This is a genomic window from Sphingomonas sp. (assembly GCF_036402235.1).
Classification (GTDB): Bacteria; Pseudomonadota; Alphaproteobacteria; order Sphingomonadales; family Sphingomonadaceae; genus Sphingomonas.
Genome location: NZ_DASWTG010000069.1, coordinates 1 through 54694 on the forward strand (window position 1 = coordinate 1; position 54694 = coordinate 54694).

Annotated in this window: 59 protein-coding genes (1 of these 59 cut by a window edge); 34 read left to right on the forward strand and 25 right to left on the reverse strand. The window is 68.4% G+C overall.

Annotated features, from left to right (window positions below):
- Positions 1 to 94: 94 nt before the first annotated feature.
- The 9 genes from VGD28_RS14370 to flgB all read right to left on the reverse strand — a co-directional run bounded on the left by VGD28_RS14370 (position 95) and on the right by flgB (position 6745).
- The gene (locus VGD28_RS14370) at positions 95 to 484 is read right to left on the reverse strand and encodes a rod-binding protein (protein WP_331029037.1); all 390 of its coding nucleotides are present in this window, start codon (positions 482 to 484) and stop codon (positions 95 to 97) included.
- On the reverse strand, positions 481 to 1539 hold the full coding sequence (locus VGD28_RS14375) for a flagellar basal body P-ring protein FlgI (protein ID WP_331029038.1): 1059 nt from the start codon (positions 1537 to 1539) through the stop codon (positions 481 to 483). The genes VGD28_RS14370 and VGD28_RS14375 overlap by 4 nt, the downstream gene beginning before the upstream one ends.
- Before the next feature lie 152 nt (positions 1540 to 1691).
- A complete protein-coding gene (locus VGD28_RS14380; RefSeq protein ID WP_331029039.1) occupies positions 1692 to 2378 on the reverse strand; it encodes a flagellar basal body L-ring protein FlgH in 687 nt (228 codons plus the stop codon).
- 10 nt (positions 2379 to 2388) lie between these two features.
- On the reverse strand, positions 2389 to 3177 hold the full coding sequence (flgG, locus tag VGD28_RS14385; protein WP_331029040.1) for a flagellar basal-body rod protein FlgG: 789 nt from the start codon (positions 3175 to 3177) through the stop codon (positions 2389 to 2391).
- A 23-nt stretch (positions 3178 to 3200) separates the two neighbouring features.
- Positions 3201 to 3944, reverse strand: coding sequence for a flagellar basal-body rod protein FlgF (gene flgF, locus VGD28_RS14390; protein ID WP_331029041.1), 744 nt, complete (start codon positions 3942 to 3944; stop codon positions 3201 to 3203).
- Positions 3945 to 3970: 26 nt separating this feature from the next.
- Positions 3971 to 5260: a flagellar hook protein FlgE gene (locus VGD28_RS14395; protein ID WP_331029042.1), complete on the reverse strand. Its 1290-nt coding sequence runs from the start codon at positions 5258 to 5260 to the stop codon at positions 3971 to 3973.
- A gap of 27 nt (positions 5261 to 5287) precedes the next feature.
- The gene (locus VGD28_RS14400) at positions 5288 to 5974 is read right to left on the reverse strand and encodes a flagellar hook assembly protein FlgD (protein WP_331029043.1); all 687 of its coding nucleotides are present in this window, start codon (positions 5972 to 5974) and stop codon (positions 5288 to 5290) included.
- Complete coding sequence (flgC, locus tag VGD28_RS14405) at positions 5974 to 6387, reverse strand: flagellar basal body rod protein FlgC (RefSeq protein ID WP_331029044.1); 414 nt, start codon at positions 6385 to 6387, stop codon at positions 5974 to 5976. The genes VGD28_RS14400 and flgC overlap by 1 nt, the downstream gene beginning before the upstream one ends.
- A 4-nt stretch (positions 6388 to 6391) precedes the next feature.
- Entirely contained in the window at positions 6392 to 6745 is a 354-nt protein-coding gene (gene flgB / locus VGD28_RS14410; RefSeq protein WP_331029045.1) for a flagellar basal body rod protein FlgB, read from the reverse strand.
- Positions 6746 to 7103: 358 nt separating this feature from the next.
- Between flgB and VGD28_RS14415 the strand changes: the two genes are divergently transcribed.
- The 8 genes from VGD28_RS14415 (at position 7104) to VGD28_RS14450 (ending at position 13448) form a co-directional block, all read left to right on the forward strand.
- Positions 7104 to 7796: a motility protein A gene (locus tag VGD28_RS14415; RefSeq protein WP_331029046.1), complete on the forward strand. Its 693-nt coding sequence runs from the start codon at positions 7104 to 7106 to the stop codon at positions 7794 to 7796.
- Positions 7793 to 8311, forward strand: coding sequence for a flagellar motor protein MotB (locus VGD28_RS14420; RefSeq protein WP_331029047.1), 519 nt, complete (start codon positions 7793 to 7795; stop codon positions 8309 to 8311). Before VGD28_RS14415 ends, VGD28_RS14420 begins: the two co-directional genes overlap by 4 nt.
- 13 nt (positions 8312 to 8324) lie before the next feature.
- Positions 8325 to 8846: a flagella basal body P-ring formation protein FlgA gene (locus VGD28_RS14425; RefSeq protein ID WP_331029048.1), complete on the forward strand. Its 522-nt coding sequence runs from the start codon at positions 8325 to 8327 to the stop codon at positions 8844 to 8846.
- A gap of 67 nt (positions 8847 to 8913) precedes the next feature.
- Positions 8914 to 9201, forward strand: coding sequence for a flagellar biosynthesis anti-sigma factor FlgM (flgM, locus tag VGD28_RS14430; protein WP_331029049.1), 288 nt, complete (start codon positions 8914 to 8916; stop codon positions 9199 to 9201).
- Positions 9188 to 9508 carry a flagellar protein FlgN gene (locus VGD28_RS14435; RefSeq protein ID WP_331029050.1) on the forward strand — a complete coding sequence of 107 codons (321 nt, stop codon included), beginning with the start codon at positions 9188 to 9190 and terminating at the stop codon, positions 9506 to 9508. The genes flgM and VGD28_RS14435 overlap by 14 nt, the downstream gene beginning before the upstream one ends.
- 228 nt (positions 9509 to 9736) lie before the next feature.
- Positions 9737 to 10612, forward strand: coding sequence for a lytic transglycosylase domain-containing protein (locus tag VGD28_RS14440; RefSeq protein WP_331029051.1), 876 nt, complete (start codon positions 9737 to 9739; stop codon positions 10610 to 10612).
- Positions 10613 to 10617: 5 nt separating this feature from the next.
- On the forward strand, positions 10618 to 12708 hold the full coding sequence (gene flhA, locus VGD28_RS14445) for a flagellar biosynthesis protein FlhA (RefSeq protein ID WP_331029052.1): 2091 nt from the start codon (positions 10618 to 10620) through the stop codon (positions 12706 to 12708).
- Positions 12705 to 13448 carry a FliA/WhiG family RNA polymerase sigma factor gene (locus tag VGD28_RS14450; protein ID WP_331029053.1) on the forward strand — a complete coding sequence of 248 codons (744 nt, stop codon included), beginning with the start codon at positions 12705 to 12707 and terminating at the stop codon, positions 13446 to 13448. The genes flhA and VGD28_RS14450 overlap by 4 nt, the downstream gene beginning before the upstream one ends.
- A gap of 82 nt (positions 13449 to 13530) precedes the next feature.
- On the opposite strand, the gene VGD28_RS14455 is transcribed toward VGD28_RS14450, so the two are convergent.
- The gene (locus VGD28_RS14455) at positions 13531 to 14778 is read right to left on the reverse strand and encodes an alginate export family protein (RefSeq protein WP_331029054.1); all 1248 of its coding nucleotides are present in this window, start codon (positions 14776 to 14778) and stop codon (positions 13531 to 13533) included.
- A gap of 254 nt (positions 14779 to 15032) precedes the next feature.
- Between VGD28_RS14455 and VGD28_RS14460 the strand changes: the two genes are divergently transcribed.
- The gene (locus VGD28_RS14460) at positions 15033 to 15386 is read left to right on the forward strand and encodes a YbaN family protein (RefSeq protein ID WP_331029093.1); all 354 of its coding nucleotides are present in this window, start codon (positions 15033 to 15035) and stop codon (positions 15384 to 15386) included.
- Here the strand turns inward: VGD28_RS14460 and VGD28_RS14465 are convergent.
- Together VGD28_RS14465 and VGD28_RS18690 are read right to left on the reverse strand one after the other, a co-directional pair.
- Positions 15383 to 16558 carry an alpha/beta hydrolase gene (locus tag VGD28_RS14465; protein ID WP_331029055.1) on the reverse strand — a complete coding sequence of 392 codons (1176 nt, stop codon included), beginning with the start codon at positions 16556 to 16558 and terminating at the stop codon, positions 15383 to 15385. The genes VGD28_RS14460 and VGD28_RS14465 overlap by 4 nt on opposite strands.
- Positions 16559 to 16819: 261 nt before the next feature.
- A complete protein-coding gene (locus VGD28_RS18690) occupies positions 16820 to 18181 on the reverse strand; it encodes a flagellin (RefSeq protein WP_414714505.1) in 1362 nt (453 codons plus the stop codon).
- A gap of 247 nt (positions 18182 to 18428) precedes the next feature.
- Between VGD28_RS18690 and VGD28_RS14480 the strand changes: the two genes are divergently transcribed.
- The 18 genes from VGD28_RS14480 to fliS all read left to right on the forward strand — a co-directional run bounded on the left by VGD28_RS14480 (position 18429) and on the right by fliS (position 33738).
- Positions 18429 to 19676 carry a sigma-54 interaction domain-containing protein gene (locus VGD28_RS14480; RefSeq protein ID WP_331029056.1) on the forward strand — a complete coding sequence of 416 codons (1248 nt, stop codon included), beginning with the start codon at positions 18429 to 18431 and terminating at the stop codon, positions 19674 to 19676.
- Complete coding sequence (gene fliE / locus VGD28_RS14485; RefSeq protein WP_331029057.1) at positions 19673 to 20035, forward strand: flagellar hook-basal body complex protein FliE; 363 nt, start codon at positions 19673 to 19675, stop codon at positions 20033 to 20035. Before VGD28_RS14480 ends, fliE begins: the two co-directional genes overlap by 4 nt.
- Before the next feature lie 5 nt (positions 20036 to 20040).
- Entirely contained in the window at positions 20041 to 21705 is a 1665-nt protein-coding gene (gene fliF / locus VGD28_RS14490) for a flagellar basal-body MS-ring/collar protein FliF (protein ID WP_331029058.1), read from the forward strand.
- A gap of 1 nt (position 21706) precedes the next feature.
- On the forward strand, positions 21707 to 22732 hold the full coding sequence (gene fliG, locus VGD28_RS14495; RefSeq protein ID WP_331029059.1) for a flagellar motor switch protein FliG: 1026 nt from the start codon (positions 21707 to 21709) through the stop codon (positions 22730 to 22732).
- Positions 22725 to 23444 carry a FliH/SctL family protein gene (locus VGD28_RS14500; protein WP_331029060.1) on the forward strand — a complete coding sequence of 240 codons (720 nt, stop codon included), beginning with the start codon at positions 22725 to 22727 and terminating at the stop codon, positions 23442 to 23444. The genes fliG and VGD28_RS14500 overlap by 8 nt, the downstream gene beginning before the upstream one ends.
- 9 nt (positions 23445 to 23453) lie before the next feature.
- Positions 23454 to 24782: a FliI/YscN family ATPase gene (locus tag VGD28_RS14505; protein WP_331029061.1), complete on the forward strand. Its 1329-nt coding sequence runs from the start codon at positions 23454 to 23456 to the stop codon at positions 24780 to 24782.
- 158 nt (positions 24783 to 24940) lie between these two features.
- Entirely contained in the window at positions 24941 to 25372 is a 432-nt protein-coding gene (locus tag VGD28_RS14510; RefSeq protein WP_331029062.1) for a hypothetical protein, read from the forward strand.
- 28 nt (positions 25373 to 25400) lie between these two features.
- Positions 25401 to 26540, forward strand: a complete 1140-nt coding sequence (locus VGD28_RS14515) for a flagellar hook-length control protein FliK (protein WP_331029063.1) — start codon at positions 25401 to 25403, stop codon at positions 26538 to 26540.
- 23 nt (positions 26541 to 26563) lie between these two features.
- Positions 26564 to 27166 carry a flagellar basal body-associated FliL family protein gene (locus tag VGD28_RS14520; protein ID WP_331029064.1) on the forward strand — a complete coding sequence of 201 codons (603 nt, stop codon included), beginning with the start codon at positions 26564 to 26566 and terminating at the stop codon, positions 27164 to 27166.
- A 6-nt stretch (positions 27167 to 27172) separates the two neighbouring features.
- On the forward strand, positions 27173 to 28123 hold the full coding sequence (locus VGD28_RS14525) for a FliM/FliN family flagellar motor switch protein (RefSeq protein ID WP_331029065.1): 951 nt from the start codon (positions 27173 to 27175) through the stop codon (positions 28121 to 28123).
- Positions 28120 to 28410: a flagellar motor switch protein FliN gene (gene fliN, locus VGD28_RS14530; protein ID WP_331029066.1), complete on the forward strand. Its 291-nt coding sequence runs from the start codon at positions 28120 to 28122 to the stop codon at positions 28408 to 28410. Before VGD28_RS14525 ends, fliN begins: the two co-directional genes overlap by 4 nt.
- Before the next feature lie 9 nt (positions 28411 to 28419).
- A complete protein-coding gene (locus VGD28_RS14535) occupies positions 28420 to 28674 on the forward strand; it encodes a flagellar biosynthetic protein FliO (RefSeq protein WP_066581074.1) in 255 nt (84 codons plus the stop codon).
- Positions 28671 to 29477 (forward strand): flagellar type III secretion system pore protein FliP, encoded by an 807-nt coding sequence (gene fliP, locus VGD28_RS14540; protein WP_331029067.1) that lies wholly within the window; start codon positions 28671 to 28673, stop codon positions 29475 to 29477. Before VGD28_RS14535 ends, fliP begins: the two co-directional genes overlap by 4 nt.
- A gap of 9 nt (positions 29478 to 29486) precedes the next feature.
- Positions 29487 to 29756 (forward strand): flagellar biosynthesis protein FliQ, encoded by a 270-nt coding sequence (gene fliQ, locus VGD28_RS14545; RefSeq protein ID WP_331029068.1) that lies wholly within the window; start codon positions 29487 to 29489, stop codon positions 29754 to 29756.
- Between the two features lie 202 nt (positions 29757 to 29958).
- Positions 29959 to 30732: a flagellar biosynthetic protein FliR gene (fliR, locus tag VGD28_RS14550; RefSeq protein ID WP_331029069.1), complete on the forward strand. Its 774-nt coding sequence runs from the start codon at positions 29959 to 29961 to the stop codon at positions 30730 to 30732.
- On the forward strand, positions 30732 to 31874 hold the full coding sequence (locus VGD28_RS14555; protein ID WP_331029070.1) for a flagellar type III secretion system protein FlhB: 1143 nt from the start codon (positions 30732 to 30734) through the stop codon (positions 31872 to 31874). Before fliR ends, VGD28_RS14555 begins: the two co-directional genes overlap by 1 nt.
- Before the next feature lie 33 nt (positions 31875 to 31907).
- Positions 31908 to 33335, forward strand: coding sequence for a flagellar filament capping protein FliD (gene fliD, locus VGD28_RS14560; protein WP_331029071.1), 1428 nt, complete (start codon positions 31908 to 31910; stop codon positions 33333 to 33335).
- A 4-nt stretch (positions 33336 to 33339) separates the two neighbouring features.
- Positions 33340 to 33738 (forward strand): flagellar export chaperone FliS, encoded by a 399-nt coding sequence (gene fliS / locus VGD28_RS14565; protein WP_331029072.1) that lies wholly within the window; start codon positions 33340 to 33342, stop codon positions 33736 to 33738.
- Positions 33739 to 33741: 3 nt separating this feature from the next.
- Here the strand turns inward: fliS and VGD28_RS14570 are convergent, their stop codons facing one another.
- On the reverse strand, positions 33742 to 34806 hold the full coding sequence (locus tag VGD28_RS14570) for a CaiB/BaiF CoA-transferase family protein (RefSeq protein ID WP_331029073.1): 1065 nt from the start codon (positions 34804 to 34806) through the stop codon (positions 33742 to 33744).
- A 65-nt stretch (positions 34807 to 34871) separates the two neighbouring features.
- Between VGD28_RS14570 and VGD28_RS14575 the strand changes: the two genes are divergently transcribed.
- Complete coding sequence (locus tag VGD28_RS14575) at positions 34872 to 35411, forward strand: NAD(P)H-dependent oxidoreductase (protein WP_331029074.1); 540 nt, start codon at positions 34872 to 34874, stop codon at positions 35409 to 35411.
- Positions 35412 to 35482: 71 nt separating this feature from the next.
- Entirely contained in the window at positions 35483 to 36073 is a 591-nt protein-coding gene (locus VGD28_RS14580) for a response regulator (protein ID WP_331029075.1), read from the forward strand.
- Here the strand turns inward: VGD28_RS14580 and VGD28_RS14585 are convergent.
- From VGD28_RS14585 to argH, 5 genes are read right to left on the reverse strand one after another with little or no spacing between them, the layout of a single operon-like run.
- The gene (locus VGD28_RS14585) at positions 36051 to 37001 is read right to left on the reverse strand and encodes a zinc transporter ZntB (RefSeq protein WP_331029076.1); all 951 of its coding nucleotides are present in this window, start codon (positions 36999 to 37001) and stop codon (positions 36051 to 36053) included. The genes VGD28_RS14580 and VGD28_RS14585 overlap by 23 nt on opposite strands.
- A complete protein-coding gene (locus tag VGD28_RS14590) occupies positions 36998 to 37753 on the reverse strand; it encodes a precorrin-2 dehydrogenase/sirohydrochlorin ferrochelatase family protein (RefSeq protein WP_331029077.1) in 756 nt (251 codons plus the stop codon). The genes VGD28_RS14585 and VGD28_RS14590 overlap by 4 nt, the downstream gene beginning before the upstream one ends.
- Entirely contained in the window at positions 37750 to 39009 is a 1260-nt protein-coding gene (gene lysA / locus VGD28_RS14595) for a diaminopimelate decarboxylase (RefSeq protein WP_331029078.1), read from the reverse strand. The genes VGD28_RS14590 and lysA overlap by 4 nt, the downstream gene beginning before the upstream one ends.
- Positions 39010 to 39025: 16 nt before the next feature.
- The gene (gene lptM, locus VGD28_RS14600) at positions 39026 to 39262 is read right to left on the reverse strand and encodes an LPS translocon maturation chaperone LptM (RefSeq protein WP_414714506.1); all 237 of its coding nucleotides are present in this window, start codon (positions 39260 to 39262) and stop codon (positions 39026 to 39028) included.
- A gap of 2 nt (positions 39263 to 39264) precedes the next feature.
- Positions 39265 to 40635 (reverse strand): argininosuccinate lyase, encoded by a 1371-nt coding sequence (argH, locus tag VGD28_RS14605; protein ID WP_331029080.1) that lies wholly within the window; start codon positions 40633 to 40635, stop codon positions 39265 to 39267.
- A gap of 52 nt (positions 40636 to 40687) precedes the next feature.
- On the opposite strand from argH, the gene VGD28_RS14610 reads away from it, so the two are divergent.
- Complete coding sequence (locus tag VGD28_RS14610; RefSeq protein WP_331029081.1) at positions 40688 to 41248, forward strand: TlpA family protein disulfide reductase; 561 nt, start codon at positions 40688 to 40690, stop codon at positions 41246 to 41248.
- Positions 41249 to 41273: 25 nt separating this feature from the next.
- Entirely contained in the window at positions 41274 to 42326 is a 1053-nt protein-coding gene (locus VGD28_RS14615; RefSeq protein ID WP_331029082.1) for a hypothetical protein, read from the forward strand.
- Positions 42327 to 42349: 23 nt separating this feature from the next.
- On the opposite strand, the gene VGD28_RS14620 is transcribed toward VGD28_RS14615, so the two are convergent.
- Complete coding sequence (locus VGD28_RS14620) at positions 42350 to 43003, reverse strand: TetR/AcrR family transcriptional regulator (RefSeq protein WP_331029083.1); 654 nt, start codon at positions 43001 to 43003, stop codon at positions 42350 to 42352.
- 113 nt (positions 43004 to 43116) lie between these two features.
- Between VGD28_RS14620 and VGD28_RS14625 the strand changes: the two genes are divergently transcribed.
- Complete coding sequence (locus tag VGD28_RS14625; protein ID WP_331029084.1) at positions 43117 to 45345, forward strand: TonB-dependent receptor; 2229 nt, start codon at positions 43117 to 43119, stop codon at positions 45343 to 45345.
- A gap of 89 nt (positions 45346 to 45434) precedes the next feature.
- Positions 45435 to 46709 carry an MFS transporter gene (locus VGD28_RS14630; protein ID WP_331029085.1) on the forward strand — a complete coding sequence of 425 codons (1275 nt, stop codon included), beginning with the start codon at positions 45435 to 45437 and terminating at the stop codon, positions 46707 to 46709.
- On the opposite strand, the gene VGD28_RS14635 is transcribed toward VGD28_RS14630, so the two are convergent.
- Both VGD28_RS14635 and VGD28_RS14640 read right to left on the reverse strand, forming a co-directional pair.
- Positions 46710 to 46877, reverse strand: coding sequence for a hypothetical protein (locus VGD28_RS14635; protein ID WP_331029086.1), 168 nt, complete (start codon positions 46875 to 46877; stop codon positions 46710 to 46712).
- A gap of 139 nt (positions 46878 to 47016) precedes the next feature.
- On the reverse strand, positions 47017 to 48588 hold the full coding sequence (locus VGD28_RS14640) for a peptide chain release factor 3 (protein ID WP_331029087.1): 1572 nt from the start codon (positions 48586 to 48588) through the stop codon (positions 47017 to 47019).
- 153 nt (positions 48589 to 48741) lie between these two features.
- Between VGD28_RS14640 and VGD28_RS14645 the strand changes: the two genes are divergently transcribed.
- Positions 48742 to 49572, forward strand: a complete 831-nt coding sequence (locus VGD28_RS14645) for an alpha/beta hydrolase (protein ID WP_331029088.1) — start codon at positions 48742 to 48744, stop codon at positions 49570 to 49572.
- A gap of 6 nt (positions 49573 to 49578) precedes the next feature.
- Here the strand turns inward: VGD28_RS14645 and VGD28_RS14650 are convergent, their stop codons facing one another.
- From VGD28_RS14650 to pheS, 4 genes are all read right to left on the reverse strand, one after another.
- A complete protein-coding gene (locus VGD28_RS14650) occupies positions 49579 to 50439 on the reverse strand; it encodes an aldose 1-epimerase family protein (protein WP_331029089.1) in 861 nt (286 codons plus the stop codon).
- The gene (locus VGD28_RS14655; RefSeq protein ID WP_331029090.1) at positions 50436 to 51182 is read right to left on the reverse strand and encodes an SDR family NAD(P)-dependent oxidoreductase; all 747 of its coding nucleotides are present in this window, start codon (positions 51180 to 51182) and stop codon (positions 50436 to 50438) included. The genes VGD28_RS14650 and VGD28_RS14655 overlap by 4 nt, the downstream gene beginning before the upstream one ends.
- A gap of 108 nt (positions 51183 to 51290) precedes the next feature.
- Entirely contained in the window at positions 51291 to 53702 is a 2412-nt protein-coding gene (gene pheT / locus VGD28_RS14660; protein ID WP_331029091.1) for a phenylalanine--tRNA ligase subunit beta, read from the reverse strand.
- Between the two features lie 102 nt (positions 53703 to 53804).
- Positions 53805 to 54694 carry the 3' portion of a phenylalanine--tRNA ligase subunit alpha gene (gene pheS / locus VGD28_RS14665; RefSeq protein ID WP_331029092.1) on the reverse strand. 193 nt of this gene lie beyond the right edge of the window, so only the last 890 of its 1083 coding nucleotides appear in the window; the start codon falls outside the window, past its right edge — the gene reads right to left on this strand; its stop codon occupies positions 53805 to 53807.

Below are 54694 nucleotides of genomic sequence, written 5' to 3' on the forward strand. Positions count from 1 at the left end.
TTCCCTCTCGCCCCCCCCCGCCCTGCCCGCGTCCCCCCCCCCCCCCCCCCCCCCCCCCCCCTGGGGGCGGCCCCCCCCCCCGCGCTCGGGCGCCCTACGACTCCCCAGCGCTGGTTCTGGCATCCTCCCCCTCCGCCAGCCTGCGGCTGCCACCTCCCCCTGGCGGGGGAGGATTGGTGTCGATGCCGGCCTTCGCGAGGAACTCCGTCATCGCCCTGCCGATGCCAATCGGCGTGTGCGCCGCCATGTTCTCGGCGAGCTTCTGATCCTGCATGTCGCGAAACTGGTCGAGCGCCTGGCTTTCAAACAGCGAATCCGCGAGCTTTGCCTTGCGCATCGAGGACAGCATCATCCTGGTGAAGATCGCCTCGAACTGCTCGCCCGCCTTGTCGAGATTGTCACGCGTGCCCAGGCGCGCAGTGTCGGTCGAGACACTGCCGCTGAGCTTGAGTGTAGCGGGAGAAGGCGCGCGAAGATCGGTCACAGGACGATCAGCTCCGCCTTCAGCGCGCCGGCCTGCTTCAAGGCCTCGAGGATCGCGACGAGATCGGCCGGGGACGCGCCGATCGCGTTCACCGCCTTGACCACATCGGCAAGCTTCGGACCCGCTTCCAGCAGGAACATCGGACGCTTCTCCTCCTCGACGCCGACCGCGCTGCGCTGTTCAAGGGCGGTTTCACCCTGGCTGAACGGCGCCGGCTGGCTGACGCGCTGGGATTCATCAATACGAACGGTCAGTTTACCATGTGTTACCGCGGCCGGGCTGACCCGGACGGCCGAGTTGATGACCACCGTGCCGGTGCGCGCGTTGACGATGACCTTGGCCGGCGCCTCGGCGGCATCGACCGCGAGATTCTCGATCTCGCTCATCATTTGGGCACGCACGTCGGCGCCGGGCTTGGCCATCACCGCGACCGAAACGCCGTCGACCGCGCGCGCGGTGCCGAAGCCGAAGCGGCCGTTGATCGCATCCGCGACGCGCTGCGCCGTGGTGAAATCCGAACGCGCAAGATTGTAGGTGAGCAGCGGCGTGTCGGCGAAGCCGGTCTCGACCGCGCGCTCGACCGTCGCCCCCTCGGGGATGCGGCCCGACGAGGGCGTGTTGACGACAATCTTCGACCCGTCGGCGCCCTCCGCGCCCAGGCCGCCGACCGCGAGGTTGCCCTGCGCCATCGCGTAAATCTGGCCATCGGCACCGATCAGCGGGGTAAGCACCAGGGTGCCGCCGCGCAGCGACTTGGCCTTGCCCATCGACGAGACGGTGATGTCGAGCTTCTGCCCCGGCTTGGCGAAGGGCGGGAGCTCGGCGGTGATCATCACCACCGCGGCATTCTTGAGCGCCGGGTTGACGCCCGGCGGCAGCGCCAGCCCGAAGCGGGCGGTGACACCCTTCATCGACTGGACGGTATATTCGAGATTGTCGTCACCCGTGCCCGGAAGCCCGACGACGATGCCGTAGCCGGTCAGCTGGTTCGAGCGGATGCCCTGGAACGCGCCAAGGTCCTTGATCCGCTCGGCCGCGACGGGCTGGGCGAACATGGCGAGAAACAGGGCGACCAACCCAGCAACCGTTCGGCCCCGGACCTGATCCGGGGCTGTCGAAGCACCGACTTTCTTTGAGCGGCGAAAGAAAGAACAGCCCTTCGACAAGCTCAGGGCGAACGGATGAAGGTTGCGCATGATGCTCATCCTCAGAACGGGCTGATGACCTGGAAGAAGCGGCTGAGCCACCCCTGACGGCTGGCGCGGGCGACATCGCCCTTGCCGGTATAGGCGATGCGGGCATCGGCGACGCGGGTCGAGGCGATGCGGTTGTTGGCATCGATGTCGGTCGCGCGGACCACGCCCTTGATCTGGACGAACTCGTCGCCGCGGTTGAGCGTCACGCGCTTCTGCCCCTGAACCAGCATGGTGCCGTTGGGATAGACCGCGGCGACGGTGACGGTGATCTCGCCCGAGAGCGCGTTCGATTGGTCGGCGCTGCCCGCGCCCTTGAAGTTGCGCTTGCCGCTGACGCTGGCGTCGCTTTCCCTGAACAGCGACAATGCGCCGGTGCTCGGCGGGGTGAGCGAGAAGCCGCCGCCGCTGTCGAGCTGCGATCCGGCCGACTTGGACGCGCTGGTGCGCTCTACCAGCACGATCGTCAGCGGATCGCCGACGCGGCGCGCGCGCATGCCTTCGTGCAGCGCGGCATAGCCGTCGGCCGCCTGGAAGATCGAGCCGTTGGCCGGCGCGGCCGCGGCGGGGGCGACCGGAAGCGAGGCGCTGAAGTCCTCCTTCGGCCCCTTCTTGCCGAACAGCTGCGCCCTGGCGGGCTGGGCGATGGCGATCGCCGCGACGATCGCGGCGCCGGTGAGCAGGCCTGCGGCGAACTTCATCAGCTGCCCCTCAGATGTTCTGATTGACATATTTGAGCATCTCGTCGGATGCCGAGATCATCTTCGAGTTGACCTCATAGGCGCGCTGGGTCTCGATCATGTCGACCAGTTCCTCGACGACGTTGACGTTCGAGCCCTCCAGCATGCCCTGGCGGATGTTGCCGCGGCCGTCCTGCCCGGCGACGCCGAGATTGACCGCGCCGCTGGCCGCGGTCTCGACCAGGAAATTGTCGCCGATCGCCTGAAGCCCCGCCGAATTCGGGAAGGCGGCGATCTGGATCTGGCCGACCTGCGACGCCTCGGTCTGGCCGGGGACGGTCGCGCTGACCGTGCCGTCGGTGCCGACGGTGATCGCGGTCGCGCCCTCGGGGATCGTGATGCCGGGCATCACCTGATAGCCCTCGGCCGTCACCAGCAGGCCCTCGGGGCTGCGCGTGAAGTTGCCTGCCCGCGTGTAGCCGAGCTGGCCGCCGGGCAGCTGGACCTGGAAGAAGCCGTTGCCGTCGAGCGCCATGTCGAGCGCATTGCCGGTGGTCTGGAACGATCCCTGGGTGTCGATCCGCGCAGTGCCCTGAACGCGCACGCCGGTGCCGAGGTTGAGCCCGGTGGCGTATTGCGTCTCCGACGTGCTCGCCGAGCCGGGCGCGGTCACGACCTGATAGGCCAAAGCTTCGAACGAGGCGCGGTCGCGCTTGAAGCCGGTGGTGTTCACGTTGGCGAGGTTGTTCGAGATCACCCGCATGCGCATGTCCTGGGCGTCGAGCCCGGTGCGCGCGATGTGCATTGCTGCGGAACCCATGGTCCTGGTCCTTCCCTAGATACTTAGCTCACCCGCATCAAAGACGCGGAGCTCTCGTCCATGTTCTTCGCTTCGCGGAGCAGATTGGCCTGCACCTCGTAGCTGCGCTGGTTCTCGATCATGTCGACCAGCGCCTGGGTGAGATTGACATTCGACTGCTCGAGCGCGCCGGTCTGGACGCGTGCGTCGAGATCGGCGGGCAGCGCGCCGCCGCCGCGGACATGGAGCAGATTGTCCAGCCCCTTGACCGTGCGGCTGCCCTGGTCGCTGACCAGCTTCAGCTGATCGATCACCTGCGGCGGCTGGCTCGGGTCGGCGCCGGGGGCGACGATCGAGATGGAGCCGTCGTCAGCGATCATGATCCTGTCGTGCGGCGGCACGGTGATGGGGCCCCCCGACCCCATCACCGGGAAACCGTCGCCGGTTTCCAAGACGCCACTCGGTGCGATGCGCAGATCACCGCGCCGCGTATAAGCTTCGCTGCCGTCGGCCGCCTGCACCGCGAGCCAGTTGTCGCCGGTGATGGCGACGTCGAGCCCGCGGCCGGTCTGAACGACCGTGCCCGCGCGCCGGTCCATGTCGACCACGGTCTCGGCGCTGGGCAGGCGACTGTCGTGCCCTTCGCCCTTCACCATCAGCCGCTCGAAATTGACCCGGTCGGCGCGGAAGCCGATCGTGGAGGCGTTCGCGATGTTGTTCGCGATCGTCGCCTGCGCGTCCATCTGGCCCTTGAGCCCCGACAGCGCGGTATAGACGAGCCTGTCCATCGCTTGTGCCTCCTAACCCCGAGAAATCAGCTGCGGATGTTGAAAATCGTCTGCGAGATCTGGCTCGCGGTATCGAGCGCCTTGGCGTTCGCCTGGAAGTTGCGCTGCGCCGCGATCAGCCCGACCAGCTCCTCGGTGATGTCGACGTTCGAGCGCTCGATCGCGCCCGACATCAGCCCGCCAAAGCCGTTGGTGCCCGGCTCGCCGAGGCGCGGCTCGCCCGAGAGACCAGTGGCGGCCCAGGTCGAGTTGCCGAGCTGGCGCAGGCCCGAGGGATTGGAGAAGTTGGCGAGCGCGATCTTGCCCAGCGCGAGGCTGTCGCCGTTGGAGAAGCTGGCGCGGACCGTGCCGTCCTCGCCCACCGTCACGCCGTCGAGCTGGCCGACGGCCTTGCCGTCCTGCGAGCGGTTGTTGACGCTGAACGGCTGGCCGAGCTGGGTGGTCGCGCTGCCGAAGTCGAGCGCGATCTGCTGCTCGGTCGTGCTGGTGCCGACCGTGAACGGCGCGAACTGGGTCGGCGCGGTCGGCGAGCTCAGCGCGCCGTTGCTGTCGAAGGTCAGCGTGATCGGCTCAGGATTGGCCGGATCGGTGCCGAGCTGCTTGTCGCCGACAAAGGTGTAGACCGACCAGGTGCTCGGCGCGTCGGTGGTCTCGCGCACGAAATAGCTGGTCATCGTCAGCGGGTTGCCGCTGGCGTCGTAGATCGTGGTCTGGGTCGAGTTGTTGTAGGTGCCCGGATCGAACCGATCGAACGCATAGGGCGTCTCGGGCGTGAAGCGCGACGCTTCCGAGGGCACCGACGAATAGGCGGAGAGGTTGAGCGCGAGCCCGACATTCTTGGTCGCCTCGGGCACGCCGCTGGTCTGCGGCAGACGCAGGTTGACGGTTGAGCCCATGCCGGTCGCGATCACCGCGCCCGAGCCGTCGACGGGATAGACCTGCAGATAGGACCCTTGCGAATCCGTCACATAGCGCTCGCTGTCGACCAGGAAGCTGCCGTTGCGCGTGAAGTTGACGCCGGCAGCGTCGAGGCTCGGCTTGACCGCGAAGAAGCCGTCGCCCGAGATCGCGATGTCGAGGCTGGACGAGGACTGCTGCGTGCCGCCCTGGCCGAATTGCTGGCGGATCGCCTTCACCGTGGTGCCCGAGCCGATCATCTGGTTCGGGTTCAGCGACACGCTCGAGGCGATGACGTCGGCGAACTCGGTGCGGCTCTTCTTGAAGCCGTTGGTCGAGACGTTCGACAGGTTGTGCGAGATGGTCGACATGTCGGTCTGCGCCGCCTGAAGACCGGAGAGCGAGGTGTAGAAGGACATTGCTTATGCTCCTTGGAAACTGGGTTCTCAGCCGATCTTGCGGACGGCGGTGGTGGAGACCTGGCCGATGCCGGGCAGGGTGAGGACGGGATTGCCGTCGCTGCCCATCCCCACCGCGGTGACCGGGGCCCAGACGAGCGGCTTGGCGGTGACCGCGCCCCCATCGGCGTTCTGCGCGGCGACGCGGATCTTGAACGGGCCGTCGCCGGCGTCCTCGCCGGTGTCGGTCGAGCCGTCCCATTCGAACTCGATCTGGCCGGCCTTGGCGCTGCCGAGCGAGACGTTCTTGAGGATCTCGCCGTTCGGCCCCTCGATCACGACATTGACCTCGGCCGCATCGGCGCCGAGCTCGATCACGCCACCGAGCGTGCCGTCGGTGCGCGGATAGGCGGTATTGCCCTCGGTCAGCACGGTGCGGCCGACCCACGAGACGAGGTCCGTGGTCGAGGTCGCGCCGAGCTTGGCGGCGATCGCCTGCAGCGTCGTGTTCATCTCGCTGATGCCGGCGAGCGACGAGAATTGCGCCATCTGCGCGACCATCTGCGTGTTGTCGACCGGATCGAACGGGTCCTGGTTCTTCATCTGCGCGGTCATCAGCGTCAGGAAGTCGGACTGGTCCATCGCTTCCGAGCCGAGCTTGTTGGTGTTCGCGCGGCCGGTTCCGGTGCGGTTGATGCCAAGATTGGCCAGCGTGGTGTCAAAGCTCGTCGCCATCAGCTGCGTCCCAGGTTGAGCGTCTGGGTGATCAGCGTCTTCGCCGTCTGCATCACCTCGACATTGTTCTGATAGGTGCGGGCGGTCTCCATCATGTCGACCAGCTCTCGCGTCTCGTCGACCGCGCTTTCCCAGATGTTGCCGTCCTTGTCGGCCATCGGGTTGCCGGGGTCGTAGCGCTTGACCGGCGCCTCGCCCGCGGTGACGACGCGCTCGACATCGACCGTGGCGAGGTTGTTCGCGGCGTCGAAGGCGGTGCGGAACACCGGCTTCTGCGTGCGATAGGCCTCGGCCGCCGAGGACGCGACCTGGCCGACATTGGCGAGGTTCGACGCGGTGGTGTTCATCCGCACGAGCTGCGCCGACATGGCGCGGCCCGCGACCTGGAAGATGCTGAGCGGCTGGTCGGACACTTGCTTATTCCCCCTTCAGCGCGCGGGTGATGGTGGAGATGCGCCCGTTGAGGAACGCGAGCGTCGTCTGGTAGGCGACGGCGTTCTCGGCGAAGGCGGTCTGCTCGGTCGCGAGCTCGACGGTGTTGCCGTCGAGGCTGGGCTGAAGGGGCACGCGGAACTTGGTCGCGGCCTCGATCGGATCGGCGCCTTCAATGCCGGGCGTTTCGATCGCGCTCAGCGCTTCCTTGAAGTCGATGTCCTTGGCCTTGTAGCCGGGCGTCGAGGCGTTCGCGATGTTCGACGCGAGCACGCCCATGCGCTGCGAGCGCACCGCGAGCGCCGCACCGTGCACCCCGAAAAGACTGTCCTGACCCATGCTATGCGTCCTCCGCACATTTGTTCGCGGCCTTCCTAGCAATGGGCATGCCAGTTTCGGGGTTTGCGGCTGAAATCGCTCCAATTGCCGGGAAACGCCGAGAGAGCGGCAAGATGTTGCCGGGGGCGGCAATCGATCTTGCCGGTTTTGCCGGTGGGGTTTGGGTGGCGAACTAATATCCTCCCCGACGCTGGGGACCGCCGCGAAGCGGTGGTGGAGGGAGGAGCGCGGCAAAGGGGTCGGCGGAGAGGGAGGCCCGTGCGGAAGCCCCCTCCGTCAGCGCTTCGCGCTGCCACCTCCCCGTGCCGGGGAGGATATGCGCAAGTCCATTTGGCCCGGCGCTTGCAAAGAATCGCGCATGAACATTGCCGCGATCTCCCAACCCGCCGCCACCGCCGCGACGGCGCTCGTCCCCGGTACCTTCCTCGATCCGCTCGCGATCGGGATCGTGCTGGGCGGCACCGCGCTCACCATCGTGCTGCGCAATCACCTCGCCGATGTCGGGCGCGCGCTGGCGGCGCTGGCGGTGCTGTGGCGGCGCCCGTTCAGCGCCGACGCGCTGCTTGGCCAGATCGCGGCGCAGGAGCGGATCGCGCACCGTCACGGCCTGTTCTCGCTCGATCGTGCGGTGATCGCCGATCCCGACATGGCGGCGGCGGTCGAGGCCGCGGTCGACGGCGCCGAGCCCGAGCAGGTCGCGCGGCTGGTCAATGATCGCGTGACGGCGCGCGCCGAGCGGCATCGCGCCGCGATCGAGGTCTGGACCGGCGCGGCCGAGGCGGCGCCGGCAATGGGGCTGATCGGCACGATCCTGGGCCTCGTTCAGATGTTCGCGTCGATGCAGGATCCGGCGACGATCGGCGCGGCGATGGCCGTCGCCCTGCTCGCCACGCTTTACGGCGCGCTGGTCGCGAACCTGGTCGCGATGCCGGTCGCATCGCGGCTCAAGCGGCTGGCGCGCGCCGAGGCGAGCGAGCGGCTGCGGCTCGCTGCGCCGCTTGCGCAGCTCGCGACGCTCGAACGCGCGCGCAAGCGGGAGATGGCGGCTTGAGCGCGCCACTGAACTTGGACATGTGGGACGAGATCGCGCCCGCGCGATCGGTGTGGGTGATCACCCTTGCCGACCTTGCGCTGCTGCTGGTCGGCTTCTTCGTGCTGCTCCAGGCCAATCGCGAGCTGGATCGCGAGACCCTGCTCGCCGGGTTGCGCGCGGGCTTCGGGGTCGAGGATGCCACGCCCGCGCCGATGGCGGTGGCGATGGCGCGGGTCGAGGGGTTCGCCGAAGGTTCGGCGATTGCCGATCCGCGCGGCGCGATTCTCTGGGCGCGCGACCTGGCACGCGACAAGCGCACGCGCATCACCATCACCGGATCGACCGACGGTGCGCGCGACGTGGATGCCATGACCGGCAGTGCGGCGATCCTCGCCGCCGATCGTGCGCGCGGCGTTGCCGCCGCGCTGGCCCGCAGCGGCGCCGCCGACCCGGCGCGCATCGCGATTCTCACCGATCCCGGCAAGCGCCGGGCCGTCACCCTTTCCGTCGGCTTTGCCGGCGGCGTCAACTGAACCGGAGGCAACGATGATCGCCATTCTTTTCTCCGCCCTCGCCGCAAGCAGCAGCCCGGGCGCGTTCCAGTCCACCGAGACGCTGGACCGGCTGGTCGAGCAGTTCGCCGGAGCGCCGATCGGCAGGGAGGGCGGCGCGCGCGCGCCGATCGACACGCGCCTGAAGCTCGCCGCGTGCGACGCGCCGCAGCTGAGCTGGCGCTCGGCCGCCGAGGATGCGGTGGTGATCCGCTGCCAGGGGCCGCAGCAATGGCGCGTGTTCGTGCCGGTCAACGCCCTGCCCAAGGCGGCGCCAACGGCCGTGGCGGCGGTGCGCCCGGTAGTGCCGGTGAAGGCCGAGGCGGTGATCAGGCGCGGCGACCCCGTGCTGGTCGAGGCCGGCGCCGCGGGCTTCTCGATCAGCCGTGAGGGGCTGGCGATGGCCGATGCCGCAGCGGGTGCGCGCGTGCTGGTGAAGGTCGACGACAAGCGTCCGCCGGTCGCCGCGATCGCGCTCGAGCCGGGCCGGGCGCGGCTGCCCGGATTCGGCGAATGATTTTTTGCTAAAGCTTCTGCGCGCACGGCCGTTCTTGCGTATGTCCGCAGAATAAAGGGTTGCAGACATGGTTGATCCAGTCGGCTTCAAGCCTGCATCGATTGCCGACCGGCGCCTGACGCCGGTAGCCCCGGCCGCGCCTGTCAGGGCGGCGGACGGCGTGACGCAGGCTGCCCAGACCAGCACCGCCGCTTCGATCACCCAGGCCGCCGCCGCGAGCGCGCCGGTCGATGCCGAGCGCGTCGCGCGGATCAAGAAGGCGATCGCGGACGGCAAGTTCCCGCTGGTCCCCTCGACCGTCGCGGACCGGCTGCTCGCGCTCAAGCTTCAGTGGGATCCCAATGACAAGGCGTGACGCCCTGGTGCGCGTGATCGACGCGCTGCATGCCGAGATCGATGCGCTGAAGGCGAACGACGTCGCGGCGCTCGAGCGTGCGACGCGCGAGAAGCTGATCGGGATCGAGGCGGTGGGGGCCGCCAATGACGACGATCCCGCGCTCTCGCCCGAATTGAAGGCGCTGGCCGAGGAGGCGCACCGCCTAAACGAGACTTGCCGCATCTACGTCAACCTGATGGCCGCCAATGTGCGGCGGCGGCTGCAGACGCTGACCGGCAACAATTTGCCGTCCTACCGGCCCGGGATTGCCAGGGCGTTTGCCTGATCCTCTTTTTGGTTCACGCGAAGGCGCGAAGGCGCAAAGAGGTTTGGCTTGCCGCGTCAGCGGCCTTTCATCCGCGACGTGGAGACAGTTGCTGCCGCTGGCGCGGCGGAACGACGAGCGGCAAGGGCTGAAATCTTTGCGCCTTCGCGCCTTTGCGTAAACCAACATCATTCTTGGCACGCCTCTTGCTAAATGCCTCCTACCCAGGGGGAAGAAGAGCAAGGGCCGATGAGCATACCTTCGATCGGAGCCAGGGCGAACGTCACCACGGCGATCGCGGCGGCCAGCCAGAAGACCGGTATCGACTTCAACTATCTGCTCGGCCAGGCACAGGTCGAGAGCGGGATGCGCAGCAACGCGCGCGCTACCACCTCCTCGGCGAGCGGCCTCTATCAGTTCATCGAGCAGAGCTGGCTCGGCGTGGTCAAGGAGCATGGCGACAAGCACGGCCTGGGCTGGGCGTCGGACAGCATCCGCCGCACCGCCTCCGGCCGCTTCGTCGTGAGCGATCCCGCGGCGCGCCAGGCGATCCTGTCGATGCGCAACGATCCGCAAGCCGCATCGCTGATGGCCGCCGAGCATGCCAGCGACAACAAGGATAGCCTGGAGAGCGCGCTCGGCCGCGAGGCGACCGGGACCGACCTCTATATGGCGCATTTCCTCGGCATCGGCGGCGCGCGGAAGTTCCTGCGCGCGATGGATGCCAATCCGTCGCAATCGGGGGCGAGCCTGTTCCCGGCAGCGGCGCGCGCCAACCGCAACGTTTTCTACACGCCGAACGGTACGCCGCGGTCGCTCGGGCAGATCTATGAGCGGTTCGCGGGCAAGCTGGACAAGGGCGCCGCTTCGGCGGGTGCGACGGGACTCGCCTCGGGCCAGCTCGATGCGAAGTTCCAGCAGCTCGTCCAGTCGCTCGGCCCGGATGCCGAAGTGGTGCTGGGCAACGAGGCGGAGGGGCAGGACCGCAACTGGCTCGCCACGATCGACCGGCTCGAAAGCGCCGGGCGGCTCAGGAACAATGCGCTGCCGCCGGTCAATCCGCTGCGGCCGACGCCGGAGACCGCCAAGCTCGCCTACCTCATGCTCGCGCGCCTGGGAGCGTAACCTAAGTGACCGCACTCGCACTCAAGGGGGGCGTCGCCCCCGCGCTCAAGAGCTTCGCGCTGCCGATCGCCATCCTCGTGCTCGTCGCGATGATGGTCGTGCCGGTGCCGACCTTCCTGCTCGACGCCTTCTTCATCATGAACATCGTGATCAGCCTCGCGGTGCTGATGGTGGCGCTCAACGCGCAGAAGCCGCTCGACTTCTCGGCCTTCCCGACCGTGCTCTTGTTCGCGACTTTGTTCCGCCTCGGCCTCAACGTCGCCTCGACGCGCGTGGTGCTGGGGCACGGGCACGAGGGCGAGGCTGCGGCCGGCCATGTGATCGAGGCGTTCGGCCACTTCATGATCGGCGGCGACTATGTCGTCGGCCTGTTCGTGTTCGCGATCCTGATCATCATCAACCTGATCGTGGTGACCAAGGGCGCGGGCCGCGTGTCCGAAGTGTCGGCGCGCTTCACCCTCGATGCCTTGCCAGGCAAGCAGATGGCGATCGACGCCGACTTGAACGCCGGCCTGATCACCCCCGACGAAGCCAAGGCGCGCCGCGTCGAGGTGGCGACCGAAGCCGATTTCTACGGCGCGATGGACGGTTCGTCCAAGTTCGTGAAGGGCGACGCGATCGCCGGCCTGCTGATCCTGTTCATCAACGTGATCGGCGGCCTGATCCTCGGCCCGCTCAGCCATGGCCTGTCGATCGGTGAGGCGGCGCAGACCTATGTGCTGCTCGCGATCGGCGACGCGCTGGTCGCGCAGCTGCCCGCATTGCTGCTGTCGATCGCCGCCGCCGCGATCGTCACCCGCGTCAGCGCCGACAAGGACCAGGACCTGACCGGCCAGATCGGCAGCCAGTTCGGCAGCCACAAGACCTGGACTCCCGTGGCGGTGATCGTGGGCCTGCTCGGGCTGCTGCCCGGCATGCCCGCCTTCATCATCCTGCCCGCCGCGGCCGGTTCGGGCTACATGGCCTGGCGCATGTACCAGGCGAGCAAGCGCCCGCCCGCGCCGGTCGAGATGATCGACGCCGAACCCGCCGATCCGTCGAGGATCGGCTGGGACGAGGTCACCGACAATATGCAGGTGATGATCGACATCGGCTACGGTCTCGTGCCGCTGATCGACGAGCGCCGCGGCGGATCGCTGATGGGACGGATCTCCGGCGTGCGCCGCCAGCTGTCCAAGGAGCTCGGCTTCGTGGTGCCGCAGGTGCGGGTGCGCGACGACATCAACTTGAATCCCTTCACCTATCGCATCGTCGTCGGCGGCGTGGTGATCGGCGAGGATACGGTCTCGCCCGACGAGGTGCTCGCGCTCGACACCGGCCAGGCGGTCGGCACGCTCGCCGGCAAGCCCGCCAAGGACCCGACCTTCGGGCTCGACGCGATGTGGATCTCGCCCGCCGATGCCGATGCGGCGACCGGCCAGGGCTGGCTGGTGGTCGATCCCGGGACCGTGATGGCGACTCACCTCAACCAGGCGCTGATCACCAACGCCGCCGACCTGCTCGGCCCGGACGAGGTGCAGGCGCTGCTCGACGGGCTGCGCGAGCGCGCGGCGCAATTGGTGTCGGCGCTGTCGCCCAACCCGCTGCCGATCACCACGCTCACGCAAGTGCTGCGCGGGCTGCTCGCGGAAAACATCCCGCTCAAGGAGTTCCGCCGCATCGCCGCCGCGATCGCGATGGCCGCGCAGAAGACGCACGACGCCGACGAGATCATCGAGGCGATCCGTCCCGAGCTCGGCCCGCTGATCATCCAGCGGCTGTGCGGGGTGCGCGAGCCGCTGCGCGTGATGACGCTGGAAGGCCAGCTCGAGGCGCTGCTCGGCCAGGCGATCCGCTCGGATCCGGCCAAGCGCCACACCATCGAACCCGATCTCGGCCGCCGCATCGTCGATGCGCTGCAGCGGGCGGCGCAGCCGCTCGTCGCCGAGGCCAAGCCCTTCGCCCTGGTCGTCCAGCCGTCGATCCGCATCGCGATCCGCAAGCTGGTCAAGACCTGTCTGCCGGATACGCCCGTGATGAGCTTCTTCGAAGTGCCTGAGGACAAGTCGGTCGAGGTCGTTGCGGTCATTGGCGCGCCGGAGGCGCTTCCGGCATGAACTTCCAGCCATCTCCCAATGAATTCGCGCTGACCTATGGCCGCACCGGCGAAACGAAGCGCGACATGGACGGCCTGGTGCGCAAGCACATGCCGCTGGTCCGCCGGCTGGCGTGGCACGTCCATGGATCGATGAGCAGTCTGATCGACGTCGAGGATCTGGTGCAGATCGGCCTCGTCGCGCTGGTCGAGGCCGCGGCGAGCTTCGAGGACCGCGGCCTGGTCAGCTTCGACCAGTATCTTCAGACCCGCGTGCGCGGCGCGATGATCGACGAGCTGCGGCGGCAGGCGACAATCACGCGCGGCGCGATGAAGCGGCGGCGCATCTACAACGATGCCGTGGCGGCGCTGACCGACGAGGCCGGCAAGCGGCCCGACGAGGCCACGATCGCGTCGAAGCTCGGCGTCACGATCGACAAGCTGCGCAGCGACTATGCCAGCGCCGAGGCGGTGCGCTTCGATTCGATCGACGAGGTCTATTCGGACGAAGGCCCATGGTTCATGTCCGACGAGCCGTCGGCCTTCGACCAGCTCGCCGATGCCGACCAGCGCGAGGCGCTGATCGCGGCGATCGCCGAACTGCCCGAGAAGGAGCAGTTGGTGATCCAGCTCTATTATGTCGAGGAATTGAACCTCGAGGAGATCGGCCAGGTGCTCGGCGTCGGCGCCGCGCGGGTCTGCCAGGTCAAGAAGAGCGCGCACGACCGGCTCAAGAAGGGGCTGATGCGCCGACTGGGATAAGACGGGTCCGGTGCCGGGGGGCGTCGGACCCATAGGGGGCAGGGGCGGGAGCGTGCCGGGGGGCCGCTCCCGCCCCTTCTTTTCAGAACGACGCGGTGAGGTTGAGCGACAGATACAGGGTATCGCCGCCGGGATTGCGGTTGGGCGCCTGTCGGAAAAAACGTCCCTTTCGCAGCACCACCATGTTGCCCTCGAACCGTAGCCGATCCTTGCGAAGCCAATGGCGCACGCGCGCGTCCCATTGCAGGCCGGCATAGCTGCCCGCGCGCCCGCTCGCATCCCGGACGCCGCTGGTCGAGAAGCTGTCGCGGGATGCGGCGAGCCAGAGCGGGCGCGCGGCGAGAAAGAAGTCCGTATCCCTGCCGGGCGCCGCCTCCACCCGGACGCCCGCGGCGACGATGTTGGCGCGGCCGATGGCATTGTACAGCCCCGAAGGTGCCAGATCGGCGCGGCGCATGCCGAACAGCGTGTCGAACCGGCCATAGGAGCCGCCGGGTGCATCGCCACTGGCGCGGTCGAATTCGACGGCAATGCGCGGCTTCCATCCGCCGGCGAAGCTGTAGCCGGCCTCGGCATGAACGAAGGTCGCGCTCACCGGCAGGCGAGGCGAGGCCGATCCCGTTCCGGCAGAGGCCCGCCCCCATTGGTAGAAGGCCTCGACCTCATAGTCGAAGCGCCCTGGTGCGGGGTCGGCGACGAGACGTGCGCCTGCGGTGTTGAGCGAGCGGTCGCGCGTCGGCGCGCGGCCGGGCGTGTCGCGCTCGCCGAGATGGAAGAAGCTGAGTTCCGCGAGCGCTTCGCCGATCGCCTTGCGCCTGGCCGCGATCCCGCCCCACAGCACGAGATCGAACCCCTCGCGATCGAGGCGGATCTTCCCGCGGCGCAGCTCGGCGGGATCGTCGGGCAAGCGCACTTGGGGGAGCACATAGACCAGCGTCGCCGTGAACCCGCCGGCTGTGCCGACGTCCGCGCGCACGCCGGTATAGCCGTTGGTCGTGTTGCGATAGTCGTCGGCCGCGACGAGCCGGCGCGAACCGAGATTCAGGGTGAACCGGCCAGCGGCGATCCTGAGGCTCGTGCGTTTGCCGAACGCATCCGGGATCTCACCGCTGACATTGGCTTGCACCAGCTCCAGCGTGTTGACTTCACCGGTCGATACCGGGGTGCCCGGACCGTCCAGCCAGACCCGGCTGTCCCACAGCTCGGCGTCGAACCGCACTGGCCCGGCGTCATAGCCGGCGGCGAGCGTCGTGCGCAGGTTGATCAGGTCGTCGCGCTTGTCGAAACCGGTGCGCGGCTGACCATCGATGCGCTCATAACGGAGTCGCATCGTTCCCGAGAGTTCAAGCCCGCCGTGGCCTTTCGTCTGCGCGAGGGCGGGGCCGGCTGTCAGAAGGACGGTTGCAAGGAAACATCGAATCAGCATGGAGCGCCCCAGAAGATCGTGGACGCGGTGCTTCGGCCTGACGCCTCGTGGGGGAACCGCCGCCCCCATGCAGATCCCTTTCAAGCGCTGCCGGATTTCTGTCAACGCAAATAGGATTGCGTGGCTCGGCGGGCGCCTGTCTGTGCTACCGCGTGGCGATGCGCCGCCACCTCTATCTCGCCGCGGGGTTCGTCAGCCTCGGCCTCGCCGTGATCGGCGCGATCCTGCCGGTGATGCCGACCACGGTGTTCGTGATCCTCGCCGCCTGGTGCTTCGCGCGCAGCTCGCCGCGGCTCGAGCGCAAGCTGCTCGAGCATCCGAAGTTCGGGCCACATATTCGACGCTGGCGCGAGAGGGGCGCGATCAGCCGCAGCGGCAAGATCGCCGCGAGCGTCGCCTTTGCGGCGAGCATCGTGCTGACGCTGATCTTCTCGCCCATGCCCTGGCCGCTGGTGACGATCGGCGCTGCGGCGATCATCGGCGGCTGGATCTGGACGCGCCCCGAAGCCTAGCGCTTCAGGCCGTGCACCAGCTTGCCGAACGCGGCGGCGCTCTCGCGCGACGCGCGGTCGGCCTCTTTGGTCACGCGGGTGTGCTGGAGGAAGCCGTGCCGCAGCGAGGGGTATTCGAGATAGACGGTCTGTACGCCGGCCTTCTTGAGCGCTGCCGCATAGGCCCGGTCAGAATCGCGCAGCGGATCGAATCCCGCCGCGGCCACCAGCGTCGGCGGCATGCTTGCGATGTCGCCGGCGAAGATCGGCGAGATCTCGGGCTGCGACAGGTTCATGCCCGGGAACACCGCGCGATGGACATAGTCGGTGAACGGCACGTCGAGGCCGAACCCCTGCCAGAACAGCCGCGCCGACAGATAGTGTTCGCGCATCTCGGGCACCGGCCGGTTGTCGACCGCGGCATAGTAGAGCAGCTGGCAGGCGGGGCTGCGCTTGCCCGCCTTGCGCGTGCGGCTGGTCACCACCACCGCCATGTTGCCGCCCGCGCTGTCGCCGCCGACGCAGATGCGCGAGGCGCTGCCGCCCAGCTGCGTGGCGTTGGCGACGGCCCAGTCGAAGGCATCCTCCGCGTCGTTCCACGGTGCGGGATAGGGATGCTCCGGCGCGAGGCGATAGTCGACCGCCACGATCATCACCTTCGCGACGTCCGCCAGCAGCCGCATCGATCGGTCGATCGCCGCGATATTGCCGATCACCCAGCCGCCACCGTGATAATAGACCAGGACCGGCAATGCCCCCTCGGCCTTCGGGCGGTAGATGCGCACGGGGATCGGCTCGCCGGCGCGCGACGTCACCTGTTCGTCGCGAGTCCAGGCGAGCTCGGGGCCGGGATGGGTCTGGCGGATCCATTCCTGATTGGCCTCGGCGCGGATCCCGGCGACGATCCCGGGGTCGGCAAAGGCCTGATCGATCGTCATCCGAGGCGCATCGGCGGGTCTTGCCTTCGCTTCCGCCGCGTCGGCCCTGTATCCCTGTTGCAGCCGGTACTGGAGCCGGAGGTCGAGCGTCTGGCCGTCCAGTTCGATCCGCTTGCCGCCGAGCTGGTCGGCGAACCAGCTGTCCGGCTTTGCCGCGGTCTCGATCACCTCCTTTTCCCTCGGGTCGTTCGCGATCTGCGCGGCGGCCGCCGCGGAGGTGAAAAGAGCGGTGACGAAAAGCGCGCGGACAGACATCGGACCCTCCTGCAATGCGCCGTTCCGGCGCTGACGGTATGATGATGACCGGCGCGCTCACGGGTCTTCAAGCGAGGCGACGGGTAAGGTGTGGCGGTGCCGCGGGCCTACCCGCCTGCGCCGGGCGCACAAGAAAAGCCCCGGCGGAAGCCGCCATTTCTGGGGGCGGCCACCGGGGCTTCCTTGCATGCCCCTCCGCCGGAGCGGAGGGAGACCGGCCGTGATGCCTGTCAGGGGGGTGACACCCCGACCGGCACACGCTTAACGAAGCAGCGACAGAACGCCCTGCTGCGACTGGTTGGCCTGCGCCAGCATCGCGGTCGATGCCTGGCTCAGGATCTGTGCCTTGGCGAGCGCGGTCGTCTCGGCCGAGAAGTCGGCGTCCTCGATCCGGCTGCGCGCCTCGGACAGGTTGCTGGTGGTGGTCGTCAGGTTGGCAACGGTCGATTCGAGGCGGTTCTGCACCGCGCCGAGATCGCCGCGGCCGGCCGAGATCTTGTCGAGCGCCGCGTCGATCACCGCCATCGCCGCCGAAGCGCCGCCCTGGGTAGCGATCGAGATGCCCGCCGAGGTGCCCTCGGTGAAGCCGGCATCGGCTTCGCCGGCACCGGTGATGGCGATGTTCTTGCCCGGGTCAGCGGTCAGCGTGACCTTGCCTTCGAGATCGGCAGCGGTGCCGCTCAGCGTCACCGAAGCGCCACCCGCGTCCTTGACGTTGGCGAGCACGCCGTCGCCATCGGCCAGGCTGATGTTCGAGCCGTTCTTGCTGGTGAGCTTGATCTTGCCATCGTCGGTCAGGCTCGCCTGGACGTTGTTGCCCGCACCCAGCACCTGGTTGATGCGATTGGCGACCTCGCTTGCGGTATCCTCGGTCGAGAAAGTGACCGTGGTGCCGTTGATCGAGATCTCGTCACCCGATGCGATCGAGCCGACGTCCGCCGTCACTTCGTTGGTGGCCTCGGCCTTGACGCCGGTGTCACCCGACTTGGCGTTGATGGCATCGGCGACCGCCTTGGCATCGACAGCGGCGACCGCGCCGATGTCCTCGCCGTTGATCACCAGGTCGCCGGCCGCGAGCGCGGCATTGACGACGCCGCCATCGACCTTGGCCTGAAGGCCCAGCTCCGAGGTGGTGGTCTTGACCATCGACATCGAGATCGTCTCGCCGGCGTTGATGCCGGTCTGGAGCTTGATCTCGCCGAAGGTGCCGTCGAGCAGGTTGACGCCGTTGAAGTTGGTCGTCTCGGCAACGCGGCCGATCTCGGCGACGAGCTGCGACACTTCGGCCTGCAGCGTGGTGCGGTCGCTGTCGCGCAGCGTGCCGCTCGCCGACTGGGTGGCCAGCTCCTTCATGCGCTGAAGCATGTTGGTGACCTCGCTCAGCGCGCCCTCGGCGGTCTGGGCAAGGCTGATGCCGTCATTGGCGTTGCGGATCGCAACCGCCATGCTCTTGACCTGGGCGGTCATGCGGCTCGCAATGGCGAGGCCCGCAGCATCGTCCTTGGCGCTGTTGATGCGCTTGCCGGTCGACAGACGCTCCATGGCGGTCTGCAGGCTCGACGACGCCAGCTTGGACGCGTTCGCGGCGCGAAGGCTCGCGATGTTCGTTCCGATAACAGTCATGTCTAGTCTCCGTTCAGTCCGGCGTCCCCGCTTACCCCCCTGAATGCGAAGGAGCTCGAGCCGCCACAGGGGAGAACGACAGGCTGAGGCGGGGATTAAGCAATTTTCTGAACCACGGGGATCGGCCCCTCGCGCGTACGCGGGAGGGCGCGCGCGGCAATCTGAAGCCGGCTCGGCCGATTTTTGCCGGATGGTTTACCTCTCGTTTACCAACAATCCTGCATCACGCTCCCAACAGGGGGAATGAATGCAGACGATCTTTCCGTCAGCCGCGGTACTTCGGCAGCATTATGCGCTGGTCTCTTCGCTGCGCGCGCAGGGCTTCGCGATCGGCGCCGCCGACAAGGTGAAGCCGATGCCCGGCGATCTCTTCATGATCGTCGAGGGGGAGGCGCCGCCGGTTTCGGCGCGCACGCTGGTGCTGGCCGAAGGGCCGGTCGCAGCCACCCCCTTCAACGACGGCAACCCCGCGCGGCTGAGCTTTGGCCCCGAGGACGCCGAGATCGCGAGCGGCTTCGCCAGCGCGATGCTGCGCGGCGCGCACGCCCCGGTGGCGGCGGACCCCGAGAGCCTGGCGCTCTATGCGCTGGCCGAACGGGTCGCGGCCGCCGACATCACCGTGCTGATCAACGGGCCGACCGGCACCGGCAAGGAGGTGCTGGCCAAGGCGATCCATATGGGCAGCACCCGCCGCGACGGCCCGTTCATCGCGGTCAACTGCGCCGCCTTGCCCGAGACGATGCTCGAGGCGCTGCTGTTCGGTCATGTGAAGGGCTCGTTCACCGGCGCCAATGCCGCGGGCGAGGGCTTCTTCCGCGCCGCGAACGGCGGCACCTTGCTGCTCGACGAGGTCGCCGAGATGCCGCTCGCGCTGCAGGCCAAGCTGTTGCGCGCGCTGCAGGAGCGCGAGGTGGTGCCGATCGGCGCGACTTCCCCTGAGAAGATCGACGTCCGCGTCATCGCCTGCGCCAACCGCGACCTGCAGGCCGAGGTCGCCGAGGGCCGGTTCCGCGCCGACCTCTACTACCGCCTCTCGGTCTTCCCGCTCTCGACGCGCGAGCTCGCCGCGCGGCCGGGCGATATCGCCGCGCTTGCCGCCGCGATGGTGCTGCGCCATGCCGGCAGCCGCGCCCGCCTGCCCTGGGTGACCCAAGGCGCGCTCGCCGTGCTCAAGGCGCACAGCTGGCCGGGCAATGTCCGCGAGCTCGAGAATGTGATCCAGCGCGCGCTGCTGCTGTGCCCGGGCGATGCGATTCTCCCCGATCACCTGATCTTCGATCGTGCCCCCGCCGCCGCGCCGGCGCAGGCGGAGGGCACGCTCAGCAACATCGTTCAGCTCAGCGAGTTCGCGGCGATCCGCGAGACGCTGGCGCAATGCGGCGGCAGCCGCACCGAGACCGCCAGGCGCCTCGGCATCTCCGAGCGCACGCTGCGCTACCGCCTCGCCAAGGCACGCGAGCAGGGTGAGGACATCGTCCGGAGGGCCACGGCATGAGCGGCATCGGTGGCATCGGCGGGGCGGCCGGCATCGACCGCGTCATGCAGCTCCGTGCCCAGATCCTCGAGCGCAATGAGGCGCTCCAGCGCGCGACCAGCGGCGCGGCGGCGGCTCCCATCGCGCAGCCGGCAGGCCCGGCGAGCTTCGCCGACACGCTGGAAAGTGCGCTCGCCCAGGTCAACGGCGCGCAGAACCGCGCCAGCGATCTCTCCGCCGCCTATGAGCGCGGCGAGACGGTCGACATCGCCAAGGTGATGCTCGCCCGCCAGGAAGCGTCGGTCGGCTTCGAAGCGACGCTTCAGGTCAGGAACAAGCTCCTGACCGCCTATCGTGACATCATGAGCATGCCGGTCTGATCGCTATGAGCAACGCAATCTCCGTCTCCGACGCACCCGCCGTTCCTGTCACCGCAGGCGCCGGCGGCTTCGCCAATCCTCTGAGCCAGATGCGCTCGATCCTGTCGCAGCCCGCGGTCAGGCGCAGCCTGCCGCTGATCTTCATGGTCGGCCTGATCGGCGCCGCCGCGCTTGCCTGGATGACGCTGGCCACCCCGCCGCAGCGCGTGCTGTTCGCCAGCCTGCCCGAGAGCGACAAGGCCGCCGTGGCCGAGGCGCTCACCGCGGCGAGCATCCCCAATGCGATCGATGGCGCGGGCTCGCTCACCGTGGCCGAGGACGATTATCACAAGGCGCGCATGTTGCTCGCAGGGCAAGGCCTGCCCAAGGCGGCGCCCGGTGGCTATGCGCTGCTCGACCAGCTGCCGATGGGCGTCAGCCGCGCCGTCGAGGGCGAGCGGCTGCGCCAGGCGCGCGAGACCGAGCTCGCCCGCTCGATCGCCGAGATCGACACCGTCGCCGAGGCGCGCGTGCATCTCGCAACGCCCGAAGCGACCGTGTTCGTCCGCGACAAGGCCGATCCTTCGGCCTCGGTGATCGTCAAGCTGCAGCCTGGCCGCACGCTCTCCGACGCGCAGGTCCGCTCGATCGTCAACCTCGTCGCCTCGTCGGTGCCGGGGATGAAGGCCGAAGCGGTGACGATCGTCGATCAGGCGGGTGCGCTGCTCAGCAAGTCGGGCCAGGAAAGCAGCGCGGGCGATGCGCGCATCGATTTCCAGCGCCGCGTCGAGGACAAGTATCGCCAGCAGCTCGTGCAGCTGCTGACGCCATTGCTCGGCGCGGGCAACTTCACGGCGGAGGTGCAGGCCGATGTCGATCTGGACGAGAGCCAGGCGACGCGCGAGAGCTTCGACAAGACCGGCGCGGTGGTGCGTGCCGAGCAGGGCAACTGGACCGGCGCGCCGCGTGACGGCGCCAATGCGCCCGGCGGCATCCCCGGTGCGCTGTCCAACGTTGCCCCGGCGCCCAGCACCGTCGCGACGCCGACGCCCGAGGGTGCCGCGCCCGCTGCCGGTCAGCCGGCGACGCCGGCCGCAGCGCCGGGCATGAAGCAGAGCGACAGCTTCACGCGCACCTATGACAACGCCAAGGAAATCTCGGTCACCCGTGCCGCGCCGGGCAACATCAAGCGCCTGTCGGTCGCGGTGCTGCTCAAGGAAGAGCCGGGCAAGCCGCGCGGCCAGGTCGAGATCCGCCAGATCGACGAGCTGGTGAAGGCCGCGGTCGGCTTCAACGCCGCGCGCCAGGATCAGGTGACCGTGGTCAGCCGCAAGTTCAGCACCACCGCCGATGCGGCGAGCGAAGGCCCGGCCTTCTACGAGAGCGGCTGGTTCGCGATGGTCGCGCGCAACGTCACCGCGGTGGTGATCGCGCTGCTGGTGCTGCTGCTCGGCGTGCGTCCGCTGGCCAAGGCGCTGCTCAAGAAACGCGAGGATGCGGGCCGCGGCGGCGCGTTGCCGATGGGCGGCGCGGATGGCGTGGCGATGCCCGCGCCGGTCAGCGCCGAGATGCTCGGCGCTGGCGGGGTTCCGCTCGGGGAGCGGGTCGGGCTGGTGCGCGATTTCACCCGCGACAATCCCGCGCGCGCTGCACTCGCCGTGCGGGACATGATCAAGGCGGAAGGCAATTGAGATGAACGCGCCCTCCAATTTTTCTGGCCGCAAATTTTCCGGCGTCGAGCGCGCCGCGGTGCTGATGATGGTCGTAGGCGACGAGGAGGCGGCCGCCATCCTGCAGAAGCTCGATCCCGATGAGGTGCGCCAGCTTGGCACTGCGATGATGAGCGTCGCCGATGTCAGCGAATGGGAAATGGCGCAGGTCCTCGACGACTTCACCGGCCGCGCGCAGGAGCGCAGCGCGATCCAGTTCGATCCGCGCCCCAAGCTCGAATCGGTCGTCACCAAGGCGTTGGGCCCGGAGCGCGCGAGCACGATCCTGTCGCGCATCCTGCCGCCCGAGCCCAATGAATCGATCTCGGCGCTGCAATGGATGGATGCGACCGAGATCGCGGCGATGCTGGAGGAGGAACATCCGCAGATCGCGGCGGTGCTGCTCGCGCATCTCGAACCTGCGACCGCGGGTCAGGTGCTGGAGATGCTGCCCGAGGCGGTTCAGCCGCAGGTGCTGCGCCGCGTCGCCAAGTTGGGGCCGGTGACAGCCGAGGCGCTTGCCACGCTCACCGCCTTGCTTGAGCGCCATTCGAGCCAGCCGCGCCGCGCCGCGGGGGTGCAGATGGGCGGCACGCGCGAGGCGGCCAAGATCATGTCGAGCGTGCGCAAGGTCACCGAGCAGAAGGTGATGCCCAAGCTGGCCAAGCTCGACCGCGAGGTCGCCAGGGCGATTGAGGAGGCGATGTTCGTCTTCGACAATCTGCTCGAGCTCGACGACAAGAATATGGGTACGCTGCTCCGCAACATCGAGAGCGACGTGCTGGTGCGCGCGCTCAAGGGCGCGGACGAGGAAGCGCGCAACCGCTTCCTGTCGTGCATGTCCAGCCGCGCGGCCGACACGATCCGCGACGAGATGGAAGCGCGCGGCCCGATGAAGCTGTCCGAAGTGCTGGAGGCGCAGAAGGTGATGATCGCCATCGCGCGCCAGCTGGTGAAGGATGGCACGATCACCATGCCGGGCGGCGGCGGAGACGACGACTATGTCTGATCCGGCCGGTTTCGTTCCGGGTCTCGCGGCACGCAGCGCGGGGATTGCCGAGGCGCTCCAGCGCGCCTTTGCCCCGCCGGAAGAATTCGCCCCGCGCGAGGTGCGCCCGCGCGATGCGGCGCCGGTCGAGCCGAAGCATTTCAGCCCGGCCGACCCCGGCAACAAGCCGACCGAGGGCTGGGACCCGTTCGATCCCGAGCCCGCGCCCGAACCCAGGGAATTCGTCGATCCGATCGCGGCCGCGCGCGCCGCCGGCTATGCCGAGGGGCTGGCCGCGGGCCGCGCCGAGGCGGATGCCGCCGCCGCGCAGCAGGCGGCCTTGCTCCAGCAGGTCAGCGACGCGCTGGCGCAAGGCGCGCATTTCGACCGCGAGCGCATGGCCGGGCATCTGCGCCAGACCGTGCTGCATCTCGTCAGCAAGATGATCGGCGAATCCGGCGTCGCGCCCGACATACTCGCCGGCAGGATCGAGGCGGCGACCGACATGCTCGCCGACAGTGCCGAATCGGCCATCCTGCGGCTGCATCCCGACGATGTCGCACTGGTCCAGGAGCATCTCCCCAAGACCGTCTTCCCGGTCGGCGACCCGAACCTCGCCCGTGGCGGCTTCGTCATCGAAAGCGCCTCGACCATCGTCGAGGACGGCCCCGATATGTGGCTCGAGCAGCTCGCCCAGGCGATCGACCGCGTTCCCATTCCACCCGCCGTCTGAGGGCGCAGAATGTATAATCGCTTCACCGCCGACTATCTCGACGGCCTCGCCTGCCGCGATTTCCGCCCGCGGCCCAAGGTCTCGGGCCGGCTGTCGTCCTATGACGGGCTGCTGATGGAGGCGGTGGGTCTTTCGCTTCCGGTCGGCACGGTCTGCGCGATCGGCACCGGCGCCAGCCGCGTCGAGGCCGAGGTGATCGGCTTTCGCGGCGGCAAGACGCTGCTAATGAACCTGGGTGGCCCGGCTGCCCTGTTGCCCAATGCGCCGGTGCGCCCGGTGGGTCCGCCAGGCGAGGCGGAGGTCGGCGCCGCGATGCTTGGCCGCGTGGTCGACGGCGCGGGCAAGCCGATCGACGGGCTCGGCCCGATCCGGGGAGCGGGCAAATGGCCGCTCGCGGGCAAGATCCAGTCGCCGCTCGACCGCGGCCGCGTGCTCCAGCCGATGGATGTTGGGGTGCGCGCGATCAACGGCCTGCTGACGATCGGCCAGGGCCAGCGCGTCGGCATCATGGCGGGATCGGGCGTCGGCAAGTCGGTGCTGCTCGGCATGATGGTGCGCGCGGCCAAGGCCGACGTCATCGTCATCGGGCTGATCGGCGAGCGCTCGCGCGAGGTATCCGACTTCCTCGAGACCAAGGTCGCTGGCGAGGCGCGTGCGCGCTCGGTCGTGGTCGCGGTCCCCGCCAACCACTCGCCGGTGCTGCGCATCCGCGGCGCGCTGCGCGCCACCGCCATCGCCGAAGCCTTTCGCAACGAGGGCAAGAAGGTCCTGCTCATCATGGATTCGCTCACTCGCGTCGCGCATGCGGGCCGCGAGATCGGGCTGGCACTCGGCGAACCGGCCTCGGCACGCGGCTATCCGCCGAGCGCGATCGCGATGCTGCCGAGCCTGATCGAGCGCGCGGGCACCGACGTCCATACCGGCGGATCGATCACCGCGATCTATACCGTGCTCGCCGATGGCGACGACGGCAACGACCCGGTGGTCGATTCGGCGCGCTCGATCCTCGACGGGCATATCGTGCTGAGCCGGGCGCTGGCCGAGCGCGGGGTCTATCCCGCGATCGACCTCGGCCCATCGGTCAGCCGCGTGATGACCGACATCGCCGATCGCGAGCATGTCGCCGCCGCGCGGGTGCTGCGCCGCCACCTCGCGACCTATGAGGAGAATCGCGATCTGGTGCTGATGGGCGCCTATCGCGCGGGCGCCGACCCGGCGATCGACGCCGCCATCGCCTGCCACGATTCGGTGCTCGACTATATCCGCCAGGCCTATGACGAGACGGTCAGCCTCGAAGAGGCGATCGCGGAGCTGGTCGGCGTCTTCGGCGATGCGTAGGCTTCCGAATATCCTCCCCGAAACGGGGAGGGGGACCATGCCGCAGGCATGGTGGAGGGGGGCCGCCCCACCGGACTCGCGTGCCTCGGGCCCCCTCCACCACCAGCCTTCGGCTGGCGGTCCCCCTCCCCGTTCCGGGGAGGATCTGGGTTACGGGGATGGCTGACAAGCACCAGAAGAAGCTCGGCCGTCTGCTGCGCGTCCGCACGCTGCAGCTCGACATGGTTCGTGCCGGCGAAGTGGCCGCACAGCAGAAGGTGAACAACGAGGAGGCCTTGCGCGCGCGCATCGCGCAGCTGGCGCAGGGCGTCGCACCGACGCCGGCGCCCAAGCCGGGCAGCGCGACCAGCCTGATCGCTGCGGCGCACTATCGCGAGCGCCTGCACCAGTCCGCCTTCGCCGCGGACCGCCGCGTCGCCGAGGCGCAGCGCGGGCTCGACACCGCCCGCGCCGCGACGCGCGAGGCCAAGCGCGACCAGAGCGCGATCGAGAAATTGATCGAGCGCGCCGAAGCCAATGCCGCGCGCCGCGCGATGCGCGCGCTCGAGGATATGCCGGCCATTCCGAGGAAACGGCACGATCCTTGCTGATTAGCGGGCGAAGGAGTTTTCGCCCGCAATGCCCGACTTGCTTGCCTCCGCTTCGCTGCTCCCGCTGACGCCCGCGATTCCGGTGCGTACGGCCTCCGTTGACATGCCCGCGGTGGCGGATTTCATGGCGATGCTGGGCGAGCTGCTGCTTCCGCCCGGCGCGAAGCTGCAAGGCGGCAAGGGGCAGACGATTGCCGGTGACGGCAAGAATTTGCCGGTCGAGGGCGGGATTGCCGGTGAGGACCAGGACGCGGGCGATGCCGTGATCGCCTGGCTTCCCGCCGGTCTCGTCCCGATGCCGGGCGAGCCGGTGGCCTTGCCGGATGCAGCGTCCGTGGTGGCGCCTGCGACTGCGCCCGAGGCGATCGCGCCGCTGACCGAAGCGATGCCGGTCCAGCTCGATGCCGTCCCGTTGGTCGAGACGCCACCGGCTGCGCCGGCCGACGCTGTTCCGCTCGTCGCGGCGGATGTCGAGGGCGCGCCTGTCGAACTGCCCCCCGTTGCGATCGAGCCGGAGTTGAAGCCGGAAGCGCCCGTCCGCGAGCGCCTCGCACGCGCGTTGCTCGCACCCATCGCGGCGCCGCAGACGATCGTTCCCAATGCGCCCGCCACGCAGACGGCGGGCCAGGTCTTCGCCGCGGCGATTTCCGCATCATTCGATTCGATCGCGGCGCCGGCTGCGCGCACCGCCGATCCGGTGGCCGTGCAGGCTCAGGCCAGCGCGACCGAACAGCTACGCACCATGGTGCAGGCGATGGCGGGGGCCGATCAGGCGCCGCTCGACCTCAGCCGCGACGACTGGACGGGCAAGATGGTCGACCGCATCGCTACGCTGCGCGAGGCGGCCGAGGCGGCCGACACGCGTATCCGCCTTGCGCCCGAGAATCTGGGCAATGTTGACGTCTCGATCCGCCGCGACGGCGATCGGCTGCACGTCCATTTCACCGCCGAGAACCCGGCTGCACGCCAGCTGCTCACCGAAGCCGCGCCGCGCCTCGCCGAGCTGGCCGAGGCACGCGGCGTGAAGCTCGGCCAGACCAGCGTCGATGCCGGCGCCGGCGGCCAATCGCAGGGCCAGTCGAGCCAGCCGCAATCCCATCAGCCCGGGCGTCCGGCCTCTGTTGCGGCGCGCACCACGCAATCCGACCGCGACGACCGCGTCGCCTGAACCATCTCGGGGGGAATTGAGCCATGAGTGACGAGAAAGAGGCCGCGCCGGCCAAGAAGAAGGGCGGGGCGATGAAGTGGATCCTGATCGGCACCGGCCTGATCGCGCTGGTCGGCGGTGGCGTCGGCGGGGGACTCTATGCCTCCAGCGCCGGGCTGCTCGGCGGCAAGGCCGAGGAATCGGCCGATGCCGACACCCCGCGCCTTGTCCCCAAGAGCGAGGAGGTTCGCGCCAAGGGCGAGGGCAAGGAAGGCGAGGGCGGCGCGGGCAAGGGGATGAAGACTCCTGAAGGCTCGGGCGGCGACAAATATGCTTCGACCTACTACCAGCTCGAGAAGGAGTTCACCTCCAACCTGCGCGAGAGCGTGCACTTCATCCAGGTCGGGCTTGCGGTTTCCACGCCCTATGACAACCGGGTCATCGAGAATCTCAAGACCCACGAGATGGCGGTGCGCTCGGCCGTGCTGCTCTCGCTCGGCGAAACCAGCGAGGACGAGGTCTTCACCGCCGAGGGCAAGCAGAAGCTGCAGAAACGCCTGACGGCCGCGATCAACGCGGTTTTGAAGGAAAAAGAGGGCTTCGGGGGAATTGGTAACGTCTACTTTACCAATTTCATTGTTCAGTGAACGGGCATGGTTAACAGCCCTTCAGAACTGACGACGCCGGAGAGGCGCGAACGGCCCCGGAGCGGCGCGGAGCACGCGCCGGCGCTGGGCACCGCGAATCTCAACCCGTTCGGGGATCTGCATTCGGTGCAGCATCTCTCGGCGCGGCTGGCCAAGTCGCTGAAGGGCAGCTTCGAGCCGCTGGTCGGCGAGGGCGCGCGCTGCTGGGCCGAGCCGCTCAGCGTGCAGCGTTTCGGCGACTATCGCGCCGAGCGCCCGCAGATGCTGACCGCATGGCTCCCGCTGGCGATGATGCCGGGCCGCGGCCGCGCGCTGGTGGTGATCGACGGCAAGTTCGGCTTCGAGATGCTCGACCGCTTCTTCGGGGGCGAGGGCGAGGCGCCGCAACCGCTGCCCGCCGAGTTCACCGGATCGGCCGAGACGCTGCTGACGCGCCTGTCCGATACGCTGGCGCAGCAGCTCGCGCCTGCCTGGGAACTGCTCGCGAAGATCGATTTCGTGCCCGCGCAGACCTTTGCGCCGCTTTCGGTGGTGCCCGAGATCGATGCGGGCGAGGCGATGGTCGTCACCCGTCTCGGCGTCGCCGCGGGCGAGGCCAAGCCGCAGTGGATTGACATCCTCTATCCGGTGTCGGCGCTCAAACCCTACACACCGTCGCTCACCGCCAAGGTGATCGGCGGCGAGCCCGAGCCCGAGCCCGAATGGCGCAATGGCCTGACGCGCGCCGCGATGGCGCTGCGCCTGCCGGTCCGCTCGGTGCTCGCCGAGCCGGTGGTGCCGCTCACCACGCTGATGGCGTTGAAGCCGGGCGACGTGATCCCGATCAGCTTCGGCCCCGACGTGCCGGTGATGGTCGCACGCCAGCAGATCGGCGCCGGCACCGTCGGCACCGCCAATGGCCAGGCGGCGATCCGCCTGACCCGTTTCGAATCCTTCCAGCCCGAGGACGCACGATGAACGAGATGACCGGGGGCGTTGCCGCCGAAGCCGCAGTCGCGGCCAATTTCCACCTGCTCCAGGATGTCGACGTCAAGCTGACGGTCGAGATCGGATCGACCACGCTGACGCTGCGCGAGCTGCTCGCGCTGGGGGAGTCTAGCGTGATCGAGCTGGACCGCGAGGCCGACGAGCTGCTCGACGTGTTCGTCAACGGCACGCTGATCGGCCGCGGCGAGGTGGTCACGGTCGGCGACAAGTTCGGCATCCGCATGACCGAGCTGGTCGCGCCCGAGAAGCGGAGCTGAGCCAGACCCATGATGTGGTCCTACATCCTCAAGCTGGTCGTGCTGTTGCCGCTGGTCTGCGGCCTGTTGATCGGCTGCCTCTATCTGTGGCGCAAGCTGGAAGCGCGGCTGCCCGGTAACCAGGGCGACCGCATGCTCAAGGTGCGCGAGACGATGATGGTCTCGACCGGCACGCGCATCGCGGTGCTCGAGGTCGAGGGCAAGCGCATCCTCGTCTCGGTCAGCCGCAACGGCGTTTCGCTGATCGACCGGATCGACCCGTGACCGCCGCCTTCCGTCATCTCGCGCTCGCGCTGGGCGCGTTCGCGCTTGCGCTGTTCCTGGTCGCGCCGGCGTTCGCACAGGCGGCTGCACCGGCCGCGCCGGTGGCGGCGCCCGCTCCGGGTGTCGGCGATGCGGTCGATCGCGCGCTGGGCGATCTTGGCGGCGGCGACGCGCCGCTCAGCCTGTCGCTTCAGGTCCTCATCATCATGGGGCTGCTCACGGTTCTTCCGGGCATCCTGCTGATGATGACCAGCTTCACGCGGATCATCATCGTGCTGGCGATCCTGCGCCAAGCTCTGGGACTTCAACAGACCCCGCCCAACCAGGTGCTGGTCGGCCTGTCGCTGTTCCTCAGCTTCTTCGTGATGGCGCCGACGATCAGCCAGATGAACACCGCCGCGATCCAGCCCTATGCGCAAGGCCGCATCGGCGCGACCGAGATGATCGAGAAGGCGGGCGAACCGCTTCACGCCTTCATGCTCAAGCAGACGCGGGTCAAGGACATCACGATGTTCGCGCAAATGGCCAAGGTCGGTCCGATCGCTAACCCCAGGGATACGCCCTTCTCGATCCTGCTCCCGGCGTTCGTGACCAGTGAGCTCAAGACCGCCTTCCAGATCGGCTTCCTGATCTTCCTGCCCTTCATCGTCATCGACCTGATCGTTGCCACCGTGCTGATGAGCCTTGGCATGATGATGATGTCGCCGACGATCATCTCGATGCCGTTCAAGCTGCTGTTGTTCGTGCTGGTCGATGGCTGGGCGCTGACCATGGGCAGCCTCGCCTCCAGCTTCGTTACCTAGGAACTTCTGATGGACGCAGAATATTTCCTGACGATCGCGCGCGAGGCGATGTGGGTGCTCGCGCTCGCGTCGGCGCCGATCCTGATTCCGGCCCTGCTGTCGGGCCTGATCCTCGGCATGGTGCAGGCCGCGACCTCGATCCAGGAGCAGACGCTGACCTTCGTGCCCAAGCTGGCGATCGTGGGCGTGTCGCTCGTGATCTTCGGCGGCATGATCATGACGCTGCTTGGCGATTTCACGGTCGGCATCTTCGAGCGCATCCCGGAGCTGGTGCGTTGAAAGCGCCCTCTCCCCTTGGGAGAGGGAGGGGACCCGTCGCGTCAGCGATGGGGAGGGTGAGGGCGACCACCTCACCGTTTCACCCTCACCCTTCCGCCGCCGTCGGCGGCTCCCTCCAGTGTCGGGTCGGCCATGCCCCCGGCATGGCCTGGACAGCGCGGGGCGCTGTCCACCCGACACTCCCAAAGGGAGAGGGAATCTGATGCTCGGCTTCGGCCTCTCGATCGAGCCGCAGCTCTGGGCGCTGCTGTTCACGATGGTGCGCGTGGGGGCAGCGTTCGTTGCGGCGCCGGTGTTCGGTGCGGTGTCGGTGCCGCTCAACGTACGCATCCTGCTGACCGGGGCGATCGGCATCCTGTCGATGAACGCGGTGCCGATCGCAGCGCCGGGCGAGGTGTTCGCGCTGGCGACCTTCCTTGCCGTTGCGGCCGAGGTGCTGGTCGGCCTCGCGCTCGGCTTCATCCTGCAGATCGCCTTCGCTGCGCCTTTGGTGGCGAGCGAGGTGATCGGCGTGTCGATGGGCCTTTCCTTCGCCACCGCGGTCAACCCGCAGACCGGCCAGTCGACCCCGGCGCTCGGTCAGTTCCTGACGATCCTGCTGACCCTGTTGTTCCTCGCCGTCGACGGGCATCTCGTGCTGGTCGAGCTGGTGGTGCGCTCCTATGAGCTGCTCCCGCCCGGCCAGGCGTGGCTGACGCCCGGCAAGCTCCAGAACATCGCTTTGTTCGGCGGCTATGCCTTCCTCGCCGGGCTGCTGCTCGCGTTGCCGGTCGGCTTCCTGCTGCTCTGCCTCAACATCGTCGTCGGCATGCTCTCGCGCTCGGCGCCGGCGCTCAACCTGTTCGCGATCGGCATTCCCGCCAGCCTCGCGATGGGCGTGCTGGCGCTGCTCGTCGGCATGCCCGCGATGGGCGATTACATGCTCGTGATCGTGCGCGAGGCGCTCGGCGCAGCCCAGACCCTGGTGCTCGGCTGATGTCGGAGAGCGCGGGCGAAAAGACACAAGCACCAACACCCAAGCGCAAGGAGAAGGCGCTCGAGCAAGGTGACCTGCTCAAGTCGCGCGATTTCGGCGCGGCGCTGATCATCCTGCTCGGTTGCGGCTGGATGGTGCTGATGGGGCCGCAGCTGCTCGGTGCGATCAAGGAGGTTATGGGCGCGAGCTTCACCTTCGGCCGCGCCGATATCGAGAGCTTCCAGCCGTGGAAGCCGCTCACGACGGCCGGGTGGAAGCTCGCCCCCTCGCTCGGCGCGCTGCTCGCGATCACCTTCGTCGGTGCGATCGCCAGCCAGGCCGCGCTCGGCGCGCTGCACTGGAACGGCAAGCTGCTCGCCCCCAAGGGCAACCGCATCAACCCCGGCTCCGGCCTCAAGCGCATCTTCGGCCCGACCGGGTGGATCGAGCTGCTCAAGTCGCTGCTCAAGGTCGTGCTGCTCGGCGGGATCGGTGCGTGGACGCTGTGGGGATCGGCGGGGCCGACGATGGGGCTGGTCTCGTCCGATCTCGGCACCGCGGTGAAGTCGCTTGGCGATACCTTCGCCACCCTCGTCTTCGTTATGGCGGGCGGGCTGCTGTTGATTGCGGGCGTGGACCTCCCGATCCAGATCTTCCGCCACATGCAGCGCCTCAAGATGAGCCTTCAGGAAGTGAAGGACGAGCACAAGGAAAGCGAGGGTTCGCCCGAAGCCAAGTCGGCCCAGCGCGCGCGTCAGCGCGAGATGGCCAAGGGCGGTCTGCGTTCCAAGGTGCAGGGCGCGCATGTCGTGCTGACCAACCCGACTCACTTCTCGGTCGCGCTGCGCTATTCGAGCGGCAAGGATCTGGTGCCGGTGGTGGTCGCCAAGGGCCGTGGCGAGATCGCGCTGGCGATCCGCGAGCTCGCCGACGAATTCGCCGTGCCGCGGCTCGAGCTGCCGCCGCTCGCCCGCGCCATCTATTTCACCAGCCGCGAGAATCAGGAGATCCGCGACGATCTCTACATGGCGGTCGCGACCGTGCTGGCGTTCGTCTTCGGGCTGAACAGGCAGGCGGGTAGCCGCATGCCAGCGATCAATCTGCCCGAGACGGCGCTGTTTGACGAAAACGGGGTCCAAACCGGCCTTAAGGTGGCGTCGTAATGGCCGTTAACCAGCATAGAGGGGGGCGTTCACGTGGCCGTTGAATCGATTACCAAGACGCTCGGCGGGGGATCGGGCATCGACACCACAGCGCTCGTCCAGCAACTGGTCGATGCGCAGTTCGAGAACCGCAACGCCGCGCTCAAGAAGCGCGAGGAGACGCTGACCGCGCAGATCAGCGCGGCCGCGACTCACAAGAGCAACATCACCAGCTTCGCCAGCGCGCTCTCCAGCCTTTCGCGCGGCGGCAGCCTGGCTACCCAGCCGACCAGCTCGAATAGCGGCATCGTCAATGTCTCGCGCCTGAGCGGCGCCAATCTCACCACGCTCAACGCGCGGATCGAGGTGCGCCAGCTCGCCGCGGCGCAGACCGCGCATGCCGCGCCGGTCGCGGACAAGGCCGCGCCGATCGGGCAGGGCAAGCTCACGCTCACTTTCGGCACCGCGACGGTGGCGGACGGCGCGATGACCGGCTTCACCCCAGGCAGCGGCACGCCGGTCGAGATCGCGATCGGGCCGGACAATTCGAGCCTCGAGGGAATCGCGGCCGCGATCAACGCCGCCAATGCCGGGGTCAGCGCATCGGTCCTCACCGACGCCGACGGATCGCGGCTGGTGGTCAAGGGCGCGACCGGCGCCGACCGCGCCTTCACCCTCACCGCCACCGAAACACCGGGACAGGAAGGGCTCGCCGCGCTGGATATCGGCGTCGGGGCGAGCGGCACCACGATCGGCAGCGCCGCCGCCGACGCGCTGGTCGCGATCGACGGGGTTCAGCTCAAGCGCGATTCGAACGCGATCAGCGACCTGATCCCGGGCGTGAAGCTCGATCTCATGAGCGCGCAGCCCGGCACGATCGTCAGCATCGGAAAGACGCTGCCGACGACTGCGTTGACTCAGGCCGTGCAGGATTTCATCGCCACCTATAACGAGCTCTACACGGCGCTGCGTACCGATCTCGATCCCGTGACCGGATCGCTGCGCACCGACCTTGCCGCGCGCGAGCTCAAGCGCCAGCTCCAACAGCTCACCCTGGCCCCGATCGCGGGCGGCGCGCTCACCAACCTTGCCGAGATCGGGATCAAGACCAATCGCGACGGCACGCTGATGCTCGACAATGCGCTGCTCACCAAGGCGCTGGTCAACCATCCCGAGGCGGTCGAGAAGATGTTCGCTGAGCCGAGCGGCAGCGCAAGCGCTGCCAACGGCCTGTCAGCTGCGCTCGATGCGATCGCATCCGCGGCCGCGAGCACCACGCGCGGCCTCGGCGCGAGCGAGGCCGGCTACACCAAGGCCAAGGCCGATCTCGACGAGGACAAGGCCGAGGTGCTCGCCAAGACCGAGGATGTCCGCACGCGGATGACGCGGCAGTTCGCGAGCATGGACGCGCGGGTCGCGGCGTACAAATCGACCCAGACCTTCCTCGAGAACCAGATCGACGCGTGGAACAAGCAGGGCTGATGCGATGAAGGCCCCGATGCGCCTCAGCGCCAATGCGGCCGCCACCTATCGCTCGATCGACGCGGTCGGGCGCACCGCCGCCGCCGATCCGCACGAGTTGGTCGAGATCATGTACAAGGAGTGCGTTGCCGCGCTGCGCGCCGCTGCCTTTGCGACCGAGAAAAGGCAGATGGTGATCAAGAGCGAACGCATCGCGCGCGCCACCGCGATCCTGTTCGCGCTCGAATCGAATCTCGATTTCGAGCGCGGGGGCGAGGTTTCGCGCACGCTCGCCACCCTCTATCACGGCCTGCGCGCACAGATCCTCAACGCCAGCATCGGCGGCGATCCCGCGCCGTTCCGCGCGGTCGCCGACGATCTGGAGGATATCGCCGGCGCGTGGAGCCAAGCGCGCGCCGCCTGACGGTCAGCGCGACCAGCGCGCCAGGACATCATCCACGGATACGGCACGCGCGCGCGGCGCCACCCCGGCGCGCGGATCGAATTGCGGCGCGGTCGCTGCGCCCTCGGGCCCTGCGGCGATGGGCCGTCGCGCCAGCGTGTGCGGATGGCGCGCGGCTTCCGCCAGTGACAGCACGGGCGTGACGCACGCCTCGCCCTGCGCGAAGCTTCGCACCCATTCGTCGCGGGTGCGCGCCGCGAAGCGCTCGGCAAAGCGCGCGGTCATTATAGGCCAGCCGGCGCGGTCGAGCTGCACGAAGCTGCCCGCACCGAAGCCGAGGCCCGTACAGAGCGCCTCGAACTGCCCCGGATCGATCGCGCCGACCGCGACATGCCGGCCGTCGGCACAGGCATAGCTGCGATAGAAGGGTGCTCCGCCGTCGATCAGATTGGCTTCGCGCCGGTCGATCCAGCGGCCGCTCGCGAACAGGCTCTGGGTCAGCGCCATCAGCGTCGCGACGCCGTCGATCGCGGCGGCATCGACCACCCGGCCTTCGCCCTCGATATGCGCGCCCAGCATCGCCGAGACCATGCCGAGCGCCAGGAACAGCCCGCATCCGGCATGGTCGCCGAGCAGGTTGAGCGGCACCGTCGGCGCGTCGGACGCGCCGATCGCATGCAACGCGCCGGTCAGCGCGAGCACGTTGATGTCGCTTCCCGGCCGCCCTGCCAGCGGCCCGGTCTGCCCCCACATGCTGGCGCGGCCATAGACGAGGCGCGGGTTGCGTGCGCGGCACCGGTCGGGGCCAAGCCCCAGTGCCTCCATCGACCCCGGCGGCATCCCCTCGACCAGCGCGTCGGCATGGGCGGCAAGGGCCAGTATCTCGGCGATAGCGGCGGGCTCCCGAAAGTCGAGCGTGACGTCCTGCCGCCCGCGATAGAGCGCCGGAACGATCGCGCTGGTCCCGCTGCCCGGCTGGACCACGCGCACCACCTCGCACCCCAGATCCGCGAGCAGCATCGATGCGAAGGGCACCGCGCCGATCGCATCGATCTCGATCACCCGCATCCCGGCCAACGGTGCCCGCATGCCTCTCTCCATTCCCTCACCCGCGATGGGTGGCTCAGGGCAGCTGTTTCGGCTAGCGCGGGCGCATGAGCAAGCCGCACATCGTCGCCCTGGGCGGCACCTCGCGTCCCGAATCGGCAACCGGCCGCGCGCTCGCCCATTGTCTCGCGCTGGCCGAGGCAAGGGGCGCGCGCGTCACGCTGCTGACCGGTGAGGCGATCAACTTCCCGCATTACGAGCTGGGCTGCACCACCGGCGATCCGCGGGTCGCGCATTTCGTGTCGGTGCTGCGCGATGCGGATGGGCTGATCGTCGGATCGCCCGGCTATCACGGCTCGCTTTCGGGCATGGTCAAGAACGCGCTCGACTATGCTGAGCTGCTGCGCGGCGATGCGCGGGTCTATTTCGACGGAATGCCGGTGGGATTGGTCGCGACCGCAGGGGGCTGGCAGGCGGCGGTGTCGACGCTGGCGGCGCTGCGCACGGTGATCCACGCGCTGCGCGGCTGGCCGACCCCGCTGGGCGTCGCGATCAACACCGGGCCCGGCACCGGCGATGCGGTGGCTGAGGCGTCGGCGCAGCTTGGCGTGATGGTCGATCAGGTCCTGGGCTTCCTGCGGCGCTGAACGGGGGCCCCCATATGTGGTTGCCGGCGCATTAACGCGATCGTGACGGTTTTCGCCCTAGGCTCGCGCGCATGAAGCACAGCCTCTCTCCGAGCGAGTCGCGCCGGGGCGCCGCCACGGTGCTGATCGTCGACGACAGCCGCACCAATCTCAACGTGATGGGCGCGCGGCTGGGGCAGGCGGGATATCTGGTGGTGCTGAGCGACAATGGGCGCGAGGCGCTCGACCTGATCGCCGGGCGCGGCTTCGACCTGGTCCTGCTCGACATGATGATGCCGGGCATGTCGGGGATCGAGGTGCTGGCGGATCTGCGCGCGGCCCCGCGCACCGCCGATCTTCCCGTCATCATGATCACCGCGCGCAGCGACAGCGGCGCCGTGGTCGAGGCGCTGGCAGCGGGGGCGGACGACTATGTCGCCAAGCCGTTCGACTTCGACGTGCTGCTCGCGCGCATCGACCGGACTCTGGGCCGCGCGAGCCGCATCGCCGAGCTGAAGCGCATGGTCGCTTCGCTCGATGCCCGCGTCGCGGCCCGCGCGATCGAGCTTGGCGAAGCGCGCACCGAGCTCGCCGTGACCCGTGCCGACCGGGCGCGGCTGGTCAGCTCGATCAGCTCGCTCAATGCCGAGGTCGAGCGCCTCAGCGGAACCAGTGGCGCCTGACGAAGTAGATCGTGACCGCCGCGGCGACGCCGAGGCAGAAGATCGTGATCACCCAGAATGACGTCGGATGGTCGTCATAGGGGATGCCCTGGACATTCATTCCGAACAGCCCGGTGATGAAGGTCAGCGGCAGGAACACCATCGCCGCAACCGCGATCAGCAGCGATCGCTGATCGATGACCTCGGCGCGCAGGTCGGTGAGCGTCTCATGAATCAGCGCGGCGCGCTCGCGGATGCTCTCCAGTTCCTCGGCCATGCGCGCGGCGCGGTCCGCGGCGCTGCCGATATGCAGCCGGTCGTCATCGCTCAGCCAGCGCACGGGCAAGGCCGACAGCTTCTCGAGCGCGACCCGCTGGGGATAGAGGAAGCGGCGATAGCCGATCGCCTGGCGCCGCACGACATTCACCTTCTTGCGCAGCTCGAACGCCTGGCGCGCGTCGAGCTGCTCCTCGCAGCTGTCGAGCGAATCGCCGAGATCGGCGACCTGCGGGTCGAGCTGCTCGGTGATCGCCTCGGCCAGCGTGGCGATCAGGTCGCCGGCGTCGCGCACATCCCCCGCCTCGGTCGCCGTGCGCGCCACGGCAAGCGCGTCGAGCGGGAGCCGCGTGACCGAGATGACCCGCATCCCCTCGGCATGCAGCCGGATCGACGCGAGCGGGTCGGAGCTCTGCATCGCCGCCTGCGTCATCCCGCGCAGGTTGAGCACCGCGGAACCGTCGATCTGGTCGCAGCGCGGCCGCGTTTCGAGCGCGGTCAGCGCATCGATGACGAAACGGTCGAACCGCGCCACCTCGCGAAGCCAGGCCTGAACCTCCTCATCGCGCGAGGTGAGGTGGATCCACACGAAGCCGCGCCGCAACCGGACCGCGTCATGCGGATCGACCGCGCGCACGCCGCTGCGGGTGACGACATAGGCAAAGCCGCTCACGCACCCATCTCCAGGTCCACGGTCAGGCCCGGCAAGTTAGCGGACGGTGCATCGCATGCAATCCGCTCCGCATCGGCGCGCGCGCGGGTCAGGATCGCCTCCGGCACGTCGGGGCGATGCGTGATCCGGTCGGCCTGCGCCAGCAGCCGTGCCTCGCGCAGGGTGAGGTCGTCGGGATCGGCCGAGCGCAGCGCGATGTGGATGATTCCGGTCTGCGTGTCGCCGATCGCGGCGAGCCAGCGCGCGACAGCGTCTTCGGATTGATCGGCGAGCGGGTCGAGCGGGCCGGCGAATGCCGTGCCGATCGCCCGACGCCGCTCCCCCGCGTCGGGCCAGCGCCTGCGGATCAGGTCACGGGCGCTCTTCAATGCATCGGCCAGGCCGCCGAGCGATGCCGGCAGCAGTGCCTCCAGCCGCTGACGCAGCGCCGCGGCGAGCCCCGCCGATGCGCCGCCTGTGCCGATCGCGATCGTCACCGGATCGCGCTCGACGATGGCGGGGAGGGTGAAGTCGCACAGGTCCGGCCGGTCGGCGACATTGACGAGGATGCCACGCGTCTTGAGCCGCGCCGCGACCGGCTCGGGATCGTCGCAAGCGATAATGGCGAGGCGGGCATCGCCCGCCTCATCGGCGACCACCGCCCCGGCGCGTTCGAGCAGCCGGCGCTTGGCGTCTGCCGTCGTGCCGGCGCCGACCAGGATCACGGGCCGCCCGTCCAGCTGGACGAAGACGGGCAGCCCCGATCGTTTCACCGCACCCACTCGGGCACGCGCTCGGCGCCCATGATGGTTTCGGGCTGGATGCGGTCGGCGACCACCGCGAACCTGTCGCCCGACACCAGCACCTCGGGCACCAGCGCGCGGCTGTTGTAGGTCGAGGCCATGGTTGCGCCGTACGCGCCCGCGGTGCGGAACACGGCGAGGTCGCCCGACTTCACCACGTCCATCTCGCGCCCCATCGCAAAGGTGTCGCCGGTCTCGCACACGGGCCCCGCGATGTTCGCGACGAACTTCTCCCCGGTCGGCGCGACCGCCTCGAACTCGTGATAGGCGTCGTACAGCGCCGGGCGGGCAAGGTCGTTCATCGCTGCATCGACGATGACATAGGGGTTGATGCTCGCCGGCTTGACCCAGATCACCTCGGTCACCAGCACGCCGGCATTGCCGCAGATGAACCGGCCCGGCTCGAACATCAAGGTGACGTTCCAGCCTTCGGTGACGCGCTTGACCATCGCGCCGAACTCCTCGGCGGTCGAGACGGTCTCGCCCGGGCGATAGGGCACGCCAAGGCCGCCGCCGAGATCGACATGGGTGATGGTGTGGCCGGCTGCGCGCAACTGGGCGACCAGCTCGCCGACGCGCTTGTATGCCGCCTCGAGCGGGGCGAGCTCCTTGAGCTGGCTGCCGATATGGATCGCGACGCCGCGCAGATCGAGGCCGGGACGCCCGGCGAGCCGCTCGAAGATCTCGGCGGCGCGGTCGATCGCGACGCCGAACTTGTTCTCGGCCTTGCCGGTCGAGATCTTGGCGTGCGTGCCGGCGTCGACATCGGGGTTCACGCGCAGCACCGCGGGCGCGGTCTTGCCCTGCGCATGGGCGAGGTCGGCGAGGACTTCGCCTTCCTCCTCCAGCTCGAGGTTGAACTGGCCGATGCCTTCGTCGAGGCCCAGCTGCAGCTCCGCCCGCGTCTTGCCCACGCCCGAGAAGACGATGTCCTGCGCCTTCATCCCCGCGGCCAGCGCGCGCTTGAGCTCGCCGCCCGAGACGACATCGGCGCCATAGCCCTGCCTGGCGAGCACGCCGAGCACGGCGAGATTCGGATTGGCCTTGATCGCGAAGGCGATGTGATAGCTCGGCAGGCCCGACAGCGCGTCGTCGAGCACCTTGGCGTGGCGCTCGAGCGTGGCGGTCGAATAGACATAGACCGGCGTGCCGACGTCCGCGGCGATTTGCACGATCGAAACGTCCTCGGCGTGCAGCACGCCGTTCTTGCGGTTGAAATGATCCATGGGAAATTGCGTCTTTTCAGTTCTGCGGCGGCAGTTCGAATTCGTCGCCGCGGCGTTCTTCGGAGCTGCGCAGCACTTCGTCGCTGCGCGTCGGTCGGGTCTGGGGCGGCGCCTTCACCAAATCAGCCGGCGTCGGCGTGGCCACCGCCCCATAGGGTTTTGGCGGCAGCGATCCCCCGGCGGCCGGTTTCAGGTCGCCCTTGTTGCCGCAAGCAGCCAACAGAAGCGCCGTGAACGCCACCAGGGTTCGCATTCTCATTCTCCTCTCGCGGCGCGTGCCGCCGCAATTGCTTCCCGCACCCGAACCGGTGCGGTCCCGCCAAAGCTCGTCCGGCTCGCGACCGATGCATCGACGGTCAGCACATCAAAGACTCGCGCATCGATACGCTGGTCGATCGCCTGCAAGTCGGCAAGCGCGAGCTGGTCGAGCCGCACATTCTTCGCCTCCGCCGCGGCGACCGCGCGGCCGGTGATGTGGTGCGCCTCGCGGAACGGGATGCCGCCCTCGCGCACCAGCCAGTCGGCAAGATCGGTCGCGGTTGCAAAGCCGCTTTCGGCGAGACCACGCATCCTGTCGGTGCGGAACTGCGCGCTCTCCGCCATCCCGGTCATCGCCGCGATCGACAGCGCGAGCAGGTCGTGCGCCTCGAACACCGGCGGCTTGTCGTCCTGCATGTCCTTCGAATAGGCGAGCGGGAGGCCCTTCATCGTGATCATCAGCGATGTCAGGCAGCCGACGATCCGCCCCGAATGGCCCCGCACCAGCTCGGCGGCGTCGGGATTGCGCTTCTGCGGCATGATCGAGCTACCGGTCGACCATTGGTCGGAGAGCTTGACGAAGCCGAAGGGCTGGCTCGCCCAGATCACGAATTCCTCGGCCAGGCGCGACAGATGCAGGCTGCATTGCGCCGCCGCCATCAGATAATCGAGCGCGAAGTCGCGATCGCTGACGGCGTCGAGCGAGTTGCGCGTCGGCCCGTCGAAGCCGAGCGCGGCGGCTGTCGCCTCGCGGTCGAGCGGGAAGCCGGTTCCGGCCAGCGCCGCCGAGCCGAGCGGGCAAAGATTGCCGCGCGTCCGATTGTCCGAGAAGCGCGAGACGTCGCGGGCGATCATCTCGAAATAAGCCATCAGGTGATGGCCGAGCGTCACCGGCTGCGCGCTCTGGAGATGCGTGAAGCCGGGCATCACGCTGTCGGCATGCTCCTCGGCGCGCGTCAGCAGCGCATCCTGCAACGCGGCGAGCGCGGCGAGCACCTGATCGGTCGCGTCGCGCACCCACAGGCGAAAATCGGTCGCGACCTGGTCGTTGCGGCTGCGCGCGGTGTGCAGGCGTCCCGCGACCGGCCCGATCTTCTCGGCCAGCCGCGCCTCGGTCAGCATATGGATGTCCTCGAGCGCGAGATCCTCGGGCACCCCGTCGCGCTGGTAGTCGGCGGCGACCTGATCGAGTCCGGCCGAGATCGCCGCCGCATCCGCCGCATCGACGATGCCCTGCTTGCCCAGCATCGCGACATGGGCCTTGGAGCCGGCGATGTCCTGACGCCACATGCGCTTGTCGAACGGGATGGAGGCGTTAATCTCGCGCATCACCGATGACGGGCCTTCGGCGAAGCGCCCGCCCCACATGCTGTTGGAGTCTGTCTTGCGCTCGACGATCGCGCTTCTCCCTGTCCTTGCCGTGCTGACGCTTGGAATCGCCGGCTGCGATACGGCCAAGCAGCCGGACGAGCAAGCAAACGCCGCTGTTGCGGGCGAAAGCACCGCTGCGCCCGCGAACGCCGCCGGTGAGGTCGAGCGGATCGGCCAGATCGACCGCAGCCACAAGGGCGAAGCCGCACCGACGATCGCCTTCACCGCGCCCGACGGCAAGAAGACGACGCTCGCCGCGTTCAGGGGCAAGCCGCTGCTGCTCAACCTGTGGGCGACCTGGTGCGCGCCGTGCGTCCGCGAAATGCCCGCGCTCGACCGGCTCGCGCAGCGCGAGGGCGGCAAGCTTCAGGTGGTGACGGTGAGCCAGGACCTGGAGGGCGCCACCAAGGTCACGCCCTATTTCCAGAAGGCCGGGTTCAAGGCCCTTCAGCCCTGGCTCGACCCCGATGTCGGCCTGTCTACCCATTTTGGCGTCAACTTGCCCACTACCGTGCTCTACGACACACAGGGCCGTGAGGTGTGGCGCGTTGCGGGCGACATGGACTGGGACGGCGAGACCGCGAAGGCGTGGCTGGCCGAGGCCGGATAGGCTGGCGCCTTGGGAGGGAGGTGGAATGAGACGATCCGTATTGGTGGCGCCCTTCCTGGCTCTCGCATGCTTTTGCGGGCCAGCCACTGCCCAGCAGGCCTCGAAGACCAGTTCCGATGACGTCTTCGCGCGCGGTTGCGGCGATGACCGCGGGATCGATCGCTGCGCCGATTCGGTGCAGAAGGATATGCGTGCCCGCTACAACATCGCGGCAGCGCAGGAGCTTGTCGATCGGGGCGTCACCTTCCGGCGTGTGATGCTCGTCGACGGATACGGGCAGGACGTTGTTGCCATCACGGCTCACCGGTCTCCCGGCAGCCCTCCCATGGTGGAGGTTCAGGTGCCGGCACCCAAGGGTGATGCCTATGCGCCGCTTCAGGCCGTGCTGGACATCGAGACCTGGGAACGCGTTCTTGCGGATTCGGCGAATTTCGACCGGGATGTCGCACCGCTGAAGGATCAGCAGCCCCCCATATGCCTGCACGCCTGGTTCGCGGTGAGCGAGGCCGGGGATGCCGCACGGCTATCGCAGAACATCGTCGGCGAGCAGGCGAACGCGGCGGGGATGCGGCGCGATGCCGAAAGCGCCTGTGGCGGCGGGCTGGGCATCACCTTCGCGTTCCGCCTTGCCGATATCGCCTATGCCGCGCTCCCCGAATGCCGCTCGATCGAACGTGGTTCGGTGCGAAATATTCCGGCCCTGCTGGCTACGTGCAAGCGCTTGCAGGGCGACCGTCCCGCCGCGGGGGAGGCATTGGCTACGCTCGGCAAGCTGCAACGGGCGCGCGGGCAAATGACGCGGCAGGAAAGCGATTGGCTGTTGTCCAGCGATGCGAAGGCTCTCCAACCGGTGCTCTGGTCGTTGCTCCAGCAAGCCAGCGCGATCTACTTCGACTCTCCAAGGGCGATCGACGTGGATCATGTGGTCGCGCGGGGGAAGGTCGTCTACTGGAACGAGCCGGCGAAAAGTGAAGACGATCAGGAAGCGGAGATCGAGCTGGATCTGATCCGCCAGCTTGACCGCTTCGTCATCAAGTCGCTCCGTCTTGCGGATCGGCGTCCGGCAAAGCGCGGCTGAAGCAGGCGGGCGGGCCTCGCCCGCTACCGCGTCCCCAATCCCCGCGCCAGCATCTCCGCCACGGTGTCCGCCACCTCGCCCGCATCGCGATCCTCGCTCCACACGCCGTAGCGCAGGCCCAGGAACACGTTCATCCCCATGATCGCCCAGGCATGGACCTCGGACACGTCCTCGCGGACCTCGCCGCGCTCGGCGGCGGCGCGTAGGCGTTTCTCGATGCGCTCGGCGGTCGTGGCATAGTGAAGCCTGAAGCTCTCGGGATCGACGAACTCGGCCTCGTCGATGATCCGGTAGATCTCCTTGTGCTTGCGCACGAAGCCGATGAAGCTCTCGAGGCCGGCGCGCTCTGCTGAAATCTGCTCGGGCGCGGCGCGGATCGCGGGGGCGACATGCTCGCGCACCTGCTCGCTCATGTCGCGGACCAGCGCGCGGAACACCGCGTCCTTCGAATCGAAATAGGTGTAGAAGCTGCCTAGCGCGACGCCGGCGCGGCGCGTGATCCCGCTGATCGATCCCTCGTGGAAGCCCTTCTCGCCGAATTCGGCGGCGGCGGCGTCGAGGATCGCGCGCAGCGTCCGGCGGCCGCGCGCGGTGCGCGGCTCCTTGCCTTCGCTCGCCGCACTCTCGCCCCGCGCCGTCTCCCCAACTGTGGCGGCCGTGCCACGATCCTGCGCCATTCGCCCCTCTCCCGCATCCGGAAGTTGAAACCCGGTTCAGGTTTCACTATAGCCTCCCCCAACATCTGACAAGCCGGGGCTCACCCCGGCTGAATTCTGGGGAGGAAGCCTTGATGCGCCTGATTCCGTCTGCCCGCACCATTCTTTATGCCGGCGCCGCCTTCGGCGCGCTCGCCGCCAGTCCCGCGCTCGCGCAGGACGTGCCCGTTGCCGCGGCGGAGGAAGCCGCCCCCGCCGCCGAAGGGGAGATCGTCGTCACCGCCCGCCGCCGCGAGGAAAGCCTGATCGACGTGCCGATCTCGATGTCGGTGGTCACCGGCGACTCGCTGGTGAAGAGCGGCGCGGCCGACATCACCGCGTTGCAGGACAAGACCCCGAACCTGACGCTCCAGATCGCGCGCGGCTCCAATTCGACGCTGATCGCGTTCAGCCGCGGCGTCGGCCAGCAGGACCCGCTCTGGGGGTTCGAGCCGGGCGTCGCGCTCTATATCGACGACGTCTATGTCGCGCGGCCGCAGGGTGCGGTGCTCGACATCTTCGACGTCGAGCGGGTCGAGGTGCTGCGCGGACCGCAGGGCACGCTCTATGGCCGCAACACGATCGGTGGCGCGGTCAAATATGTCACGCGCCGGCTGGGCAACGATTACAAGGCGTCGTTCCGCGGCTCATACGGCTCGTACAACCAGGTCGATCTGGTCGGTCAGGTGGTCGTGCCGGTCGGCGACATGCTCTCGCTCGGCGCGGCGGTCGCGCAATATTGGCGCGACGGGTTCGGCACCAACCTCACCACCGGCGCCGAGCATTATGACAAGGACGTGCTCGCCGCGCGCCTCTCGGCCGAGTTCACGCCTTCGGACAATATCTTCATCCGCGTCGCCGGCGATCGCGTGCTCGACCGCTCCAACCCGCGCCACGGCACGCGCCTGCTGCCCAACGGCGCCGATCCGCGCTATCTTCCGACTGAAAGCGTCTATGACACGCGCGCCGGGATCGGCGACCATAACCGGGTCGAGACGCGCGGCCTGTCGGTGACCGGCGAGATCAACCTCTCCGACGCGCTGACCTTCAAGACCATCACCGCGTGGCGCGACGGCAGCACCGACACGGTGATCGATTTCGACAACACCGTGCTGCCCACGCTCGACGTTCCGGCGGAATATTCGGACCGCCAGTTCACCCAGGAGCTCCAGCTTCTCTACGAGGGCGAGCGCATCCAGGGCGTGTTCGGCGTCTATTACCTCAACGGCCGTGCCAGCGGCGCGTTCGATACCGTGGTCGGCGCGATCAACACCACCACGCTCACCTCGGGCACGGTGTTCACCAAGAGCTATGCCGCATTCGGCGACTTCAGCTTCGACCTGACCGAACAGTTCAAGATCTCGGCAGGCCTGCGCTACACCCGCGACGAGAAGACCGGCACCGTCTTCCGCCAAAACTTCACCGGCATCCGCAGCCCGCATTTCGGCAATGCCGCAGCGGTGCCCGGGCTGATCCGCTCGAACTACACCAACAGCCGCGATTTCGAGAAGCTGACCCCGCGGGTGAGCCTGAGCTATCAGCCCCGCGAGGACCTGAATTTCTACGCCAGCTACGGCAAGGGGTTCAAATCGGGCGGGTTCGACATGCGCGGCGACGTCGTGCTGACCCCGACGACCGTCAACGGCTACAACCCCGAGACGATCGACAGCTACGAGCTCGGCATGAAGGGCGCGTTCCTCGACCGCACCCTGTTCGTCAACCTTGCCGGCTTCTATTCGGATTACAAGGATCAGCAGGTCACGATCCAGGTGCCCGCGCTGCCCAGCGGCATCGCCAGCTTCGTCGACAATGCCGGCAAGGGCGTGATCTACGGCTTCGAGCTGGAGACGCGCGTGGTGCCGTCGCGCAACCTCTCGGCCAGCCTCGTCGTCGGCTACACCAATGCCGACTACAAGGAGTTCTTCACCTTCATCGGCGGCGGCACCACCCCGGTGGACGTGTCGGACCAGCGCGCGTTCCAGAACACGCCGGAGTGGACCGCCAACGCCTCGGTCACCTGGTCGGAGGACTTGGCGGGCGGCACGATCGCCTTCACCCCCTCGGTCTCGCTGCGCAGCGACACGCAGATGTTCGAGCTGGCGACCCCGGCGCTCGATCAGGATGGCTATGCGCTGGTCGATGCGTCGCTCAACTGGACCTCGGGAAGCGGCCGCTATCGCATCGGCGTCGCCGCGCGCAACCTCACCGACGCGCGCTATCGCGTCGGCGGCTACAATTTCCCCGGCGCGCTCACCGGCAACTCGGTGATCGGCTATTACGGCCCGCCGCGCACCGTGACCGGCACGTTCGAGGTGAAGTTCTGATCGCCATGCCGACCTGAGTTTGGCACATTGATCCGGCCGGGCGTCTCGCAGGGGCGCCCGGCCAATGTTCTCGAAAGGGAGGGACGGGGATGAACGTCAGCCAGGGAGCGCCCTTGCGCGAGGCAACGCCCGGCTATCGCGGCGTCGTGCTGGCGATGCTGCTGCTGGTTTACACCTTCAACTTCCTTGACCGGCAGATCCTTGGCATCCTCGCTGTGCCGATCAAGGCGGACCTCGGCCTTAGCGATGCCCAATTCGGCGCGATCGGCGGGCTTGCCTTCGCCCTGCTCTATTCGGTTCTGGGCGTGCCGCTCGCCTATCTCGCCGACCGCACCAGCCGCAGCGCGGTGATCGCGGGCAGCCTCGCCGTGTGGAGCGCCTTCACCGCGTTGTGCGGCACCGCGACCGGCTATTGGCAGCTGTTCCTCTACCGGCTTGGCGTCGGTGTGGGCGAAGCAGGCGGCGTCGCGCCCTCCTATGCGCTGATCGCCGACTATTTCCCGCCCGAGAAGCGCGCCCGGGCACTGGCGATCTATTCGCTCGGCATCCCGGTTGGCCTTGCTGGGGGAACCTTGCTCGGCGCCTACATCGCCGCGCTGGTCGACTGGCGCACGGCGTTCATCGTGATGGGCGTGGCCGGCATCGTGCTGGCGCCGATCTTCAAATATATTGTGCGCGATCTGCCGCGCCCGGCTGCGACGACGCAGGCCACGCCGGTTGCGCAGGTCTTCCCACTGCTCGCGAGGAAGCCCGCCTTCTGGCTGATGGCGTTCGCCGCATCCTGCAGCTCGCTTTGCGGCTACGGCCTTGCGCTGTGGACGCCGTCGATCCTGATGCGCAGCTTCGGCTTCGACCTGATCACCACCGGCCAGTTCATGGGATCGATCCTGCTGGTCGGCGGTGTCGCCGGGGTGTTCGCCGGCGGCTGGTTCGCCGACCGGCTGGGCGGCAAGGACCGCGGCTGGTACGCCAAGCTCCCGGCGATCGCCTGGGCGATCACGGTGCCGACTTTCGCCTTCGGTCTGCTCAGCCCCTCCGCGACGCTGGCTTGGCTGCTGCTGCTGATCCCCAACGCGCTCAACATCCTGTGGCTCGGCCCGGTGACGACCGCGGTCCAGCATCTCGTCCCGCGCGAGATGCGCGCGACCGCCTCGGCCAGCTTCCTGCTGATCAACAACCTGATCGGCCTGGGCGTCGGTCCGCTGCTGATGGGGGCGCTTTCGGACGCGCTGAAGTCGAGCTACGGGATCGAATCGCTGCGCTATGCGGCTGTCGGTTGCCTTATATTCTACGCCCTTGCCGCGATCCTGATGCTGCTCGCGGTCAAGCCGCTGCGTCGCGGCTGGGTCGACGATGCAGCCTGATCAGCCCGGCAGCCGCATCCCCTTGGTGCGGCTGGTGAGGGGCCAGTCGCGGCACAAGGCGCAGCGATAGACGCGCAAGCTCACCTGTGCGTCGCGGGCGACCCGCATCGCTTCCTGCTCGGTCCGGAACCGCCGCTTGCGCGCGCAGATTCCCGGCCGTGTCTTCATGTCGTTTGATCCACTTGCGTGGATGCGGCACCAGCCCGCTCCCCCACCCGGCCACCCATCGGCAGGATATTCTGGAATGGGTGGCCGGGTGGGGGAGCGGGCTGGCGCCGAACCGCTTCAGCAAAGCTGAAGCGCACGATCAGCGCTCCCGCGTCGCCATGAACTTCACGCGCGAATAGCGGTCGGCGACATAGCCGACTTCCCAAGCCGACTTGGCGAGGAATACCGGGTTGCCGTCGCGGTCCTTGGCCATCGCGCCGCGGTTCAAGTCCATGAATTCCTTCACGTCCCCCGCCTCGCCGCCGATCCAGCGCGCGGTGTCGAACGGCGCCGGCTCGAGCACCGCGCCGACCTTGTACTCGGCATCGAGGCGGCTGAGCAGCACGTCGAGCTGGAGCTGGCCGACCACGCCGATGATCCAGTTCGACCCGATCTCGGGATAGAAGACCTGGATCACGCCCTCCTCGGAAAGGTCGTCGAGCGCCTTGCGCAGCTGCTTGGTCTTGGTCGGGTCCTTGAGCACCACGCGCCGCAGGATCTCGGGCGCAAAGTTCGGAAGCCCGGTGAAGCGGATATCCGCTTTCTCCGACAGCGTGTCGCCGACGCGCAGCGTGCCGTGATTGGGAATGCCGATGATGTCGCCGGGAAAGGCCTCGTCGGCCAGCTCGCGCTGCTGCGCGAAGAACATGATCGGCGAATGGATCGCGATCGGCTTTCCATGCCCGGTCGGGGTCAGCTTCATGCCGCGCTTGAAGGTTCCCGACACCAGCCGCATGAACGCGATGCGGTCGCGGTGGTTCGGGTCCATGTTCGCCTGCACCTTGAACACGAAGCCGGTGACCTCGGCGTTGTCGGGCGAGACAGGCGCCGGCTCGGCGGGCAGCGCGTGCGGCGGAGGGGCGTGCGCGGCGATCGCGTCGATCAGCGAATCCACCCCGAATTCCTTGAGCGCGGAGCCGAAATAGACTGGCGTCAGGTCGCCGTTGCGATACGCCTCGCCGTCGAAGCTCGCATAGCCCGCCATCGCCAGCTCGGCGTCCTCGCGCAGCTTGGCGAGATTCTGGGGCGAGACGATCGCGTCGAGCTGGGGATCGTCGAGGCCGCTGGTCTGGACGACCTTGCCCTGGAACTCGCGGCTGTCCCCCTCGGGCAGCAGCAGGCGGTCGGCGACGAGGTCGTACACGCCCTCGAACGTCCCGCCCATGCCGACGGGCCAGGTCATCGGCGCCACGTCGAGCTGGAGCAGGTCGGCGATCTCGTCGAGCGTCTCGAACACCTCGCGCCCTTCGCGGTCGACCTTGTTGACGAAGGTGATGATCGGCACGTTGCGCAGGCGGCACACCTCGAACAATTTCCGCGTCTGGCTCTCGATGCCCTTGGCGACGTCGATCACCATGACGGCCGAATCGACCGCGGTCAGCGTGCGATAGGTATCCTCGGAAAAGTCCTCGTGGCCCGGCGTATCGAGCAGATTGAAGGTCACCCCGTCCCGCTCGAAGGTCATCACGCTCGAGGTGACCGAGATGCCGCGCTGCTGCTCGATCTTCATCCAGTCCGATCGTGCGCGCCGCGCCTGGCCGCGCGCCTTGACCTCGCCGGCCAGATGGATCGCCCCCCCGAACAGCAGCAGCTTCTCGGTCAGCGTCGTCTTGCCGGCGTCGGGGTGGGAGATGATCGCGAAGGTGCGGCGATCGGGAATAGTCTCGGGCATCGCGGCCCTCTAGCGGCAAGCGGTCCGCGAATCGAGTGTTTCGATTTGTGAAACGATCGCTTTCAAACGTTGCACTTTGTGCGACTCGGACGGGTGCGTAACGATGCAGGCGCGCCGCGACTTCCGCAGGCGTCACAGCCAAGGATGCGAGCCATGAGCACCATCACCACCAGCGACGGCACCGAGATCTTCTACAAGGACTGGGGCCCCAGGGACGCCACCCCGATCGTCTTCCATCACGGCTGGCCATTGAGCGCGGACGACTGGGACAACCAGATGCTGTTCTTCTTGGCACGCGGCTATCGCGTGATCGCGCACGACCGGCGCGGACATGGCCGCTCGTCGCAGACCTGGGAGGGGAACGAGATGGACACCTATGCCGCCGACGTCGCGGCACTGGTGACGGCGCTCGATCTCAAGGGCGCGATCCATATCGGCCATTCGACCGGCGGCGGCGAGGTGGCGCACTATGTCGCGCGTGCCGAGCCGGGCCGCGTCGCCAAGGCGGTGCTGATCGGTGCCGTCCCGCCGGTGATGGTCAGGAAGGACAGCAACCCCGAGGGACTGCCGATCGAGGTGTTCGACGGCCTGCGCGAGGCGCTCCTCGCCAACCGCGCGCAATTCTACATCGATCTGCCGGCGGGGCCTTTCTACGGCTTCAACCGCGAGGGCGCGAAGGTCAGCCAGGGGCTGATCGACAATTGGTGGCGCCAGGGCATGATGGGCGGCGCCAAGGCGCATTACGACTGCATCAAGGCGTTTAGCGAAACCGACTTCACCGAGGATCTGAAGGCGATCGAGGTGCCGGTGCTGGTGATGCACGGCACCGACGACCAGATCGTGCCGATCCATGACAGCGCACTGAAGGCGATCAAGCTGCTCAAGAACGGCACGCTCAAGACCTATGAAGGCCTGCCCCATGGCCTGTGCGCGACGCATCCCGAGGTGGTGAACCCCGATCTGCTCGCATTCATCGAAGGCTGAGCGGGATCAGGCGAGCGTCACGCTCATTGCGAAGGCGCGGCGCTCGCCCGGTTCCAGGAGGAGCATCCCCGGCTTGTCCCGGATCTCGCCGGCGAAACCGGCGGGGTCGGCATGGCCCTGCCACGGCTCGATGCACAGGAAGCGCGCGCCCGGCTTGGTCCACAGCGCGAGCGTCGGCATGCCGGGGAAGGCGATCGCCAACTCCGGTCCGCCCTCGCAGCCATAGCGCAGCGACCGGCTGGCGGGTGATTCCCACACCAGCGCGTCGTGCGTGAACAGATCGTCGCGCAGCCACAGCGTGTCGCTCTCGACCGGCGTCGCGCGGTCGGCTGGGCCGATCAGCCCGCCCTCGATCCGGTTGAGCGGGGCAGGCTCGTCCCGCTCGAACACGATGCGATGCGCTTCCTTTGCCTCGCTGCCCGGCAACGGCCAGGCGAAGGCGGGGTGGAAGCCGAAGCTCGCCGGCATCGGCACGTCGCCGCGATTGGTGACGGTGATCTTCATCGCCAGCGTCGCGCCGTTCAGCGTGAAGGCGGCATCGAGCGAGAAGGCGAACGGATAGACGGCGCGCGTGATGTCGTCGTCGGTCAGCCGGAACACCGCCCGGTCCGCGGTCTGCTCGATCAGCGTGAACTCCCGCCGCCGCGCAAAGCCGTGCTGGGGCAGGGCATATTCGTGGCCGTCGAGCCGGTAGATGTCGCCGTTGAGTTTGCCCACGATGGGGAACAGCAGCGGCGCCCGGCCGGCCCAATAGGCCGGATCGCCGTCGCTCATCCATTCGCGGCCCTGCGCGTCGCGCAGGCTGACCAGCTCCGCGCCGAGCGGATCGATCGCCGCGGTCAGCGCGCCGGAGCGGATCTCGATCATCCCGCGCGGTGCACCGCGAAGCCGGCGAACGACTGGTTGACCGGCATCATCTCCATCACGTTGATGTTGAGGTGCGGCGGGAGCTGCGCAACCCACAGGATCATGCCGGCGATATCCTCCGCGGTCATCGGGTCGGCGCCGCCATAGAGCTTGTCCGAGGCTTCCTGGCTGCCGGTGCGCACCAGCGTGAACTCGGTCTCCGCCATACCCGGCTCGATCGAGGTGACGCGCACGCCCGTGCCGGCAAGGTCGCTGCGCAGCGACAGGCTGAACTGATGCACGAACGCCTTGGTCCCGCCATAGACGTTGGCGCCGAGATAGGGATAGGTCGCCGCGACCGAGGACAGGTTGATGATCGCGCCCTTGCGTTCGATCAGCAGCGGCAGCAGCTTGTGGGTGATCTCGACCAGGGCGGTGACGTTGGTGTCGATCATCACTCGCCAATTGTCGAGCAGGGCTTCCTGCGCCTTCTCGGTGCCACGCGCGAGGCCGGCATTGTTGACCAGCAGGTCGATGCCGCGGAACGCCTCGGGCAGGCTGTCGAATGCGGCGTCGCGCGCCGCCGCGTCGCGAATGTCGAACACGGCGGGGTGGAACTTGTCGCCGCCCAGCTCGGCCTTGAGCGCCTCGAGCCGGTCAGCACGCCGTCCGGTCCCAATCACGCGCCAGCCCGCGGCGGTGAAGGCGCGCGAAGCGGCCGCGCCGAAGCCCGATGTCGCGCCGGTGATGAGGGCGGTGCGCATATTGCCATACTCCGTTCGCGCTGAGCTTGTCGAAGCGCTGCCTGTCGCCTCGACCGCCGTTAGAAGAAAGAGCGGTGCTTCGACAAGCTCAGCACGAGCGGCGATCGCCTAGCCCCGCAGCGTCGCTCCCAGTTTCGTCGCCGCGGCGACGACCTTGTCGGCCACCGCCTTGATCTCGGCATCGGTGAAGCTCTTCTCGCCGGGCTGCAGCGTCACTTCGATCGCGAGGCTCTTCTTGCCCTCCTCGACGCCAGCGCCGGTGAACAGGTCGAACAGGCGCGCGTCGGTGATCGCCGCCTTGTCGGCGTTCCTGACCGCACGAACGAGGTCGCCCGCCGCGAGCTCCGCCGGGACGATGAAGGCGAAGTCGCGCGTCACCGCCTGAAGCGGGGGCGGCGTGTAGGCCGGGCGCATGAAGCCCGTCGAGCGCTTGGCGGGGATCGCGTCGAGGAAGACCTCCACCGCCGCGACCGGGCCGTCGAGGTCGAACTGCCTGAGCAGTGTCGGGTGCAGCATGCCGAAGGCGGCGAGCACGGTCTTGGGGCCCAGCCGCAGCGTCGCCGATTGGCCGGGATGCCAGGCCTCGCCCGCCTCCCCCATCACCTGGAGATTGCCGACCGGCGCGCCCGCGGCTTCGAGCAGCGCCAGCGCCTCGGCCTTGGCGTCATAGGCATCGAACGGCGCGGCCTTGCCCGCCTGCCAGCCGCGCGCGCGCTTGTCGCCCGCGAGCAGCGCGGTGAGCGTCAGCTTCTCGGCGTCGGCGAGGTAGCGGCGGCCGATCTCGAACAGCCGCACGCTCGTCGCGCCGCGCTTCGCGTTGCGGCCCGCGGCCATCAGCAGCCCGGGCAGCAGCGAGGGGCGCATGACCTTCAGGTCCTCGCTGATCGGGTTGGCGAGCGCCCATGCGCCGCCGCCCACGGCCGCGGCTTCCTTCTCGGCGATGAAGCTCCACGTCACCGCCTCGTTGAAGCCGCGCGCGGCGGCGGTGCGGCGCATGCGGCGCTCTAGCTTCTGCTCAGGCGTCGCGGTCGGCGTCGCGACGCCGGGCGTACGCGGCAGCGGGGTCGAAGGGACGTTGTCGATCCCCTCGATCCGGATCACTTCCTCGACCAGATCGGCGGGGCCATCGATGTCGCGGCGCCAGCTCGGCGCGGTGACGCGGAAGGCGTCGAAGCCCTCGGACAGCTCGACCGGATCGCCGTTTGCGTCGAGCGGCTCGACGGTGAAGCCGAGCGATTCGAGGATCGCCTTCTGGCGCCCCGCGGGGATGGCGAGGCCGCCCAGCGTCTCGGCCAGCGCCGGGTCGTAGCCGGTGGTGATCCCGACCTGCGGCGGCGTGCCCGCGCGGGTTACTTCGCTGGCGGTGCCGCCGCAGATCTGCGTCACCAGGCGCGCGGCGATGGCGATGCCGTCCTCGAGGAACGCCGCGTCCACCCCGCGCTCGAAGCGGCTGCGTGCATCGCTGGTGAGTAGCAGCTTCTGCCCGGCGCGCGCGATATGCTCGGGATCGAAATAGGCGCATTCGATGACGACCTCGGTGGTCGCCTCCGACACGCCGGTATCCTCGCCGCCCATGATCCCGCCGATATCGTGGACGCCATTGTCGTCGGCGATCACGGTGATGCTCTCGTCGAGCGTGTAGGTCTTCTCGTTGAGCGCCAGCACCTGCTCGCCCGGCTTCGCCTTACGCACGGTAAGCGCGCCCGACAGCTTGGCCTTGTCATAGACATGGAGCGGGCGGCCATGGTCGATCATCACGTAATTGGTGATGTCGACCAGCGCGGAGATCGGCCGCTGGCCGACCGCCTTGAGCCGCGCCTGCATCCAGTCGGGCGAGGCGCCGTTGGTCACGCCGCGCACGGTCTGGCCGAAATAGGCGGGGCAGCCCTCGGGCGCCTCGATCCGCACCTCAGGCCCCGGACCCTCGGCCTTCACCGGGGTGGCGTCGAGCGGCTTGAGCGTCCCCAGCCCCGCCGCGGCAAGATCGCGCGCGATGCCGCGCACGCCCATGCAGTCCTGGCGGTTGGGCGTGATCGAGACGTCGAACACCGGGTCGTTGAGATCGGCATAGTCGGCGAAGCTGGTGCCGATGGGCGCGTCCGCGGGCAGCTCGATGATGCCGTCATGATCGTCGCCCAATTCCAGCTCCCGGCTCGAGCACATCATGCCGTTCGATTCGACGCCGCGCACCGCGGCGACCTTGAGCACCATGCCGTTGGCCGGCACCGTCGCGCCGGGCAGCCCGAGCACGCCGACCAGCCCGGCACGCGCATTGGGCGCGCCGCACACGACCTGAAGCGGGACGCCGTCTCCGGTATCGACGGTCAGCACCTGCAGCTTGTCGGCCTGCGGGTGGCGTTCGGCGGTGAGCACCTTCGCGACGCGGAACGCCGCGAGCTTCTCGCCCGGATTCTCGATGCCCTCGACCTCGAGGCCGATACGGGTCAGCGCCGCGTCGATCTGGTCGAGCGTCGCGTCGGTGTCGAGATGCTGCTTGAGCCAGCTCAGGGTGAACTTCATATCAAATACCCGTCACCCCAGCGAAAGCTGGGGTCTTTGTGAGGAGAGGGCGTCGCGCGGCAACGGGGAGACCCCAGCTTTCGCTGGGGTGACGATTCGGACTCATGCGCCGACTCCCCCGCTCAGCGTGGGCACGTCGAGCGCCGAGAAGCCGTAATGTCTGAGCCAGCGCAGATCGCCGTCGAAGAAGGCGCGCAGATCGTCCATCCCGTATTTGAGCATCGCGAGGCGATCGATCCCGCAGCCGAAGGCGAAGCCCTGCCACTGGTCGGGATCATAGCCGCCGGCCGCGATCACCTTGCGGTGGACCATGCCGCTGCCCAGCACCTCCATCCAGCCTTCGGACCCGCCGATCACGCGCTTGCCGTTGACGATGCTGAAGCCGACATCGACCTCCGCGCTCGGCTCGGTGAAGGGGAAATAGCTCGGGCGCAGGCGCAGCACGATGTCGTCGCGCTCGAAGAACGCCTTGAGGAAGGTTTCCAGCGTCCATTTGAGGTGGCCGAGCGTGATGCCCTTGTCGATCACCAGCCCCTCGACCTGGTGGAACATCGGGGTGTGGGTCGCGTCGCTGTCGCTGCGATAGGTGCGGCCCGGCGCGATGATGCGCACCGGCTTCTGCCCGCCCGCCGCCTTCATCGCGCGGATCTGAACCGGCGAGGTGTGCGTGCGCAGCACCATCGGCGTCGCATGCTCGCCGGCGAGGTAGAAGGTGTCGTGCATCGCGCGCGCGGGGTGCGTCTCGGGGATGTTGAGCGCGGTGAAATTGTGCCAGTCGTCCTCGATCTCGGGACCGGTGGCGACTGCGAAGCCCAGGTCGGCGAAGATCTCGGCGAGCTCGTCCATCACCTGGCTCACCGGGTGCACGCTGCCCGCCGGCACGCCGTCGGCCGGCAGCGTCATGTCGAGCGTCTCGGCGGCGAGCTTCGCTTCGAGCGCGGCGCCCTCCAGCGCCGCCTTGCGCGCGGCGATCGCCTCGGTCACCGCCTCGC

Excerpts from the sequence above, each read along its gene's own strand:
- VGD28_RS14375 (WP_331029038.1), bottom strand. The coding sequence starts at position 1,539 with ATGTTCGCCCAGCCCGTCGCGGCCGAGCGGATCAAGGACCTTGGCGCG.
- VGD28_RS14380 (WP_331029039.1), bottom strand. The coding sequence starts at position 2,378 with ATGAAGTTCGCCGCAGGCCTGCTCACCGGCGCCGCGATCGTCGCGGCG.
- flgG (WP_331029040.1), bottom strand. The coding sequence starts at position 3,177 with ATGGGTTCCGCAGCAATGCACATCGCGCGCACCGGGCTCGACGCCCAG.
- flgF (WP_331029041.1), bottom strand. The coding sequence starts at position 3,944 with ATGGACAGGCTCGTCTATACCGCGCTGTCGGGGCTCAAGGGCCAGATG.
- VGD28_RS14395 (WP_331029042.1), bottom strand. The coding sequence starts at position 5,260 with ATGTCCTTCTACACCTCGCTCTCCGGTCTTCAGGCGGCGCAGACCGAC.
- VGD28_RS14400 (WP_331029043.1), bottom strand. The coding sequence starts at position 5,974 with ATGGCGACGAGCTTTGACACCACGCTGGCCAATCTTGGCATCAACCGC.
- flgB (WP_331029045.1), bottom strand. The coding sequence starts at position 6,745 with ATGGGTCAGGACAGTCTTTTCGGGGTGCACGGTGCGGCGCTCGCGGTG.
- VGD28_RS14415 (WP_331029046.1), top strand. The coding sequence starts at position 7,104 with ATGAACATTGCCGCGATCTCCCAACCCGCCGCCACCGCCGCGACGGCG.
- VGD28_RS14425 (WP_331029048.1), top strand. The coding sequence starts at position 8,325 with ATGATCGCCATTCTTTTCTCCGCCCTCGCCGCAAGCAGCAGCCCGGGC.
- flgM (WP_331029049.1), top strand. The coding sequence starts at position 8,914 with ATGGTTGATCCAGTCGGCTTCAAGCCTGCATCGATTGCCGACCGGCGC.
- VGD28_RS14435 (WP_331029050.1), top strand. The coding sequence starts at position 9,188 with ATGACAAGGCGTGACGCCCTGGTGCGCGTGATCGACGCGCTGCATGCC.
- VGD28_RS14440 (WP_331029051.1), top strand. The coding sequence starts at position 9,737 with ATGAGCATACCTTCGATCGGAGCCAGGGCGAACGTCACCACGGCGATC.
- VGD28_RS14450 (WP_331029053.1), top strand. The coding sequence starts at position 12,705 with ATGAACTTCCAGCCATCTCCCAATGAATTCGCGCTGACCTATGGCCGC.
- VGD28_RS14455 (WP_331029054.1), bottom strand. The coding sequence starts at position 14,778 with ATGCGACTCCGTTATGAGCGCATCGATGGTCAGCCGCGCACCGGTTTC.
- VGD28_RS14460 (WP_331029093.1), top strand. The coding sequence starts at position 15,033 with ATGCGCCGCCACCTCTATCTCGCCGCGGGGTTCGTCAGCCTCGGCCTC.
- VGD28_RS14465 (WP_331029055.1), bottom strand. The coding sequence starts at position 16,558 with ATGTCTGTCCGCGCGCTTTTCGTCACCGCTCTTTTCACCTCCGCGGCG.
- VGD28_RS18690 (WP_414714505.1), bottom strand. The coding sequence starts at position 18,181 with ATGACTGTTATCGGAACGAACATCGCGAGCCTTCGCGCCGCGAACGCG.
- VGD28_RS14480 (WP_331029056.1), top strand. The coding sequence starts at position 18,429 with ATGCAGACGATCTTTCCGTCAGCCGCGGTACTTCGGCAGCATTATGCG.
- fliE (WP_331029057.1), top strand. The coding sequence starts at position 19,673 with ATGAGCGGCATCGGTGGCATCGGCGGGGCGGCCGGCATCGACCGCGTC.
- fliF (WP_331029058.1), top strand. The coding sequence starts at position 20,041 with ATGAGCAACGCAATCTCCGTCTCCGACGCACCCGCCGTTCCTGTCACC.
- fliG (WP_331029059.1), top strand. The coding sequence starts at position 21,707 with ATGAACGCGCCCTCCAATTTTTCTGGCCGCAAATTTTCCGGCGTCGAG.
- VGD28_RS14500 (WP_331029060.1), top strand. The coding sequence starts at position 22,725 with ATGTCTGATCCGGCCGGTTTCGTTCCGGGTCTCGCGGCACGCAGCGCG.
- VGD28_RS14505 (WP_331029061.1), top strand. The coding sequence starts at position 23,454 with ATGTATAATCGCTTCACCGCCGACTATCTCGACGGCCTCGCCTGCCGC.
- VGD28_RS14510 (WP_331029062.1), top strand. The coding sequence starts at position 24,941 with ATGGCTGACAAGCACCAGAAGAAGCTCGGCCGTCTGCTGCGCGTCCGC.
- VGD28_RS14515 (WP_331029063.1), top strand. The coding sequence starts at position 25,401 with ATGCCCGACTTGCTTGCCTCCGCTTCGCTGCTCCCGCTGACGCCCGCG.
- VGD28_RS14520 (WP_331029064.1), top strand. The coding sequence starts at position 26,564 with ATGAGTGACGAGAAAGAGGCCGCGCCGGCCAAGAAGAAGGGCGGGGCG.
- VGD28_RS14525 (WP_331029065.1), top strand. The coding sequence starts at position 27,173 with ATGGTTAACAGCCCTTCAGAACTGACGACGCCGGAGAGGCGCGAACGG.
- fliN (WP_331029066.1), top strand. The coding sequence starts at position 28,120 with ATGAACGAGATGACCGGGGGCGTTGCCGCCGAAGCCGCAGTCGCGGCC.
- VGD28_RS14535 (WP_066581074.1), top strand. The coding sequence starts at position 28,420 with ATGATGTGGTCCTACATCCTCAAGCTGGTCGTGCTGTTGCCGCTGGTC.
- fliQ (WP_331029068.1), top strand. The coding sequence starts at position 29,487 with ATGGACGCAGAATATTTCCTGACGATCGCGCGCGAGGCGATGTGGGTG.
- fliR (WP_331029069.1), top strand. The coding sequence starts at position 29,959 with ATGCTCGGCTTCGGCCTCTCGATCGAGCCGCAGCTCTGGGCGCTGCTG.
- VGD28_RS14555 (WP_331029070.1), top strand. The coding sequence starts at position 30,732 with ATGTCGGAGAGCGCGGGCGAAAAGACACAAGCACCAACACCCAAGCGC.
- fliS (WP_331029072.1), top strand. The coding sequence starts at position 33,340 with ATGAAGGCCCCGATGCGCCTCAGCGCCAATGCGGCCGCCACCTATCGC.
- VGD28_RS14570 (WP_331029073.1), bottom strand. The coding sequence starts at position 34,806 with ATGCGGGCACCGTTGGCCGGGATGCGGGTGATCGAGATCGATGCGATC.
- VGD28_RS14575 (WP_331029074.1), top strand. The coding sequence starts at position 34,872 with ATGAGCAAGCCGCACATCGTCGCCCTGGGCGGCACCTCGCGTCCCGAA.
- VGD28_RS14580 (WP_331029075.1), top strand. The coding sequence starts at position 35,483 with ATGAAGCACAGCCTCTCTCCGAGCGAGTCGCGCCGGGGCGCCGCCACG.
- lysA (WP_331029078.1), bottom strand. The coding sequence starts at position 39,009 with ATGGATCATTTCAACCGCAAGAACGGCGTGCTGCACGCCGAGGACGTT.
- lptM (WP_414714506.1), bottom strand. The coding sequence starts at position 39,262 with ATGCGAACCCTGGTGGCGTTCACGGCGCTTCTGTTGGCTGCTTGCGGC.
- argH (WP_331029080.1), bottom strand. The coding sequence starts at position 40,635 with ATGTGGGGCGGGCGCTTCGCCGAAGGCCCGTCATCGGTGATGCGCGAG.
- VGD28_RS14615 (WP_331029082.1), top strand. The coding sequence starts at position 41,274 with ATGAGACGATCCGTATTGGTGGCGCCCTTCCTGGCTCTCGCATGCTTT.
- VGD28_RS14620 (WP_331029083.1), bottom strand. The coding sequence starts at position 43,003 with ATGGCGCAGGATCGTGGCACGGCCGCCACAGTTGGGGAGACGGCGCGG.
- VGD28_RS14625 (WP_331029084.1), top strand. The coding sequence starts at position 43,117 with ATGCGCCTGATTCCGTCTGCCCGCACCATTCTTTATGCCGGCGCCGCC.
- VGD28_RS14630 (WP_331029085.1), top strand. The coding sequence starts at position 45,435 with ATGAACGTCAGCCAGGGAGCGCCCTTGCGCGAGGCAACGCCCGGCTAT.
- VGD28_RS14635 (WP_331029086.1), bottom strand. The coding sequence starts at position 46,877 with ATGAAGACACGGCCGGGAATCTGCGCGCGCAAGCGGCGGTTCCGGACC.
- VGD28_RS14640 (WP_331029087.1), bottom strand. The coding sequence starts at position 48,588 with ATGCCCGAGACTATTCCCGATCGCCGCACCTTCGCGATCATCTCCCAC.
- VGD28_RS14645 (WP_331029088.1), top strand. The coding sequence starts at position 48,742 with ATGAGCACCATCACCACCAGCGACGGCACCGAGATCTTCTACAAGGAC.
- VGD28_RS14650 (WP_331029089.1), bottom strand. The coding sequence starts at position 50,439 with ATGATCGAGATCCGCTCCGGCGCGCTGACCGCGGCGATCGATCCGCTC.
- VGD28_RS14655 (WP_331029090.1), bottom strand. The coding sequence starts at position 51,182 with ATGCGCACCGCCCTCATCACCGGCGCGACATCGGGCTTCGGCGCGGCC.
- pheT (WP_331029091.1), bottom strand. The coding sequence starts at position 53,702 with ATGAAGTTCACCCTGAGCTGGCTCAAGCAGCATCTCGACACCGACGCG.